Raw genomic sequence first — 55,848 nt, 5'->3', positions numbered from 1 at the left:
GCGGTGGCCGACATTGATCCTCGCTCTCCGGCAGCCGCTTCCGGCCTGCAGAAGGGTGACATCATCATCGGGGTCAACCGCCTGCGCATCAACACTCTGGGTGAGCTGACCAAAGCCCTCAAGAACAAGCCTGACGTGCTGGCGCTCAACATCCAACGCGGCGACTCCTCGCTCTATCTGGTGATCCGCTAACGCTCAGGTTGTTCGCCAATCCCTCTATCACCCGCGGCCTTCACCGCGGGTGATTTTTATCCACCGATAGTGTTATTCTCTGCGCGCAGCCTGTACGGATGAGAATGACATGAAAATCCCCCCTTTAGTCAGTTACTTGGGCAAGTCTGTCGGTTTCGGTTTGACCGTCGCGGCGCTGCTGTTGCTGCTGTTTCCCCATTTTCGCGGTGGTGCCCAACTGCCCGGCATCATCACCAATGCCCGTGAACTGAGTTTCTCCTATGCCGCCCATCGGGCAGGCCCTGCCGTCGTCAACATCTACACCCGCAGCTTTGCCCCCAATCAGGGCAATCAGGGGGAGCTACGCCCGCAAGGGCTGGGTTCCGGCGTCATCATGAACCAGCGCGGCTATGTGCTGACCAACTACCACGTCATCGCCGATGCCGACCAGATCATCGTCGCGTTGCAGGATGGCCGGGTCTTCAGCGCCGAGCTGGTCGGCACCGATCAGCTCACCGACCTCGCAGTGCTCTATATCGAGTCAGACAACCTGCCGGTGATCCCGCAGGATCCGGAGCGACTGCCAGAAGTGGGGGATGTGGTGCTCGCCATCGGCAACCCCTACAACGTCGGCCAGACCATCACCCAGGGCATCATCAGTGCGACCGGTCGCACCGGCCTCTCCAGCATGGGGCCCGACAGCAATGGCCGTCAGGACCTGCTGCAGACCGATGCCGCCATCAACGAGGGCAACTCGGGGGGGGCGCTGGTCAACGGCCGCGGCGATCTGGTGGGCATCAACACCGCCACCTACCACCTCAACGGCAATCAGGAGAGCTACGGCATCAGCTTCGCCATCCCCTACCGGCTGGCAAAACGGATCATGGATGAGCTGATCGCCAACGGCCGGGTGATCCGCGGCTACCTCGGGGTCTCCAGCGTCGAGATCAATCCCATCGTCGCGCGAATGATGAACCTCGGCGACCTGCGCGGTCTGGTGGTGGAGAGTCTGGATCCCAACGGTCCTGCGGCCAAAGGCGGTCTGCAGCGAGGGGATGTGCTGCTCAAGATCAACGGAGAGGCCATCAGCGGCGTACGCAGCGCCATGGACAAGATTGTCGAGAGCCGCCCCGGCACCAAGCTGACCATCTCGGTATTCCGCTCCGGCAAGCCACTGGAAGTGGTGGTCACCATAGAAGAAGATCTGCGCTATCAGCAGAGAATGGCCAGCTCGAGCGCCGCATCGGCCAGCTAAGGCGCAGCTCCGGCTGTGGCGCTGCGCGCTTGTCATGAGGGAGATTATATTACTGACGAGATAATCGACCGCGACTTGGATTCATCGATGCAACAATGAGGTCGACTACCCCTGCTGCCATACTGCGAATCCTGAATCATTACACAGCCGATCACTGCTTGCGGATCAGAATAAAAACGAGGAGTGGCTACTCCTCGTTGAAGCCGGAGGTGAACAGCTCCACCACGGCGGCTAGGGCCTCGACCTCTTCGGGGCCCTCAACCTGTACTTCCACCTGCCGCCCTTGCGCGGAATCCAGCATCAACAGGCCGATGATGCTGTCAGCATCGGCCTCCACGCCATCTTCATTGCGCAGCAAGACGTGGGCATCGAACCCCTGCACCAGCTCAAACAGCATCATGGCCGGTCTGGCGTGAATACCCAGCTTGTTTTTCACTTCAACCGAGGCGGAAACAGTCATCGGGTCGTCCTATTGGTCCATCAGGATTGGGGCGCGCTCTTGTCGAGTGTACGGTGGCGGATCTGCACGTTCTTGCCAAGCAAGCGGAACGCGCTGGCCAGCCGCTCTGCAATAAAGACCGAACGGTGCTGACCGCCGGTGCAACCGATGCCCACCGTGAGGTAGCTGCGATTATTGCGCTCCAGATGGGGTAACCAGGTCACCAGCATATTTTCGATCTGCTGGGTAAACAGCATCACATCGGCCTGCGCCGAGAGGTAGTTGGCGACCGGCTCATCCTTGCCGGTAAACGGCTTGAGCTCGGGGATCCAGTGCGGATTGGGCAGGAAACGGGCATCGAACACGAAGTCGGCATCCTTGGGAATGCCGTACTTGAACCCGAACGACTCGAACACCAGCACCAGCTCGTTCTCCTTCTTGCCGAGCACCCGGGTCTTGATGAGCTCGCTCAGGTCGTGAACGCTGAGGTTGGTGGTGTCGATGCGCAGATCCGCGGTTGAAGATAGGGGGGAAAGCAGGTTGGTCTCTTCCCGAATGGCCTCATCCAGCGACAGCTTGTTGCGTGACAGGGGGTGCAAGCGGCGGCTCTCGCCATAACGTTTCAGCAGGGTGCCGTTGTCGGCGTCAAAGAAGAAGCTGGAGAACTTTACCCGCCCTTCATTGCGCACCTGGGCCAGCAGATTTTCCAGTTTCTCCGGATCGCTCGGCAGGTTGCGCACATCGATACTGACCGCCAGTTTGTCATACTGGCTCTCGACCGAGACAATCAGCTGCGGCAGCAGATTGACCGGCAGGTTGTCTACACAGTAGTAACCCAGATCTTCCAGCACTCGCAGGGCTACCGTTTTACCGGAGCCCGAACGTCCACTGACCACGATTAACTGCATCTTGTTCCCTCACGCCAAAACGGGTGTCTCATCCTTGGCCTGCTGTCAGGCCGAGGTCATGATCTGATAGAGCTCTTCATCGCTGGTTGCCTGGCGCAACTGGCGGCAGACCGCCTTGTCACCGAGCTTGGAAGCCATCAGGGAAAGGGTCTTGAGATGCTGCTTGCACTCGCTTTCCGGCACCAGCAAGGCAAACAGCAGGTCAACCGGTTGATTGTCGATGGCGTCGAAAGGAATAGGGTCGGCAAAGGTCATCAGGATCGCTGTTGGCGGGAATTCATCGTCAATGCGACCGTGGGGGATCGCAATACCGGCACCGATCCCGGTACTGCCCATTTTTTCGCGGGCCAGCAAACATTCGAACAGCGCCTGACGGGAAGTGCCAAGGCGTTCGGCGGCCAGCTCGCTGATGATTTCGAGGGCGCGTTTCTTGCTGGTACAAGGGACTGCACTCTTGGTGCAGTCCCGACTCAGTATGTGTTCAAGTTGCATAGTTATTTTTTGTTTAACTTATCTTTGTGCTTGATGATCTGCCTGTCCAGCTTGTCGAGCAAGGTGTCTATCGCAGCATACATATCGGCATGTTCAGAGTTGGCAAACACTTCGCCCCCGCTGACGTGCAATTTGGCTTCCGCTATCTGGTTCAGTTTTTCCACGCTAAGCACCACATGAACATTGTTGATGTGGTCGAAGTGACGCTCGAGTTTGGCAAATTTGTTGTTCACATAATCACGCAGAGCTTCGGTGATCTCGACATGGTGTCCGGTCAGGTTAATTTGCATAACATCATCCTTTTGTTTTGCCTAAACCAGGCGTTTGCGCTGATTGGAAGGTGGGATAAACAAGGATTCGCGATACTTAGCGATCGTGCGTCTCGCCACCATAATACCCTGTTCGGCCAGCAAATCCGCGATCTTGCTATCACTTAACGGCTTGGCAGGGTTCTCTGCCGTGACCAGCTTCTTGATGAGCGCGCGAATTGCGGTCGATGAGCACTCTCCTCCTCCTTCGGTGTTCACATGGCTGGAGAAAAAAAACTTCAATTCGAAGATACCACGGGGGGTATGCATGTACTTCTGGGTCGTCACCCGGGAGATGGTCGACTCATGCATCTCCACCGCTTCGGCGATGTCGTTGAGCACCATGGGCTTCATCGCCTCTTCACCATACTCGAAAAAGCCCTGTTGCTGCTCGACAATGCAACTGGCCACCTTCAGCAGGGTGTCATTGCGACTCTCCAGGCTCTTGATGAACCACTTGGCTTCCTGCAAATGGGAGCGGATAAACTGGGTGTCGGTGCTGCTGCGGGCGTTGCGGGCCATGGCGGCATAGGTCTCGTTGACCCGGATGCGGGGAGCGGAATCGGGATTGAGCTCGACCACCCACTTGTTGCCCTTCTTGACCACGGAAACATCGGGGATCACGTACTGGGAGTCGCTCTGGATGATGCCGTTACCGGGGCGCGGCTCCAGCAGCTGGATCAGATCCAGCACCTCCTTGAGGTCGCTCTCTTTGAGTTTTGTCTTGCGGGCGAGGGTGCGGTAATCCCGGTTGCCGAGCAGCTCCATGTGCTCGAGGATCACCTCCTTGGCCTCATTGAGCCAGGGGGTCTGCGGGTCATACTGCTCCAGCTGGATCAGCAGACACTCCTGCACCGAACGGGCGGCAATGCCGACCGGGTCGAAATGCTGCACCCGCTTGAGCACAGCCTCGACCTCGTCGAGTTCGACCTCCAGCTCGTCACTGCCCACCGCTTGTTGAATGTCTTCCAGCGCAACGGTCAGATAGCCGGATTCGTCGATGGCATCGATGATGGCGAGCGCAATGGCGGCATCCACATCGCTGAACGGGGTGAGTCGCATCTGCCACAGCAGATAATCCTGCAGGTTTTCGGTGGTCTCCCCCTGATAGACGCTATCTTCCCCATCGTGGATGGGGCCAGCGCTCTGGGCGGTGCCGGCGGAGTAGACCTCATCCCAGGTCGTATCCACCGGCAACTCATCCGGCATCTGCTCCTGAGCCATGGCATCGCTGGAGTCCATTTGACTATCATCGACCGGCGCTTCCGGTGCGCTCTCCTGCTGCTCACTCTCTTCCTGCTCCAGCAGAGGGTTATTTTCGAGCGCTTGCTGAATTTCCTGCTGAAGTTCCAGGGTGGAGAGCTGGAGCAGACGAATCGCTTGTTGTAATTGCGGCGTCATGGTCAGGGACTGACCGAGACGCAACTGTAATGTCGGCTTCATCTACGTCGGGATATCCTTATGTTCAGCGAGGCAGGCGTCAAAGGAAATGAAGGCATGCCCCCTTACTATAGACTGAATTGATCGCCCAAATAGACGCGCTTGACCTGTTCATCGGCGAGGATGTCAGCCGGTGCACCTTCGGCAATCATCTTGCCGTGGCTGACGATATAGGCCTTCTCACATACGTCCAGAGTCTCTCTGACGTTGTGGTCGGTAATCAAGACGCCGAGGCCCCTATCTTTCAGATGCTGAATGATCTTCTTGATGTCTATCACAGAAATCGGGTCAACCCCTGCAAATGGCTCATCCAGCAGAATAAAACGCGGCTCGGCCGCCAGTGCGCGGGCGATCTCGACCCGGCGGCGCTCACCACCGGAGAGGCTCTGACCCAGGTTGTCGCGAATGTGGGTGATGTTGAACTCTTCCAGCAGTTGCTGAACCTTGTCCTCACGCTCCTCGCGGCTCAACCCCTTGCGGGTCTGCATCACCCCCATCAGATTGTCGAACACCGACAGGCGACGGAAGATGGAGGCCTCTTGCGGCAGGTAACCGATGCCGTTGCGAGCCCGCACATGCATGGGCTGCAGGCTGATGTCCTGATCGTCGATGGTGATGAGACCGGCATCGCGCTGCACCAGCCCGACGATCATGTAAAACGAGGTGGTCTTGCCGGCGCCGTTGGGGCCGAGCAGGCCGACAATCTGGCCGGTGCCCACTTCCAGGCTGACGTCACTCACCACCATGCGGCGCTTGTAGCTCTTCTGCAGGCCCACTGCTTTTAACACTGCCATGGTTTATTTTCCCTGCTTCTGCTGATCGGCGGGCTTGTCGAAATTCTCTACCTGATCCGGCAGGAACACGGTCTTGACCCGCTGGTTCGGGCTCTTGCTCTCGGCAATCATCTTCTGTTTGACGATGTCGTAGCGGATCAGGTCGCCATTGACCTGGCTATCCTCCTGCTTGAGCTGACCGTTGCCGGTGATGGTCACCAGCCGGTTCTTCAGCTCGTAGCGGATGGTGTTGCCATGGGCGTTGACCGGCTTGCCGTTATCCAGGATCTGGAAGAAGGTGGCCGGTTTGCCGTAGGCGGTCATTACCTCGGCCCCTTTCTCGCCGGAACGGGTCACCACCACCTTGTCAGCCTTAATCTTGATGGTGCCCTGATTGATGGTCACATCCTCTTCGAAGGTGATGCGATTGTCCTGCATCTCGGCCACCTGCTTGACGGCATCGACGTAGACCTTCTCGGCAAAGTCGGACTCTTTGGCGGTCACCGCACCACACAACAACAGGGCTGCGAGGGCCAGATTAGCGTTTTTCATTGAAATAGATGGCATGACCTTGATCCAGTAACTCAAAATATTTGCGGTCCAGATGGCCCTTGAGGCCAACCCCTTGGGTCTGGAAATCCCGACCCAGAATGTTCACTTCCCGGTTGCTGCGCACATCCTGTGTCACCAGATCCAGCTCCAGATAGGGCGTATCGAGCGTGGAGATGAAGGAGGTGGGCAGCAGACCATCCAGATGCACCTTGTCCCGCAGGATGACGTTATCGCCGGTATTGAGCACGCCGGTTTCGGCGGTCACCTTCCACTCGGCCGCCCCCTGCTCGTCATACATGTAGACCACCGGCTTGTCGAAGGTGGCCTGCTCGAGGATCTGATAATACTCGGCGTAGGTCGACTCCAGCCGTTCGGTGCGTTTGCCATTGATATCAAAACGGGTGGTCACCAAATCTTTGGCGACAAAATCCGGCTGATAGTTTTCGATTTTGACGGCGCTCTCCGGCACCAGCTCCACCTTGCCCAACTGCCAGGCGACCAGCGCCACCAGCAGCAACAGGGCGAACAACAGGGTCTGTCTGCTCATACCGAGGCCTCGGGCTGATAATCGCCATGGCCTTGCGCCTGCAGGATGAGGTCACACACTTCGCGCACCGCCCCCATGCCACCGCCGAGACGGGTGACCATATCGGCACGGCTCAGCACCAGCGGATGGGCATCGGCCACCGCGATACCCAGGCCACAGGCGGTCATCACCGGCAAATCGATGGTGTCATCGCCCATGTAAGCAGCCTGTTCCGGCGTCAGTCCCAGCTTGGCCAGCAACGCCTCGAAGTGCGGCAGCTTTTTATCGGCCCCCTGCACCACGTGAGCCACCCCCAGGCTTTTCATCCGATCGCTGACGATACGGGAGTTGCGCCCGGTGATGATGGCGATCTCGATCCCGGCATTGAGCAACGCTCGCATACCCGCACCATCGCGGGTACAGAAGGTTTTCAGCTCTTCACCGTTGTTTCCCATGTAGATGAGGCCGTTGGAGAGCACCCCGTCCACATCGCACACCAGCAGGCGGATTTGCGCCGCCTTGTCGTACTGGCTGCGCGTCACCGGACCATAGAGGGTCGGTACGTTTTGCATCAAATGACTCCGGCTTTCAGCAGGTCGTGCATGTTGAAGGCACCGAGCGGGCGCTTCTCTTCATCCACAACCAGTAATCCGTTGATTTTTCTCGTTTCCATCAGCTTGACGGCTTCTGCAGCCATCATCTCTGGGCCTACGGTAACACAGTTGGCGGTCATCACACGGCTGATGGGGGTGTGATGGATATCGATCTGCTGGTCGAGAATCCGGCGCAAATCGCCATCGGTAAACAGCCCGGCCAGCAGGCCATTGCCATCGACCACCGCCGTCATGCCGAGCCCCTTGCGGCTCACTTCCAGCAGCGCCTGGCTGATGGTGGCATCGATCCCTACCCGGGGCAACAGCTCGCCGCGGTGCATCAGGTCGCCGACCCGCAGCAACAGACGCTTGCCAAGAGAGCCACCCGGGTGCGAAAGGGCGAAGTCATCGGCGGTAAAACCGCGCGCTTCCAGCAGGGCGACTGCCAGGGCATCCCCCATCACCAAGGTTGCCGTGGTGCTGGAGGTGGGCGCCAGACCCAACGGGCAGGCCTCTTTCTCCACCTTGATGCACAGGTGCACGTTGGCCTCTTTGGCCATGGTGGAGGCCGGATTGCCGGTCATGCAGATGAGCGGTATGCCGCGGCGCTTGAGCACCGGCAGCAGGGCCAGGATTTCGTCGCTCTCGCCGGAGTTGGAGATGGCGATGATAAGGTCGCCGCTGGAGATCATCCCCAGATCGCCATGACTCGCCTCCCCTGGGTGAAGGAAGAAGGCTGGCGTACCGGTGCTGGCGAGGGTAGCGGCGATCTTGCTGCCGATATGGCCCGACTTGCCCATTCCGGTGACCACAATCTTGCCACCGCAACGCAGTACCATTTCGCACGCCTTGTCGAAGGCGTCGTTCAGATACTGATAGAGTCCATCAATGGCTTGCTTTTCTGTGTCCAGCACCGCGCGGGCACTGCGACGAAAATCGAACAGTTCAGACACTTTCTCAGGCTTTACAGACATAAAGACACAGCTCCGGGCCGAAATTAGCTGCGGGATTATAAAAAAGTCTGCCCGGATAAGCGAATCGGATGGTAAGCCCCGCTCCCGATAACGCTCTTTGTTGCAGAAAACTGTCGTGCAAATGGGCTGGCGGCCTGTTCAATAGTTGTTCCTTGCTGTTGCTTAGACCTAGACTACCCCATAAAATTCGCACCTCATTTACACCGGATGGACAATTGTTTGAACAATGACCTGATCACCATCTCCGATCTGACCTTCAGTCACGGAGATCGGCTGTTGTATGACGGGATCAACCTGACCATTCCTCGTGGCAAGGTGACCGCCGTCATGGGCCCGAGCGGCATCGGTAAAACCACCCTGCTGCGGCTGATCGGTGGCCAGCTCAAACCGGAGTCCGGTCACATTCTGTTTGACGGGGAAGATATCCCCACCCTCTCCCGCCGTCGTCTCTACGAGGTGCGCAAGCGGATGAGCATGCTGTTCCAGAGCGGCGCCCTGTTTACCGGCATGACGGTCTACGACAACGTGGCCTTCCCGCTGCGGGAGCACTCCGGCCTGCCGGAGGAGCTGATCCACACCATCGTCATGATGAAGTTGCAGGCGGTGGGCTTGCGCGGGGCAGCGAAACTGATGCCTTCCGAGCTCTCCGGTGGCATGGCGCGCCGGGCGGCGCTGGCACGGGCGATTGCGCTCGATCCCGACCTCATCATGTATGACGAGCCGTTTGTCGGGCAGGACCCCATCACCATGGCAGTGCTGGTCAAGCTGATTAAAGAGCTGAACGATGCCCTCGGCATCACCTCCGTCATCGTCACCCACGATGTGAACGAGGTGCTGACCATCGCCGATTACGCCTACATCATCGCCAATCGCAAGGTGGTGGCGCACGGCACACCGGAACAGCTGCGCGAGGAGCACAATCCCGAAGTCGAGCAGTTTCTCAAAGGATTGCCCGACGGTCCTGTTCCGTTTCATTTTCCGGCAGGCGACCTGCTACAGGATCTGTGATGTTGATAAGTCAAATAAGCAAGCTGGGGCGAGTTGGCGTGCGCGTCATCAGCGCCGTCGGCCGCGCCACCATCATGTTGTTTCATGCGCTGGCGGGCAAACCCGAGCCGCGCAAGCACTTCCCGCTGCTGGTCCAGCAGTTGTATGTGGTGGGCGTGCAGTCGGTGGCCATCATCCTGGTCTCCGGCCTGTTCATCGGCATGGTGCTCTCGCTGCAGGGTTACAACGTATTGAAAGACTTCGGCGCCGAGCAGAGCCTGGGGCCGCTGGTCTCCCTCTCCCTGTTGCGGGAGTTGGGCCCGGTGGTAACCGGCCTGCTATTTGCCGGCCGCGCCGGTTCGGCCCTGACCGCCGAGATCGGCCTGATGAAGGCCACCGAACAGCTTTCCAGCCTCGAGATGATGGCGGTCGACCCGCTGCGCCGGGTGGTGGCCCCCCGCTTCTGGGCCGGTGTCATCAGCATGCCGCTGCTGGCCTTCATGTTCAGCCTGATCGGTATCTTCGGCGGCAAACTGGTTGGCGTGGATTGGCTGGGGGTGGACGAAGGGGGCTTCTGGTCTGCCATGCAGTCCTCCGTCGACTGGGGTGAAGACATCATGCAGGGCGCCATCAAGAGCCTGATCTTCGCCCTGGTGATCACCTGGATTGCGCTCTTTAACGGCTATGATGCCAAGCCGACCTCGGCCGGGATCAGTCAGGCCACGACCCGTACCGTGGTCCACTCATCCCTCGCCGTGCTCGGCCTGGATTTTATACTCACCGCAGTCATGTTTGGATAAGGTAAAGATGAAGTTCAGCAAAGTAGAATTCCTGGTCGGCACCTTCATGCTGGCTGGCATAGCAGCCATTCTGGCACTGGCCCTGCAAGTGGCCGGTTTGAGCTTCAAACCGGAAGGAGAAACCTATACCCTGCGCGCGCATTTCGATAATATCGGCGGCCTGAAAGTCCGCTCGCCGGTCAAGGTCGGCGGCGTGGTGGTAGGTCGGGTCAGCGACATAACACTGGACCCGAAAACCCAGGTGCCCGAAGTGACCCTGATGATGCAAAAGAGTGCCGGTGAGTTTTCCGAAACCAGCTCGCTCTCCATCCTCACTTCGGGCCTGCTCGGCGAGCAGTATATTGGCCTGATGCCCGGCTTCAGCGATGAGGAGATGGGCACCGCCATGCTCAAAGACGGTGACCTGATTGAAGACACCAAATCCGCCATCGTGCTGGAAGATTTGATTGGCAAGTTCCTCTACAGCCAATCCTCCGACAGCAAATCAGACAGCAAGAAGGAGTAATCATGTTCAAGAAAATCGCCCTGCTGCTGGGCCTGATGACCAGCATGCTCTTTTCCCTGTCTGCCCAGGCCGCAGTCGATGCCACCGACCCCAACGCGCTGGTGGATCAGGCTGCCAAGCAGACCTTCGCCCGCCTGAAGGCCGATCAAACCCAGGTGAAGAGCAACCCGGATCACCTGCGGGTGATCATCCGCGAAGAGCTGCTGCCCTATGTGGACAACCGCTTCGCCGCCTACAAGGTGCTCGGCAACCAGATTAAAGAGACCACCGAAGCGCAGCGCAATGCCTTCGTCGAAGTGTTCACCGAGTACATGGTGAGCTCCTACGCCGACGCGCTGGCCCATTTTGACAAGCAGACCGTCAAGGTCGAGCCGGGCAAAGCCCCCAGCGGCAACATCACCGCCGTCAACGTCAGCGTGAAAGAGGCCGGCAAGCCGGACATCTTCCTCGAGTTCAAGCTGCGCAAGAACAACAAGACCGGCGAATGGAAAGCCTTCGACATGGTGGCAGAGGGGATCAGCCTGCTCTCCGCCAAACAGAGCGAGCTCGGCGGTTTGATCCGCCAGAACGGCATCGATGCGGTGATCGCCCAGTTGCGCGAACACAACGCCAAGCCGCTGGTGCTCAAGTCATGACCCTCTGCGGTGAGCTGCAGGCGCCACAGGTCAATGACCTGTGGCAACGCCGTGCCGACTGGTGGCAGGATGACCGGCTCGATCTCGGCGGCGTCACCACCCTCGACTCCGCCGGACTGGCCCTGCTGGTCAAATGGGCCAAAGCCGCATTAGCGCGAGGCGCCACACCGCTACTGGTGGGCGCCTCCAGTGATTTCTATACCCTGGCCAACCTGTACGGGGTGGCCGGGCTGTTTCAGTCAACCCCGCTCACAACTGAGGACGCATAATGCAAGTCTCTGAAATTGAAGCGATACTCCTTGAGGCTCTGCCATTGTCCGAAGTCCATGTCAAAGGGGACGGTAGTCACTACCAAGTGATCGCCGTCGGCGACATGTTTGACGGCATGAGCCGGGTCAAGAAGCAGCAGGCCATCTATGCCCCGCTGATGGACAAGATCGCCAGCAACGCCATTCACGCCCTCTCCATCAAGGCGTTCACCGACGCCGAGTGGAAACGCGAACGTAAATTCCTATTGCCCTCCTGATTTGGTAACGAAGTAAAAATGGACAAATTCAAAATCGATGGTCGTTGCACTCTCAACGGCGAAGTGACCATCTCCGGCGCTAAAAACGCCGCCCTGCCGATCCTGTTCGCAACCCTGCTGTGTGATGAAGAGGTACACCTCTCCAACGTGCCGCGTCTGAAAGATGTGGGCACCACCATCAAGCTGCTGGAGATGCTGGGCGCGACCACCAAGGTCAACGGCAACGTCACCGTGCTGACCGGTGCGGTGAACAACCACGTCGCTCCCTACGAGCTGGTGAAGACCATGCGCGCCTCCATTCTGGCGCTGGGCCCGCTGGCTGCCCGTTTCGGTGCTGCCGACGTCTCCCTGCCCGGCGGCTGCGCCATCGGTGCCCGTCCGGTCAACCTGCACGTCCACGGCCTGGAGCTGATGGGTGCCAAGATCACCATCGAAGATGGTTACATCAAGGCCCGTGTCGATGGCCGCCTGAAAGGCGCCCACATCCTGATGGACATGGTTTCCGTCACCGGTACCGAAAACCTGATGATGGCTGCGACCCTGGCTGATGGCCGCACCGTGATCGAAAACGCCGCGCGCGAGCCGGAAGTGGTCGATCTGGCCAACTTCCTCAATACCCTGGGCGCCAAGATTCAGGGTGCGGGCACCGACACCCTGACCATCGACGGTGTCGAGCGTCTGCACGGCGGCAACTACAGTGTGCAGCCTGACCGCATCGAAACCGGTACCTTCCTGGTGGGTGCAGCGGTCACCGGCGGCAAGATCACCTGCCGCAAGACAGACCCGACCCTGCTGGAAGCGGTACTGGTCAAGCTGGAAGAGGCTGGCGCCCTGATTGAGAAGGGTGAAGACTGGATCACCCTCGACATGACGGGCCGCACCCTCAAGCCGGTCACCATCAAGACCGCCCCCTACCCGGCCTTCCCGACCGATATGCAGGCACAGTTCACCGTGCTGAACGCCGTCGCCAAAGGCACCGGCATGGTCACCGAGACCATCTTCGAGAACCGCTTCATGCACGTTCCCGAGCTGGTACGGATGGGTGCAGACATCGAACTGCAGGGCAATGTGGCTATCTGCCGTGACACCGAGCAACTCAAGGGTGCCCAGGTAATGGCGACCGACCTGCGCGCCTCCGCCAGTCTGGTGCTTGCCGGCTTCGTGGCCGAAGGCTCCACCATCGTCGACCGTATCTATCACATCGACCGTGGCTACGAAGACATCGAGCACAAACTGCAGGGTCTGGGTGGCCGCATCGAGCGCATCAAGGGCTGATAGCCCCCTGATCGCTGGCCGATAAAAAGGCCCCCTCGCGTTGGCGAGGGGGCCTTTTTCATGGCTTCAGTTCTGTTGAAACCGGGATCAGTGACCCGCCAGCTTCATATTTTCCACCAGCACCGAGCCGGTCTTGAGGCTGGAACGCTCGTCTTCGTCACTGCCCACCGCCACGATGTGGCCGAACATCTCGGCCAGATTGCCAGCGATGGTGATCTCCTCGACCGGATAGGCGATCTCGCCATTCTCGACCCAGAAGCCGGCGGCGCCGCGGGAGTAATCGCCATTGACGATATTGACTCCCTGCCCCATCAGCTCGGTCACCAGCAGGCCGGTGCCCATCTCTTTCAGCATGCCCTGAAAGTCCTGGCCGGAGTTGGAAACCTGCCAGTTGTGGATGCCACCGGCATGACCGGTGGTGGTCAACCCCAGCTTGCGGGCGGAGTAGGAGGTGAGCAGCCAGCTCATCAGCTCGCCATTGCGGATGATATCCATATCGCGGGTACGCACCCCTTCGCCATCGAACGGAGTACTGGCGAGCCCGCCCAGCAAATGCGGGAACTCCTGAATGGTGAGCCACTCGGGCAGGATCTGCTTGCCCAATTTGTCGAGCAGGAAGCTCGACTTGCGATAGAGGTTGCCGCCGCTGATCGCCATCACCAGATGGCCCCACAGGCCGGAGGCGGTGTCGGGGTGGAACAGCACCGGCGCATGGCGGGTCGAGATCTTGCGGGCGCCGAGGCGGGAGACAGTACGCTCAACGGCTTCGTCGGCAATGCGCTGCGGACTCCAGAGCCCGTCGAGGGTACGGCTGGAGGAGTAGCCGTAATCCCGCTGCATGTCGCCATCCTGCTCGCCGATCAGCACGCAGCTCAGGGAGTTGCGCGAGGCCGCGTAGCCTTTGACGAAGCCATGGCTGTTACCATAGACCTTGATGCCGAGATGGCTGGAGAAACCGGCACCGTCGGAGTGCTTGATGCGGGCATCGCGGCCGAGCGCCAAGCGTTCGCACTCGATGGCCAGCTCGATGCCACGCTGGGGATCCAGTTCGATTTGGTGGCACAGCTGCAGATCGGGGGCATCCCAGGCCAGCAGATCGGCGTCCGCCAGACCGGCGCAATCATCAGCCGAGGTGTGGCGGGCAATCTCGATGGCCGCTTCAACGGCGGCACGAATGGCGGGTTTGCTCAGATCGGTGGTCGAGGAGGATCCCTTGCAACCATCGCGATAGACGGCGATGCCCAGCGCTCCATCCTTATTGAATTCAATGCTTTCCAGTTCACAACCCCGGGTATTCACCGACAACCCGGTCTGCTTGCTGATGGAGACTTCGGCCAGCGAGGCGCCCAGTCCCTTGGCTATCTCCAGGGCTTCGGCAACCACGGCCTCGAGATGGGCTTGATCCTGGCGGATTTGGTCTTGCTGATCCATAACTCACATCTATATGAAAGAAGGAAAGGGGGGTAAGCATATCAGACCCCTGCGCCCAGCGGGAGAAGCTGGTAACATATCCACCAAACGTGAATGACAGGAATCAAGAGACCGATGAGTCAATATCAAGACGACAACGAGTTCGAAGACTGGGGCCCGAGCAAGAGCCAGCTCAAGCGCGACGCCGACGCCCTGCAAAAAATGGGCGATGAGCTGGTCAGCCTTAGCCATAGCGAACTGGAAAAAGTGCCGATGGACGAAGAGCTGGCTGATGCGATCGAGCTGGGGCGCAAGCTCAAGCCGAAAAAAGACGAATCCTATCGTCGCCATCTGCAGTTCATCGGCCGTCTGATGCGCAACCGCGACCCGGAGCCGATCATCGAAGCTCTGTCGATCTTCAAGAATCGTCACTCCACCGTGAATGCCCGCCTGTATCGGCTGGAGCAGTGGCGTGAGCGCCTGATCACCGAAGGTGACAGCGCCCTCAACGAGCTGATGTCCCAGTTCCACGAGCTGGATCGCCAGAAGCTGCGCCAGCTGATCCGTTCCGCCAACAAGGAGCGGGAGCTGAACAAGCCGCCGGTCGCCTATCGCGAGATGTACCAGTATCTGCGCGGTGAGATCGAAGATCTGCTGTGATCCCCGAAACACGCCTCCCTCGCGGAGGCGTGCTTCTATTGACCCTTTTTCCCCTATCCATCCCCCGCCATCCTGCGCGTTTAATATATCCACCATTCAGGCGACACGGCCACGACACCCCATCTGAACAGCCCCGTTAAATCGCCACTTCAGAGCAGGTCAAAACAAAGCCGTTAACAATTCGGCATCATTTCGTTTGACATATTGAACGGCCTTGGCAGACTGGAGAGAGGATCCAGGCTGTTGCTGCCCAGGCTGACCGACGATTCTGCCACCCTGCCCGACGCCGGATCCCATGACCATGCCTTGAGGCATGCCCTTGCCCGGTCGGTTTGCAAGGGCCTACCCAAGGCGCAGGATGAGACTTCAACGCCAAGGATAATCAAGGTGCCCTATGCCAAATCCCCTGCCTCCCGCCACCCGTAAACCGGTCGTGCTGATGACCATGGGCGCCCAGCCCCGCAACGGCCATGCCTATCAGGTGATGACCCACAAATACATCATGCCGCTGGTCGACATCAGCGACTGCGTCCCGCTGCTGGTGCCCACCTGTTGCGGCACCGCCGGTCTGGAGCAGTATCTGGATCTGGCCGATGGGGTCTATCTGAGCGGCGCCGGTTCCAACATCGACCCGGCCCTCTACGGCCAGGAGAACCTCACCCCGGAGAAACAGCAGGACAGAGATCGCGACCTGTTCGATCTGCCGCTGATCAAAGGAGCGCTGGCCCGTGGTTTACCGATCCTCGGGATCTGCCGCGGCATGCAGGAGATCAACGTGGCGCTGGGGGGAGACATCCATCAGAAGGTCTATAACGAGCCGGGTTATGACGATCATCGGGAGGATGCCGACGATCCGGTCGATGATCAGTATGGGCCGAGCCATCAGATTGAACTGCTACCGGGCAGCTGGTTTGCCGAGTTGATGGGGGAAGCGCGGATTCCGGTCAACTCCCTGCATGGACAGGGCATCAACCGGTTGGGGAACGGACTGGAGCCACTGGCCCACGCCGAGGATGGGCTGATCGAGGCGCTTCATGCCCCCACCCTGTCACCCTTCTTGCTGGCAGTACAGTGGCATCCGGAGTGGAAGGCCAATGAAAACCCCCACTCCATCAAGATCTTCCAGGCCTTTGGCGATGCCTGCCGCCAGCGCAGTGCATTGATGGCAGGCCGCTAAGCCCCATCGATTCAGTCGCCAAACCCCCGCGCCTTGAGTTTGGGCAGTCCGCCCCGCTCCGGGCGCAGGGTGCGGCAGATATCCATCCCCTTGAGCCCACGCTGGATATGGTCAGGGGATTGGCCAAACACCATGCCGTTGCTGCGGTAGAGGTTGTTGTCATCCAGCTCGAACTTCTCGCCCCCGATAAGCAACTGCTCCCGACCATTGACCGTGTCACCGTGCTTGATGGGCACCTTCATATCGGTCAGCACCTCGCCGGTGGCACACCCCTCGCGCCAGCGCGCCTCACTGGCGAAAGGGGTAATGGCTATTTCGCGCCAGGAACCATCCCTGAACTCGACCCGGTACTTGTCCGTCAGCAGATCGCAGCCAGCCAGTGGCAACAGGGCCATCAAACAGATGATTTTCTTTGAAAATTCCACGTAATCGCACTCCTTTGCCTTGTCCTGCACAGGATAAATAAATTGCCGCCCCAACGCACCATTTCCCCGCACCGCAGCAGCTATGCTGGAGGTAAACCACAATAAGGTGCTGCTATGGCTGGCGATAACTTCACTGCGCTACCGACGCTGATCTGGATTGGCGAACACCCGTTCTGGACCCTGCTCACCCTCTCCCTGATGCTGACCCACTTCTGGCGCCGCCCAGGACAGCGACGGGAGCTGCTCTCCGAACTCGGCTTCGTGATGATAAGCGCGGTGGTCATCCTGCTGATCCAGCTGGAGGGGGGCTGGTTCAAACTGCCGCTGCCCCATCAACTGCTGGTCGAGATCTCCACCCTGCTGGCCGGTTTGATACTGGTCAAGGTGTGGGGGATCCTGCTGTTCGAGTTTCTGCTCCCTCTCTGCCATGTGCGGATCCCGCGGATCATCGCCGATATCGTCATCACCATCGGTTATATCGGCTGGGGTCTGTTTCGCCTCTACGCCTCTGGCATGGCGCTCGGGGAGATAGTCACCACCTCGGCGGTGATCACTGCGGTCATCGCCTTCGCCATGCAGGATACTCTCGGCAACCTGCTGGCCGGGGTCTCCATTCAGCTCGACAACTCCATCGCCATCGGTGACTGGCTGCAAGTGGATACCACCCAGGGCCGAGTGGTGGAGATCAACTGGCGCGCCACCACCATCGAGACCCGCAACTGGGAGACCGTCGTCATCCCCAACAGCCACCTGCTCAAACAGCGCTTCACCGTGCTCGGCCGCCGTCGGGGCGAACCGCTCCAGTGGCGGCGCTGGGTCTGGTTCGATCTGACGCTGGATACCCTGCCGACCCAGATCATCGCGCTGATCGAGAAATCCCTGCGGGAGACCAAGCTCCCCTGCGTCGCCAAGCATCCGCAACCGGACTGCCTGTTGATGAACGTCGAAGGGGGCATTGCCCGCTACGCGGTGCGCTACTGGCTGACCGATCTGGCTCGCGACGATCCGACCGACTCCATGGTACGCAGCCTGATCGATGCTGCCCTGCGCCGCAACGATCGCCGCCTCACCCCGCCGATCTTCAACGTCTTCATGAGCAAGGAGAAACAACATCAGGATGCCCGCCACAAGCGCCACACAGCCGAGCGTACCGACACCCTGCGCAAACTGCCGTTGTTTGCCATGTTACAGGAGGACGAGCTGCTCCAGTTGGCCGATCAGGTGAAGTTCGCCCCCTTCGTCAGCGGCGACATCATGCTGGAGCAGGGGGATGTCTCCAGCTGGCTGTTCGTGCTGGTCAAAGGGGAGGCCGAGATGGTGGTCAACGTCGAGGGACGGGAGCTTAAACTGGGTACGCTCGGCGCGGGGGACTTCTTTGGCGAGCTGAGCCTGCTCACCGGCGAGCCCAGCTCCTTCACGGTACGGGCGGTGGCCACCGTCGAAACCTATCGCATCAATCAGGCCATGTTTCAGGAGCTGGTGATGCAGCGGGAATCGCTGGTCGAGCCCCTCTACCGGGTGCTGAGCGACCGCCAGCAGGAGCAGCGGGCGCTGCTGGAGCGGGAGGCGGAAGCCATGAAACAGCCACCACAACAGCTTGATCTGCTTGATAAACTGATGAAGCTGTTCGGTGGAAGATGACGTAGCATGGCACGATATTGAGGACGTGAAGAGAGAACCGCAGCCATGTTACTGACCACCCTGGCCCTTGCCGCCAGCCTGCAATTTGATTGCCCTGCCACCATCGAGACTCGCCAGCAGCTGCTGACCCCGCAGCAGGGCTGGCAGGCGTTCACCCGCGATGACGATGGCAAACCGGACGAAACCCTCAGCCACCGGCTCGATAATCTGGCCCTGTTCGACGGAGATCCTGCCGAGCTGGCCCAGCTCAAACCGGATAACGGCGACAACGACGAGATCCACTACTGGAGCCAGCTCGATAGCAGCCTGAGCCCGCTCTATCTGGTCTGCCGCTATCAGAACAGCGCTATCACCCTGCAGCAGGCGTTGCCCGCCGGCATCAGTTACTGCCGCGTCAACCAGCGCGATCGCTACACCCTGCTCGGGCTGGTTTGCCGCAAATAGCGGTCGTAACCCCTTGCCATACATCGCTATTCGCTGACAGCTATTGCCGCCTGAGCATGGCCACCCGCCAGCGCCATCAGAGCAGCAGCTCGGCCAGCTCCTCCAGCGCCGTCAGCTCCACGTCCGGCAACAGTTGCAGCTGTTGCCACGGTTGCTGCCGCTCGTTGAGCCAGGCGGCGCGAAAGCCGTGCAAACGGGCCCCCAGCACATCGGTCTCGGGATGATCCCCCACATGGAGGATCCGCTCCGCTGGCAGCTTGAGGGCGCTGCGGGTCTGCTCAAACATATCCGATGCCGGTTTCATTCTGGCGCCCGCCCCCGCCTTGCAAACCAGCGTGAAGTAGCGTTCCAGTCCTGCCTGCGCCAGATCCAGATTGCCGTTGGTGATGACCACCAGCGGGTATCGCTCGGCCAGTCTGGCCAGTAGCCGATGGGTTGACTCGCTCACCTCGATCTTCGAGCGCTCTGCCAGAAACGCAGCAAATACCTGCTCCGCCTCGCGACTGACCTGCTGGTCGGCCATCCCCCCCGCGACCATGGCGGCGCGGATGGTCTGCTGGCGCGCCAGACTGACATCGTGGCGCAGCTCGGGGTTGGCCAGCAACACCGCGCGTTTTAGCTCCAGCCAGCGCGGCTTGTCGAGCATGGCGGTGGCCAGATATTCGCTGCGCAGATGGCTCAGCATCCACTGCTCGGCGCGCACGATGGCGGGGCCGTTGTCATAGAGGGTGTCATCGAGGTCAAACGAGATGGCAGCAACCGGCTGCCAGCGGCGATAGAAGTGCATGGACTCTCCTCTGCAACGGGGCTCTGGGCCCGTTATTCATCGTCCTGCGCATCCGGGTCACGCTTGGCCCTTGGGTGGGCGCTGTCGTAAACCTTGGCCAGATGCTGAAAGTCGAGGTGGGTATAGATCTGGGTGGTGGAGAGATCGGCGTGTCCCAGCAGCTCCTGCACCGCCCGCAGATCGCCGGAGGACTCCAGCATATGGGTGGCGAAGCTGTGGCGCAGCTTGTGGGGATGGACGTGAGCGTTGAGCGCCTGCTTGTTGCCCCAGCCATCGAGGCGGGCCTGCACCGAGCGGGCCGACAGGCGCTGCTTGCGGCTGGAGACAAACAGCGCCTCGCTCTCGTCCCCGGCCAGCAGTGGGCGCACCTTGAGCCATTTCTGCAGCCACTCGACCGCCATCCGGCCGATGGGCAACACCCGCTCCCGCGAGCCCTTGCCGGTCACCTTGAGCTGACGGTCGTCGAGCTTCAGATCCACCAGATTGATCCCCACCAACTCGGCGAGGCGCAGCCCTGAGGAGTACATCAGCTCCATGATGGCACGATCCCGCACCGCCAGCGGATCCAGCTCGTCGGTGATATTGAGCAGCTGGTACATCTCGTCCACATCGAGGTTTTTCGGCAGCGGTCGCCCCTGTTTGGGGGTGACGATACCGCGGGCCGGATTGGCGGTCAGCCGGCCCTGCCGCACCTGCCAGTCGCAAAAGCTGCGCAGGGCAGAGACCTTGGTGGCCAGCGATCGGGGTGCCAGCCCCCCCTTGTGCATCCGGGTCACCAGAGTCCGCACCTGGCTCGCCTCGAGTAGGCCCCAGTCAGCCAGACCCAGAGCCACCAGCTCTGCGGTCATCGCCTCCAGATGGGCTTGATAGTTATTGCGGGTGTGAGGGCTGAGCTGACGCTCGACCCTCAAGTATTCGATAAAGGCCGCCAGCTCTTCCGCCAATGCTGCGGGCAGTGGCGGCGCGACGACGGGAGCCTTGGCGGGCGCCCTGGCCGGTGTTCTAGCCATGAGTCAGCTCGGGCAGTCGCAGTTGCAGCAGGCGCCCCAGTTGACCCAGCAGCAAGGTGTCGTTGTGAGGGGTGAAGTGGCCGGGATCCGAGCTGGCGAAGGCCAGCACACCGAGATCGCCGAGCCGCATCAGGGCGACCGAGTTGACCAGCACGTCGTGGCCAAACAGCGCCTGCTTCTCGCTCTGGCTCAGGCGGCCAAAGTAGTAATCCTGCCCCGGCAGACGCTGACCCAGCAGGGATTCGAGCTGCTTGCCCTGTGCCAGAAAGCGCTGCTCGGGCCCGCTCAGGGCAAACTTCTTGGGATTGAGCCAGAGCCGCAGCCCGGTCAGGCGCAGCCGCTGGACGAAGGCCTTGCCCATCACGGCACTCACCTCGAACAGGGTCTGGCAACCGTACAGCTCGCCGTAGAGATCGGCATAGACCCGGAAGATCCGCTCGTTCTCGCTGGCGATCCCCATCAATTCGGTGATCTCCTGCTCCAGCTGTTCGATCCGCTCGCGCTGACGCTCCAGCTGGCGCTCGACCAGCGAGACCGACCCTTTGCGTTCATGGGGAATGCGGATCCTGTCCAGCACGGCGGCATGGCGTTGGAAAAACTCGGGATAACGGGCCAGGTACTCCAGCACAGTGGCTTCATCCACCGATTGCTCCTGCCGTTTGAGTTCGCTCATAAATTGGTTGATCCATCAGAGAAATGGGGCTCGCTGCCCCGACATCATGGGCAAAGGGGGCCAGCGCCCCCCGTACCTGAACCTTTATCGGCTAAACCTCTATCTGGCCGTCAAACACATGCTCGGCGGGGCCTGTCATATAGACCGGCTGACCCGGTCCCTTCCAGGCGATAGTCAGCTTGCCGCCCGGCAGACTGACGGTGACCCGCTCCTTGAGCTTGCCCTGACTGATGCCAATCACCGCCGCCGCACAGGCACCGGTACCGCAGGCCAGAGTCTCCCCCACCCCGCGTTCGAATACCCGCAAGTGGATCTCGGTGGCGTTGACTATCTCCATAAAGCCGACGTTGACCCGCTCGGGAAAACGCTCGTGGCGCTCCATGATGGCGCCCAGCGTCTCGACCGGCGCATCGGCGACCGAAGGCACCTCGATGACGCAGTGGGGATTGCCCATGGAGACCACGCCACACATCACGGTATGCTCCTGCGCCCGCAGCAGATAGGTTTTCTCTGCCTTCTGGGCCCTGAACGGGATCTTGCCCGGCTCGAACTGGGGCACCCCCATGTTGACCGTGACCTGATTCTCCCCCTCCAGCTGCAACACGATGCGACCCCGGGCGGTGCTGACCGCGATACGATCCCGGTTGATCAGCCCCTTGAGACGCACGAAACGGGCAAAACAGCGGGCGCCGTTGCCGCACTGCTCCACCTCGCTGCCATCGGCATTGAAAATGCGATAGTGAAAGTCGAGTTCAGGGTCATAGGGCGGCTCGACCAGCAGCAGCTGGTCAAAGCCGATCCCGAAGTGGCGATCAGCCATCTTCTTGATGACGTCATTGCTGAAAAATACCTTCTGGGTGACGCCATCCACCACCATGAAGTCGTTGCCCAAGCCATGCATCTTGGAAAAATCTATCAACATCGTGCATTCCTGTGCTGTTAGGGCTGTAAAAACTCACCGTCAACCACTATGAAGTCGTTGTCCACAGCCCCATGCATCCTGGAACAATCTATCCACATCGTGCATTCCTGTGCTGTCAGGGCTGTAAAATTCTGTCGTCTCTATCTACTGCATCAGGGCAGCAGATGCTCACCGCGCCAGAGATCGGCCAACTGCTCCCGCTCGCGGATCAGGTGCGCCTCGGCACCATCCACCAGCACTTCGGCCGCGCGCGGACGGGTGTTGTAGTTGGATGACATGGTAAAGCCGTAGGCACCGGCCGAACGCACTGCCAGCAGGGAACCCTCGGCAATCGCCAGGGTGCGCTCCTTGCCGAGGAAGTCGCCGGTCTCGCACACCGGGCCCACCACGTCATAGAGCGCGGGAGCATGCCCGGCACGGCTATCCACCTCGATGATGTTCATCCAGGCGCCGTAGAGCGAGGGGCGCAGCATGTCGTTCATGCCGGCATCGATCAGCGCAAAGTTGCGGGTCTCGCCCGGTTTCAGGTACTCGACCCGGGTCAGCAGCACGCCGGCATTGGCGACGATGGCGCGGCCTGGCTCGAACAGCAGGGTCAGATCCCGACCCGCCAGCTTCTGCTTGAGCGCTTCGGCATATTCGGTCGGATGGGGTGGCTGCTCGGAACCATAGTTGACCCCCAGGCCGCCGCCCACATCCAGATGATGGATATGAATCCCTTCCGCCGCCAGACCGTCGATCAGCCGCAGCAACTTGTCAGCCGCTTCCATAAAGGGATTCAATTCAGTGAGTTGCGAGCCGATATGGCAATCCACCCCGACGATCTCGATGTTCGCCATCGCCGCCGCCTTGCGGTAGATGTCAGGCGCCAGCTCGATGGGAATACCGAACTTGTTCTGCTTGAGGCCTGTGGAGATATAGGGGTGAGTACCGGCATCGATATCCGGATTGACCCGCACCGAAACGCGAGCTTTCTTGCCCATGCTGCCCGCCACCCGATTGAGGCGCTCCAGCTCGGCTTCAGACTCCAGATTGAAACAGAGGATCTCTTTATCCAGCGCGAGGCGCATCTCCGCTTCGCTCTTGGCCACGCCGGAGAAGACCACTTTGCCCGGATCACCACCCGCCGCCAGTACCCGCGACAGCTCGCCACCGGAGACAATGTCAAACCCCGAGCCCAGACGGGCCAGCAGGTTGAGCAGCGCCAGGTTGGAGTTGGCCTTCACCGCATAGCAGATCAGATGGGGAATATCGCCAGCGGCCTTGTCGAAGGCGTGCCAGTGGCGCTCGAGGGTCGCACGGGAGTAGACGTAAAGCGGGGTACCGTACTGCTCGGCAAGCTGTTGCAGCGAGGTTTGCTCGGCCTGAAGCTGGCCGTCGGCGTCGTAGTTAAAGTGATCCAAGGGGGCGGTTCCTTCCTAGAATGGGTGCGGCATTAGTGCGACGCGGCCTCGGTGGCAGCCTCGGAGGTCGCTGGCGATGCTGCTTGCGGTGTACTCTGGCTCTGTGGCTGCTCGGGGGGCGGCATATAGAGCGGCCCCTTCAGACCGCACGCGGCCAACCCGAGGGACAGAAGAGTGGCAAGCAGACACTTGGTGAACTGGGTGATCATAATGGTTCGCTGCGAAAAAATTTTTGGCCCTCTATAATCGCACTCACATTGTTAAAAGCAACAGGATAAACCGATGAAGGATCACGAGTATCACGCCCTGACCGACGCCTTTTTCCAATATGTGGAAGACACTCTCGACGAGGGGTATCCGGATATCGACTGCGAACGCAACGGCGGCGTATTGACCCTCTCTTTCGAGAACAAGACCAAGGTCATCATCAACAAGCAGGAGCCACTGCACCAGATTTGGGTCGCCACCCGCGAGAACGGCTTCCACTTCGACCTGCAGGGTGACACCTGGATCGACAACCGCTTCGGCCACGAGCTCAAGGCGCTGCTGAGCAAATCCTGCACCGCCCAGGCTGGCGAAACTGTGGTGTTCCCATGATCGACCTGCACCCGCAGGGCGCCCGTCACGCGGTGATCTGGCTGCACGGGCTGGGTGATTCCGGCGCCGGTCTCGCCCCGCTGGTGGACGCGCTGGACCTGCCCGCCGAGCTACCGGTGCGTCACCTGCTGCCAGATGCCCCCGAGCGCCCGATCACCATCAACATGGGCTACAAGATGCGCGGCTGGTACGACATCAAGAGCTTCGAGGATCCCGCCGAGCGGGCCGTGGAGTCCCATGTCCGTGACTCGGCCGACCAGATTGCCACCCTGCTCGATCAGCTGGTGGCCGACGGATTTGCCCCCGAGAGCATCGTGCTGGCGGGCTTCTCTCAGGGCGGGGTGATTGCCTCCTTCACCGCGCTGCGCTATCAGGCAACGCTGGCGGGCCTGCTCTGTATGTCCACCTATCTGGCCGCCCCCGACAAATTGCTCGGCGAGATGAGCGAGGCCGCTCGCGCCCTGCCCATCTGCTACATGCACGGCATCTATGACGATGTGGTGAGCCTGTCGCTCGGTTGGGATGCCAAGAACCGGCTGGAAAGCGCCGGACTCACCCCCGAGTGGCACGAGTACCCGATGCGCCACGAGATCTGCCGTCCGCAGCTCGGCGACATTCGCAGCTGGCTGCTGGCTCGCCTCGGCGCCTGAGCCCCTCCGATAAAGCAAACGGCCTGCATCTGCAGGCCGTTTTTTATGGCGATTACCACTGACGGGTCAGCCCACTTCCCGGGTGGGCGGCACCTGTTCGCGCAGAGTGCCCTGACTGCGATAGGGGATCACATCCAGCTCGCCATTCACTTGTACTATCTCGTAGTACTGGGGCAGGTTGAAGTTGATGAACTGGCCGTCATCGCTGAACCGCTCGTGATTGGAGGTGTAGAAGCGGTTGACCCCCGCCACCAGCTCATCCTTGTTGCCGGCGAAGTGCTGATAGATCTCCACCCGGTTCGCCTCATCGAGGATATAGATGTTGGTGCCCGCATCCCGGGTATCGAAGAAGAACTGCACCAGCCCTTCGCTGGCGTAGGCATCGACGATGCTCGGCAGATGCTGGCTGTGGGTCTTGTCGAGCCGCAGCGGCAGGTGATCCAGCTTGTTGTGGGAGATGTGGCGGTAAAAGTCGATGGCGTTTTCCAGCTTCTTCACCGACACCCCGCGCCGTTCGAAGAAGATGCCGTACTTCTCGCGGCCAAGGGCCATGGTCTTGACCAGCTGCTGCTTGTCGCGGGCGAGGCGCAGGTCGATACACTCCGCCACCAGAGTCTGGAAGCGGGAGCGCACCAGAGAGCGGAAGTGCTGGCTGTAGCAGAACACCTCGATCATCTCGGGGGCGGCAGCATCCTGATGCATCTTGCCGAGGATGGTGGTGAGGGCATCGACCACCGCCTCGTCCCCCTGGAAGTGCAGGGTACGGATCTCGCTCCAGGAGTTGCGATAGACCAGATCCACCGAGCCGACCAGACACTCCTGATTGCGGCCGAACGAGAAGACATCCACGGTGTTGGCGTCAAATTCGATCACCTGACCGACCCAGTGACTGGTCGGGTCCATCTCCAGATTGAGGAAGATGGAGAGCTGGCGGATCTCGCACGGCCGACTGAGCGCCAGGTTGGTGGCGAGCGGGTACTTCTCGGGGAAGCAACCGGAGAGATCGCGGCAGAACTGGTGCAGATTGTCGATGTGCAGATCCGAGCCCTGATTGAACAGGTGCACCCGCGACTGGGGCGTCAACAGATCGTTGAAATAGGCCCAGGAGACCAGCTTGCTGATGTAGCCGTTGAACTCGAGCGGCGCGCGGCCAATGATGTCCACCGGCTCCAGCGAATGTTTGTAGAGATACCAGCCGGCGCGGTTGAGGCGACCGTGGGGCACCTGCACGAAGCTGAGGTCCGGCTCGCTCAGATCCGGCGCGATCTTGAGGTTGATACGCTGCACCTTTCCCGGCAGGCTCTCGAACGCGGCGTAGAGCTTGCGCGACAAAATGCCGATATCTTCCGGGTTGATCGACTCGCTGATGTTGTTGCGGCGGGCGAACTGGATCAGGTTGCGGTAGCTCTGCATCAGGGCTTCCAGCAGCTCGGCGTGGGCGATCTTCACCTCTTCGATCTTCCACTCATGGCGGTGATCGAGTTGATAGAGTTTGTCCTGACTCCAGCCCCAGTAGGAGACCAGCTGGCTCATCTGCTCGCGGCGCCACTCGGGGGAGTGATCATCCTTGGGATGGCTGAGGCCGTCGCACACCTTGAGGTAGAAGCAGCGACGCACCAGATCGAGCCGCGCCATGTCGCCGATGGACTTGAGGTAGTTGGTCACCTTGTCCAGCATCAGGCAGTAGTTGTCGAGCCGGTAGTGCATCCCCTCGTTGTGCTGGAACCAGTCGCGGCCAGTCATCGACAGCAGACGGGTGTTGGGGTACTCGTGGGAGTAGGCTTCCATCAGCACCGACTTGAGCACCGCCTTGTAGGGGGAGTCGATCCCCTTGTAGAGCTGCCACAGGGCGGAGCCGAAATACTCTTCGGCCGGAATACGGTCAAAACTGCCCAGATCGAGCCAGTCGTCCTGCTTGAGCTTGCCGCTCTCGAACAGCTCGTTCACATACTCATCGTAGTGTTCGTCACACTCAATGGGCACCAGATACCAGATCAAGCGCTTGCCCGCGATATGCATGGCACTGCGGTAGAACTCGTCGAGCAGCAGCAGGTGCTGGGCACTGCCGCAGCTCTCACCCTGCATCTGGGCATCATTGGTCTGGCGGAACTTGTCTTCCGGGATCAGGAAGAAGTTGAGATCGACCCCGCGCTGTTCGGCCCACTTGGAGAGTTGCTGGCACTTCAGCTCCAGCAGATCGAGCCGCTCCTGCGACAAACCGGCCACGTGGCAGACCCAGATATCGAGATCGGAGTGACAGCATTGCCCGATGGACGAGGTGCTGCCCATGGAGTAGAGCCCCTGAATGGCCCGATCATGGGTGGCAAGACCGTTCTGACAGTTGGCGTTGCGACAGAGGTCATCGATAAAGGCTTGCTGCTCGGCGGTGGCGCTGAAGCTCCAGATGCCATGAGGAACATCACCGGAGACATAACCGGGCAGCAGGGGGTGATTGAAGTGCAGCATGACAGGCAGCAGTTGGAATACCTGCTGCCCATAGCGACTCATGAGGCCTAACGCCCGTTGCGTCTTGAGACGGGTAATGTCGTCATAACGCGCAACCAGCGTATCGATGTGTTCCTGCAATGCCCTGCCTATCACCTAAGTGAAAATGACGCACCAAAAGGGGGATACGTCAAAAAAGTGTGATCATGTTAACAATGCAAACAGCGGTGGTAAACAAGCCTTCAGCTAAACGCCAGATTATTTCTGGTATGACCACATCAAGTATCAGGGGAAATCATTAAATTCCAATACATTCAATGAATTAATCAACGCCTCTTGCTTAATGAAAATCATTTTCAGCATGCATTTTTGAGCTTGGCCCCGCTTTTGCCGGCTCCGCCATGAAAGCCCGGGCAAAGGGTGGTAATATCGATTTCCTTCTAAAAATGAAACAACTGATTGATATGGCAGCCCGAACCCTGAAAATTGCCACTCGCAAGAGCCCGCTGGCCCTGTGGCAGGCCAACTTTGTCAAAGACCGGCTCGAAGCCCTGCACCCGCAGTTGCAGGTCGAACTGGTGCCCATGAGCACTCAGGGTGACAAGATCCTCGATACCCCGCTGGCCAAGGTCGGTGGCAAGGGGTTGTTCGTCAAGGAGCTGGAGACCGCAATGCTGGAAGGGCGGGCCGATATCGCCGTTCACTCCATGAAAGATGTGCCGGTGGAGTTCCCCGAGGGGCTCGGTCTGCACACCATCTGCGAGCGGGAAGATCCCCGTGATGCCTTCGTTTCCAACCGCTTCAAGGCCATTGCCGAACTGCCGCAAGGGGCCGTCGTCGGCACCTCCAGCCTGCGCCGCCAGTGCCAGCTGCGCGCCGCCCGCCCGGATCTGGTGATCCGCGACCTGCGTGGCAACGTCAACACCCGCCTCGCCAAGCTGGATGCCGGTGAGTATGACGCCATCATCCTCGCCGCCGCCGGTCTGAAACGACTGGAGATGGCGCACCGCATCACCGCCTTTATCAAGCCGGAGCAGAGTCTGCCCGCCAACGGTCAGGGGGCTGTCGGCATCGAATGCCGCCTCGACGACGTTGAGCTGCACGCTCTGCTGGCGCCGCTGGAGCACGCCGAGACCCGCGCCCGGGTGCTGACCGAGCGCGCCATGAATCGCGCCCTGCAAGGGGGATGTCAGGTGCCTATCGGTGCCTACGCACTGGTCGAGGGCGAGCAGATCTGGCTGCGCGGTCTGGTGGGTAGCCCGGATGGCACCCAGGTAATCCGCGACGAGATCCGCGGTCCGCTGGCCGATGGTGAGGCCCTCGGCGAGCAGCTGGCCCAGCGCCTGCTGGCCGCCGGAGCCGACGAGATCCTGGCCGAGGTCTACCGCGCATGACACCGCTGGTGGTGCGTCCGGCCGCCCAGGCCACCGAGCTGGTGCAGTTGCTGCGCCAGCACGGTCATGCACCACTCTGCTGCCCGCTGCTGGAAACCGTGGCGGGCAGCGAACGCCCTCTCCTGCCCGACCTGCTGCGCAGTGCTGACGCGGTTATCGCCGTCAGCATTCATGCCGTTCATTTTGCACACGATTTTCTGTTGCAAACTGGTCAGACCTGGCCACATATTGAGTACTTTGCGGTGGGTCAGGCCAGCGCAGATGCGTTTGCCGCCATCGGCATCACGGCAAGCTGCCCGGATGACCCGCGCAGCGAAGGGCTGCTCGCCCTGCCCGCCCTGCAGCAGGTAGCAGGCAAACGGGTACTGATCCTGCGGGGCAATGGCGGGCGGGATCTCATCGCCAGCACGCTGGCCTCACGCGGTGCTCTGGTGCACTATTGTGCGGCCTATGAGCGCCACTACCCCGAGCTGGACGGGGACACATTAACCCGCCACTGGCAGGCAGCGGGGCTGGACAGCCTGCTCATTACCAGTGGTGAACTGTTGCAACGCCTGCTGGAGCTGGTTCCCACCAGCCAGCAGCCCTGGCTTTTTGACCGCCTGCTGGTGGTCCCCAGCCCGCGCGTGGCCGAGATGGCCCACTCCGCGGGCTTTATCCATATCACGATTGCCCAAGGTGCATCCAACCAGGCCCTGACGGCCGCACTGGAACTGAGGAAGATGGAATGACAGAACAACAAGAATCCCAGGTCAAACCCCAGCCGACCGCTGCGGTCAATGGCAGCAAGAGCCGCTCCGGTGCCGTACTGGGAGGGGTTGCCATCCTGCTGGCCCTTGGCCTGACCGGCGGCCTCTATCTGCACGGTCACAAGAATGCCGTGGCCCAGCAGGCCGAACTGGCCCAGCTCAAGCAGCAGCTGGCGAGCGCCCTGAGCAAGATCGACCAGACCAGCAGCAAGGATGCCGAGCAGCTGGCCGCACTGGATCAAACCCAGCAGCGGTTGCAGGGGGAGATGCAGGGCCTGCAGAATCGGGTACTGGATCTGAATGACAAGCGCCCCAACGACTGGATGCTGGCCGAATCCGAGTATCTGGTACGGATGGCGGGCCGCAAACTGTGGCTGGAGCATGACCTCGTCTCCGCCATCACCCTGCTCGGCAACGCTGACGAGCGCATCGCCGCCCTCAACGACCCCAGCCTGATGCCGATCCGCAAAGCGCTGGCCGAAGATATCGCCAAGCTCAAGGGGATGCCGCGCATCGACCGCGAGGGGCTGACCCTCAAGCTGGCGGCGCTGTCCGACCAGATCGAGCTGCTGCCCCTCTCCACCGTCAGCATGCCGGAAGCCAAGGCCGAGCCGGATCAAGCGGTCAGCACCAATCCAGACGAGTGGGAGAGCAACCTGAAGAAGAACTGGGTCAAGTTCACCGAGAACTTCGTCACCATCCGTCGCCGCGATGGCGCGGTCGAGGCACTGCTCTCGCCGCAGCAGGAGATCTTCCTGCGTGAAAACCTCAAGACCAAGCTGTTGCAGGCCCAGCTCTCCGTCTATCGCGAGCAGCAGGCGCTCTACGAAGACAGCCTGGACAAGGCCCAACGCTGGCTGACCCAGTATTTCGACACCTACAACAGCGCCACCCGCTACATGCAGGGCGAGATCGACAAGCTCAAGGGTGAGCAGATCCAGATCGACTATCCGGCCCAGTTCAAGACCCAGGCCATGCTGGAGCAGGTGCTGACCGAACGCCTGCAACGCATTCTGGCCAGCAGCTGAGGAGGGCACCATGATCCGTATAATTATTCTGGTTGCCGTGATGGTCGCAGGGCTGATCTTTGGCCCACAAGCCTCCGGTAACAAGGGCTATGTGCTGATTGCCCTTGGCAATTACACCATCGAATCCTCCGTCACCAGCGCGGTGATCATGGCCGTGCTGTTCTACGGCGCCCTGCTGATCGTCGAGTGGCTGCTGGGTCGGGTATTCGGCCTGCGCCGCAAGACCCTCGGCTGGTATGGCTCGCGCCGCCGCCGCAAGGCCAATCAACAGACCGTCGCCGCCACCCTGGCGATGGCCGAAGGGCACTACAGTCAGGCTGAAAAGCTGCTGATCAAGGGGGCCAGCAACAGCGACACCCCGCTGCTCAACTACCTGAGCGCCGCCAAGGCGGCACAGGCCCGTGGTGACGACGCCCGCCGGGATCAATACCTGCAAAAAGCGCAGGAGGAGAACCCCAAGGCCGAGCTGGCGCTCACCCTGACCCAAACCCAATTGCAGATCGAGCAGGGTCAGTACGATACCGCGCTGGCGATGCTGGAGTCGGTCTATGCCCTCAACCCGCGCCACCCCATGGTGCTGGATCAGCTGCGCCAGGTGCATCTGGCCCGTCAGGACTGGAGCGCCCTGTGCGACCTGATCCCGGCGCTGCACAAGGTGGGCAAGCTGACCCCGAAACAGGAAGAAGATCTGCTGCAACAGGCCTGGTGTGGTCGCCTGCAACAGGCTGCCGGCAGCCTCGAGACCCTCAAGGCGGTGTGGCAGGATCTGCCGCGCAAACTGCGCCTGGAGCCTGATCTGCTGGCCTGCTACGGCGATCTGCTGCGCCAGCTGGGCGCCGATGGCGAGGCCGCCACCCTGTGGCAGGAGGCACTGCGCAAACAGCCGATGCCACAGCTGCTGGCTCGCCTGCCCAAGCTGAAACTCGACAGCTACCAGCCGCTGCTGGCGCTGCTGCAAAAGCAGCAGGGGCAACCGGAAGTGGACACCGCACTGGCCCAGCTTTATCTGCTGGCAGGTCAACTGGACGATGCCCAGAAGCTGCTGGAACAGGAGGTGGAGCGGGCGCCGAGCGCCGCCGCCTACCACGCCCTCGGCCAGCTGATGGACAAGCGCCGCCTCACCAACAAGGCCAACGAGTACTATCGTCAGGCACTGGAACTGGCGGGAGTCTGATCCCCGGCAAACAGAAACGCGAGAGGCCGCATGATGCGGCCTCTTTTTTTATCTCTTCGCCCTGCCCTCGTCAGGTGGTGAGCCGCTCCAGCTCGCCGATCAGCCAGATGGCCTCGGCACGGTGGCTGCCGCACACATCCATCATGGGGCGAAAACCGCCGCACACTGCCGGCCGCTCCGGTTGACCGAAGATCTTGCAGCCAAGGGCGCTATCGAGCTGGATACAGGGGACGCCAGCCGGTTTGCCATCTGGCATACCGGGAATGGCACTGCTGATACTGGGGGCGATGCAACAGGCAGCGCAGCCGCTACGACACTCCATAGACTCCACTCCTTTGGGACGGTCTGAGCCACCATAGCCGAAGCGGCGGCACAAACGTAGCTGGCGCACAACAAAAAGCCCGACCGCACGGGCGATCGGGCTTCAGACAACACAGCCGGTTCAGCGAGCCATCATCACAGGATGATATCGCGTACCACGCTGTCTTTGCGCTCAAGATAATGGATCGACTTGATACGACGAATGGTGCGCGACTTGCCACGGATCAACAGAGTCTCGGTGGTCGCCATCACGCCATCGCTGGTGATGCCATCCAGCAGATCACCCTTGGTGATGCCGGTAGCGGAGAAGATGACGTTGTCATTCTTCGCCATGTCTTCCAGCTTGAGCACCTTGTTGACATCGATGCCCAGCGCTTCGCAGCGGGCAATTTCCTGCTCGCCCAGCGCACGCACTTCCGGGCTGTCACCCTTGACGCGGTGACGCGGCACCAGACGGGCCTGCATGTCGCCATCCAGCGCGCGGATCACCGCAGCGGAGATCACCCCTTCCGGTGCGCCGCCGATGCCATACAGCATGTCGACTTCGCTGTCCGGCAGACAGGTGAGGATGGAGGCGGCAACGTCACCATCAGGAATGGCGAACACCCGCACGCCCAGACCCTGCATCTCCTTGATTGCCTTGTCATGACGCGGCTTGGCCAGGGTAATGACGGTCAGACGGGAGAGCGGCTTGCCCAGCGCCTTGGCCACGGACTTCAGGTTCAACTCGAGAGCCTGATCCAGGTCGATGGCGCCTTTGGCCTTGGGCCCGACGATCAGCTTTTCCATGTACATGTCAGGCGCTTTCAGGAAAGAACCCTTGTCGCCCACCGCCAGCACGGCCAGCGCGTTGGCCTGACCCATGGCAGTCATGCGGGTACCCTCGATGGGATCGACCGCGATATCCACCGCGTCGCCGTGTCCGGTACCGACCTTCTCGCCGATATAGAGCATCGGCGCTTCATCAATTTCACCTTCGCCGATCACAATCTCACCATCGATCTCGATCTGGTTGAGAATGTGGCGCATGGCCGCTACGGCCGCACCATCAGCGATATTCTTGTCACCACGTCCGAGCCACTTGTAGCCAGCCAGTGCAGCCGCTTCCGTCACTCGGGAAAACTCGATTGCCAGTTCACGTCTCATCGCATATCCAACCTATGGAGCTCGAAAACGGGCGGCATTCTACCACAAGGGCAAACCTTTGCGCACAAAAGTAGCCGTTGCGAGCAAGAATGTAGCCAATTCATCCAAATGCAATCCAATTGCCATCGACTCTTCACCCAACTGTCACCCCGCTGTCATCCCTGCTGCCTAGCATGGCCCCGTCTTCAAAACAAAAGCTTGCAACACAAGGGATTAAGATGAAAAAGCTGACTGTAGTGGCACTGGCTCTGACCGCAGCCTTCCAGGCTCAAGCCGTTGAAGTGTATAAAAATGACACAGCCATGCTGGATCTCTATGGCCGTATCTACGCTGGCCACTTCTTCGGTGACAAGAAGGAACTGGATGCCAGCGGCAAACCGAAAAGCGAGTACAGCGACAAACAGGGTGCCAACCAGTTTGTCCGTTTCGGTGCCAAGGCCGAGACCCAGATCCAGAGCGGCCTGAAGGCACTGGCTCAGTACGAAGTACAGATGTATATCAATGACAGCGAGAAGACCATCAGCGAGAACTCCGACAACCTGCGCACCCGTCTGGCCTTTGCCGGTGTCGGCGCTGACTGGGGTACCGTGACCTTCGGTCGCCAGAAAGGAGCCCCGGGTTTCCTGGCCGACTGGACTGATGTCTCCCTCTCCGACGGCTACGGCAACGAAGCGCTGGGTGCCAAGACCGACACCTTCGCCACCAACCGTGCCGGTTCCGTACTGAAATACTCCGGCCTGTTCAATGGCTTCCAGCTCGACACCAGCTACAAGTTCGACGGTGGTGACACCGAAGAGACCACCAGCAAGGATAGCGACGCGGCCTACGGTGCTGCCGTGGCCTACACCTTCCCGTTCAACCTGTCACTGGGTACCGCCTACAACGTCGGTATCCGCGACAAGAGCGGTGAAGAAGATGCCAAACTGTGGCTGATCTCCGCCAAGTTCGACAACAAGGCTGCCTATGCCGCCCTGAGCTATGCCGATGGCAGCGACTTCCTGGCCACCGGCACCGATCACACCGGTTGGGAAGCCGCACTGGGCTACAACTTCGAGAACGGCTTCGGTCTGATGGCCCTGTGGAACAAACAGGAGCAGGACAAGGCCGGTACCAAAAAAGACAACGTGGACTACTACACCCTGGGTGCCCAGTACAAGTTCAACAAGAACCTGCGGGTGATTGGCGAGTACCGCATCAACAACCTGGACAGCAAAGAGAGCGGCAAGCTCAACGTCAAGGATGACTTCCAGCTGGCTGCCCGCTACGACTTCTAATCGAAGTTTTGCGGATACCAAAGCGCGATGGCTTGCCATCGCGCTTTTTGCTGGGCGCCATTCACGACCGGAGAAAGTGGCCTAGGCTCATCAGACAAGGGTCTGCACGGGAGGTGAGAAAATGAGGGGTCAACTGCTTGTCACACTGCTGTTGTTGCTGTCCCTGCCTGCTCACGCCCTCTCTATCGCCATGGTGCTGTGGCGCGGCGAAACCGCGGCCGAAGCGGGCTTTCGGGCAGAGCTGACCCGCCTTGGCTATCAGGCCACCATCACCACCTATAACGCCGATCAGGATCGCACGGCGCTGGCGACCATGCTGCGCCAGCAGATGCTGCCGAAACTGGCAGAGTACGACTACATCTACACCTTTGGCACCACCGCCACCACCATGACCAAGAGTCTGCTGGCCAACCGCAAACCTCTGATCTTCAACGTGGTCTCCGATCCGGTCGGGGCAGGGTTTCTCTCGGAAGACAAAGCCCAGAACAGCATGGTGGCCGGGGTGAGCAACATGGTGCCGATGGCGCTGCAACTGGCCAACGCCAGCGAGCATCTGGCCACCGGCAAACGGCTGCTGCTGCCCTTCAACCCGCGGGAGCAGAACACCCTGCTGGTGGCCGATATGTTGCTCAACGAGGCGAAACGCTATCAGTGGCAGATGGTCACCTGGCGAATGGCCCCTGACCCACGGCGGCTGGACAACGAACTGAAGCGGCTGCAACAGGATGCCAAAAACGACATCGTCTTTCTGGCCGCAGACAGCTATCTGCTCTCCATCGCCCCCCGTTTGCTTAATGCACTGAACGAGGCCGCCATCCCTACCATCTGCAGTGCCGAACTGTTCGTCGAGCACGGCTGTAGCGTTGGCACCATCAGCAGCTACGAGGCGCTGGGCAAGATGGCCGCAGGGATCATCCACCGCCACCAGCAGGGAACACAGCTGCAGGATATACCGCTGCAGACCGATCCTCATCCCAAGCTGGTGCTGGGGCAACTGGGCAACGCCACTACGCAGGAGGCGAGCCCCGAAAAGGCGAAGCCTTGATACAGATCTCGGCCAATCAGGCTCCGGGCGGGTATGCTGTTGGCCCCCATATCCCGAGAGCCTGCCCCCATGAGTACCACCGTCTTTTTTGCCGTTCTGCTGGCCGCCCTGCTTCACGCTAGCTGGAATGCGCTGGTCAAAATTGGCGAAGAGCGGCTGGTGGGTGTGTCACTGGTGGCGATCTTCTCCGGACTTATCGCCGCCGTGGCACTGCTGCCGATGGGACTTCCCTCCGCAGCCGAGCTGCCCTGGCTCGGCCTCTCCATTCTGCTCCATACCGGTTACTGCCTGTTTCTCAGCCATGCCTACAATCAGGGCGATTTTGGCCAGATCTATCCGCTGGCCCGTGGCAGTGCCCCGCTGCTTGCCATGGTGTTAAGTGCCATGCTGCTGGGGGACTACCCCAGCTACGGCGGCATCATCGGCGCCTGCGTGCTGATCATGGGGGTCTTGCTGATGGCCTGGCGAGGGGGGCAGCAGCGCCTTGGCAGCAAAGCGATTCGGGCGGCACTGGTCACTGCCATGTTTACTGCGATCTATACCCTCTCGGATGGGGCCGGCGCCCGCGCAGGGGGTGAGCCGGTACGCTACACACTCTGGCTCTTTGCCTGTACCGGTCTGGCGATGCTGTTAGTGCTGATCATCAACCAGAGGCGCAACGCGTGGCGCCAGATCCGCCGCCATGCGCTGTCAGGAATGGCGGGGGGCGCCATGTCACTGCTCGCCTACGGGATTGTCATCTGGGCCATGACCCAAGCCCCCATTGGTGTGGTCGCGGCGCTGCGTGAAAGCAGTGTGCTGTTTGCCATGCAGCTCTCGGTCTGGTTGCTGAAAGAACCGCTCGGGCGCGTGCGACTGACCGCGGCGGCCATCATCACTGGCGGCGTGCTGCTGACCCGGCTGGGATGATGGGACCTCGCGCCATTGGCGCAGGTCTATCTGGCAAGATGGTTTAATTCACTCCGCCAATTATTCCGAACACGAATAATGGAAATAAGTGTCGGCCAGGGCGTAAATGTTTACATCCGCAACGTATCAATTAACTGGCAGCTCTGTTTATTTTAGCTGCGGCTTCATTCGGGGAACTTACCTGCCCAGCAGCATTAATGATAAAATCGTTCACAGTTAATTTTCGGCTACGCTGATCAATACCGCTCTTGGCCAAGGCCATGCAGCTCCGCCCATACATTCATTGACCGCCTGACGGGTAAGCCAGCCCGGTCGGCGCTGACCCGATCGTGCCAGCCACAACAGGATGACATGGCGTGAAGGCGTTATTAATTGGCCCAGTTTCGTCTGTTTAATTTTTGATTACTTTAAATCCAGCACCATCAGGGAGTTTTAAATATGTCAGCAAAAAAGCTGAAGTTGGGCGCCTTTATATTGATGATATTAACATCGGTATTTGGCGTTACTAATATCGGGATCGGCTTCTATCGAATGGGATATGCCGCCATTCCGATGTTCGTGATCGGCGGTCTGTTCTTCTTCATTCCATTCATCCTCATGATGATCGAGTTTGGTACCGGCTTTCGCAAAGAGGCGGGCGGCATCTTTACCTGGATGCGCCACTCGGTCTCGACCCGGTTCGCCTTTATCGGTCTGACCATGTGGTTCGCCTCCTACGTCATCTGGATGTTTGGCAAGGCGCTCTCCATGTGGGTGCCCCTCTCCTTCATGCTGTTTGGCCGCGACATCACCGTCATCCCGGTCACTCTGGGCACCGGCATCGACTTTGGTCCCTTTATTCTGGGGGTCGTTGCCATCGCGCTGGTTGCCACCGTCACCAAGCTCATCACCTTTGGTAGCGCCCGTTTCGCCAAGGTGGCGGCCATCGGCGGTCTCTCCGTGGTGGCGCTCAACGTGTTGCTGCTGGTCGGTGGCGTCTTCACCTTCGCGGTGAGCGGCATGACCCTGCAGGAGCCCCTCACCCAGGCATCACTGGCAGCCTCTCCCAATGCCGCGTTCAACGACATCATCCCCTTCCTCGGCTTCATGGTATTCGCCATCTTCGCCTACGGCGGGGTCGAGGCGATGGCCGGGGTGGCAGACGAACTGGAAGATCCCGAGCGTGACCTCAAGCGCGGCATCTTCCTCTCCGGCGCCTTCATCGTGCTCTGCTACATCATCGGTTTTCTGGCGGTCGGCTCCATCATGCGCTGGAGCGACTTCCCGGCCGAGGGGATCACCTCTCTCTCCGCCCTCTTCATCATCATGCTGGAGCTGGGACGCCATCTCGGTGGCGAGTGGCTGGGGCAGGTGTTCATGCGCTTTGCCGGGCTGGGCATGTTCCTGAGCTACCTCGGCGCCTTTATCGCCCTCTCCTACGCGCCGCTGCGCCAGTTCATCACCGGCACCCCGAGCTACTTCTGGCCGGAGCGTTTCCAGCGCGAGAACGAGAATGGCGTGCGGATTGAAGCGCTCAAGGTGCAAGCCTGGGTGGTCTGCCTGTTCATTGCCGCCAAGTCCATCTTTACCCTGATCAACCCGGAAGGGGCCGCCGCCCTCTACGAGCTGATCATCACCATGACCAACGTCGGCATGACCCTGCCCTACATGTTCCTCATCTACGCCTGGTATCGCTATCGCAACAACCCGGCGCTGGGCAAGGATCTGATCTTCTTCAAGAGTGCGGGCTCGGTACTGCTGGCCACCATCATCAGCCTGATCCTGGTCGCCTTCGGCAACGTCTTTACCGTGGTGGCCCCCTTTATCTCCGGCGATATCTCCACCGGCGTCTGGACCATCATTGGCCCGCTGCTGTTCGTGGTGATCGCCATGCGCTTCAAGATCAAGCAGGAAGATGCCCACTAAACGGTGAGCAACTCACCATGCCAATCGGGACCGCTATGGTCCCGATTTTTCTTACTCAGCGATGCCCATCCCTCGGCAAACCCTCACCATGATGTCCTGTCGGCAGCCCCATAAATAGACTCCAGAGAGGCCATTTTCACCCGAGTTTTGCTGCCAGAGCCCCTTTAACGCCGCAAATTATCAATATCAAGGTGAGAATGATTGTGAAGCGCCAGTTCACGACATATAACTTAGCCAGATATCCCTGTATTTCGTCCGGTAGAGCTGATCATGATGATGCGTTCCCTCCTTCCCCTGTTGCTTGGCGCAGTCATGCTGCCGGCCACTATGGACAGTGCCCATGCCAACCCCTTTTCCGCCAGCAGCAAGAGCAGCAGCGGCTTTCTGGAGCGGCGGGATGTGCCCAACCTCAGCTCGGCCGCCTTTGTGGTGGCCAACCACAGAACCGGCGAGGTGATCTCCGAGCGCAACGGCAACCGGGTGATGCCCATCGCTTCGCTCACCAAGCTGATGACGGCGCTGGTGGTGCTGGATGCCAACCTGCGGCTCAACGAAATGCTCACCGTGACCAATGCCGACATCGACCGTATCAAGGGGACCGGCTCGCGCCTGGCCATCGGCTCCAAGCTCAGCCGCGCCGAGATGCTCCATATCGCCCTGATGTCCTCTGAAAACCGCGCCGCCTCGGCGCTGGCTCGCCACTATCCCGGTGGCCAGCGCGCCTTCGTCGAGGCGATGAATGCCAAGGCCCGCATGCTGGGGATGTGGAATACCCGCTACGCCGACAGCACCGGACTCAACCCGCGCAATGTCTCCACTGCGCAGGATCTGGCCAAGCTCGCCGCCGCTGCCGCCTCCTATCCGTTGATCCGCCAGTACTCCACCGACCAGCAGAGCTATGTGCGCACCAACAAGCGCCAGCTGCACTACCTCAACTCCAACCGGCTGATCCGCGAGGGGCAGTGGGAGTTCACCCTCTCCAAGACCGGCTATATCCGCGAAGCGGGCCGCTGTCTGGTGCTGGGCACCAAGGTCAATCACGAACCGGTGATCATGGTGCTGCTCAATGCCGAGACCACCAACGATCGGGTCGCCGATGCCAAGCGGATCAAAACCTGGCTGGAGAGCTCGGGCAGAACCACCCTGGCAGCCAATCAGAGCAGCATGATGACCCACCAGTAAGCCCGAATCCGCCCTGTCGAAGCGAGGCGCCCACCTCGCTTTTTTATTTGCGTGGCTGCGCCAAAAAACGGGAGCCAGCTCCCGTTACAGGTAACACCTCCCGCCATCCCGTTACAAAACGTAACCGCTCAACAACGTGACTCACACGAATAAAATCAATTGGTTGCAAGTTGACGGTGCGGGTTTTAGCGTGCCGTCACAACCCCTGTAACAACGAGCCACCATGCGTATTTCCAGTATCGAGTGCGGGCGGGTGCTGGCCATTCTGGCCGTGATGACCATTCACGTCTCCCCCTTCGCCAATCCGTTCAGCCCCGCCCTGTGGGGAGGCGAATCCTGGCTCTGGCTGGGCGGCACCATCAACCAGCTGTGCCGCTTTGCCGTACCGCTGTTTTTCCTCTGTGCCGGCTACTTTCTGCAGCCGAGGCTGACTCGCGAGGCGCCGTTGACCGTGGCCTGGCGCTACTGTCGCCCCTTGCTGCTGCTCTGGCTGGGGTGGAGCCTGGTCTACCTGCTGGTGCCGTTCAATCCGCTGGATGCCGTGCAGCAGGGCTATCTGGCCTCCCTGCGCGGGCAGTGGCAATTCCAGCTCGCCGACCCCCTCAACGGCTGGTTGGTGGGCGGCATGATCCATCTCTGGTTCCTGCCAGCCCTGATCATGGCGGTGAGCCTGCTGGCACTGTGCTACCGGCTTGGCAAGCCAACGCTCGCCCTCTGGCTGGGTCTTGGCCTCTACCTGCTGGCGCTGCTGGGGGGCTCCTATGCCAAACCGCTGCTGGGCGCCGAGTGGCCACTGCTCACCCGTAACGGCCCCTTCTTCTCCCTGCTGTTTGTCGCGCTGGGGGCCCTGCTGCGCCAGCGTCAGTGGCAGCCGGATGCCCGCACCGGCTGGCAACTGCTGCTGGGGGGCGTGGCGCTCTATGGATGTGAAGCCTGGGCGCTGCTGCACTTCGCCGCGGTGCCGCTTACCCGCCACGACTTCCTGCTCGGTTCCCTTCCCTGGGCCCTCGGTCTGTTTGGCCTGCTGCTGGCTAACCCCCAGTGGGGCAAAGGCAGCTGGCTGGAACGCCAGGCACCCAAGGTGCTCGGGATCTACTGCCTGCACATGATGCTGGTGGTCTGGCTCTTCATGTTTGGACCACAGGGCGCATCCATCCCTTGGGAGATTGCCAAGGTGCCGCTGCTGCTGGGAGCGTCTCTGTTGGTCTATCGCCTGCTGGCAGCCCTGCCCCTCACCCGCCGACTGCTGCGCACCCACTGAGTCCGAGATCCGGCCCGTCCTATCGGGCCGGATAGCTCTTCACGTTTCGTCTCTTTCTCTTCCGCTTCGCCCTTTTGCTCTCACTTCGTTTTCTCTGTTTGCTGTTTGCTGCAGAGAATCTGCGTTTCAGCCTCGCTCTCCCAACCGCAACAAACCACCGCCACAGATACCACTATTTTCACCTTGCCAGATAAATGAAAATCAATATCATTGGCATCCCTCTTCGGCGGGTCAGGCTAATTATAATTAAATCAATATGTTCGAGCCGTCAGGTCGACATCCAAAGAGTCAATATTGAATATGCAGCACCCTCACTTTCGCAGAACGCTGGTCTCGCTGGCACTGCTGGGCACCGGCTTCACTGCCCAGGCCGCCGATGAAACCATGACTGTGGTTGGCAAACGCTCCCAACATCAGGAAGTCGCCACCGCTACCCGTACCAATACGCCAGCCAAGCTGGTTCCCCAGACCATCGACAGCGTCAAGGTCAGCGAGCTGACCGCCTTCGGCCAACCGACGCTGAGTGAAGCCCTGAGCGGCATCCCCGGGGTCAACGCCAGCGGTGACACCCGCTTCGACGGGGTCAATATCCGCGGCTTCAGCGCCAGCAACGACTTCTATCTCGACGGATTCCGCGACGACATGCAGTACACCCGGGATCTCGGCAACATCGAGCGGGTGGAAGTGCTCAAGGGCCCGGCAGCCGTGCTCTACGGCCGCGGCAGCACGGGGGGCATCGTCAACCGGGTCAGCAAGAAGCCACAGAAAGGACAGGAGTCCAGCGTCACCGCCCGGGTCGGCAGCTTTGACAGCCAGCGGCTGACCGCCGACCTCAATGGCGAGGCGAGTGAGCAGGTGCAACTGCGCCTCAACATGGCGCAAGAGGACAAAGATAGCTTCCGCAACGGCGTGAAGAGCAAGCGCACCCTGCTGGCCCCTTCCGCCAACTGGGAGATCAGCGACAACCTCAACTGGCTGGTGCAGTACGAGCGCAACGAACATGACCGCACCCCGGATCGCGGCATTCCCGGGGTCAATGGTCGTCCAGCCGATGTGCCGCGGGAGTATGTCTACAGCGATACCAGCCGCGACTTCATCGATGACGTGGCGCAATCCACCCGCTCCCGCCTCTCCTGGGATATCAACGATCAGTGGCAGTTGCGCCAGCAGCTCGGTTACTCCACCCTCGACAGCCAGTTTGACAACACCTATGTCACCAGCATCAAAGGGAATCAGGTGACCCGCTCCCGCTGGCAGCAGGATCTGAAAGCGAAGAACCTGATCAGCAACACCGAGGCCGAAGGTCTGTTCCAGACCGGCCCGGTGGAACATCGCCTGCTGGTCGGCTTCGAGCAGAACTGGCAGGAGCGCACACCCAAGCTCTACCAAAACGCCACCGCCATCCCGTCCGGCAATCTCTACGATCCGTGCTCGCTGCCCACCTACAATGGCGCCATGAAGCTCTCCAGCGATGCCAAACACAAGGTGCGCGGCAATGGCCTCTATCTGCAGGACCAGCTCAGCCTGGGTGACTGGCATCTGGTGGGGGGGCTGCGCCGTGACGACTTCACCGTCACCAGTCGCCGCTACGACCTCAACAAGGAGGAGAGCGTCTCGGTCAACAGCCTGAGCCCGCGCCTCGGTCTGGTGTGGAATCCCCTCGAGGATCACGCCTTCTACACCTCCTACAGCAAGACCTTCACCCCGGTGGGCGGCGAGCTGATCGGCATTACCCCGGGCGACAAGAATAACGGGCTGGAACCCCAGCACACCCGCCTCTATGAAGGAGGTGTGAAGAGTGACTGGCTGAATGGCAAGCTGGCGACCACCCTCTCCCTCTATCGACTGGAGATGTACAACAAGCGCACCAAGGATCCGCTGGATCCCACCAAGGTGATCCTCACCGGCCTGCAGCGTACCGAGGGTGTCGAGCTGAGCGCCCGCGCCGAGCTGACCGACGAGATCTACCTGCGTGGCGGCTTCGCCATTCAGGACGCCGAGCAGGTCAAGGCGGATGCGGATCTGCAAGGCAAGCGCCCGATGAACGTCTCCCGTCAGAATGGCCAGCTCTATCTCGGCTACCAGAGCGGTGAGCAAGGCTGGTTCGGTGAAACCGGCGTGACGGCGGTGGGCGATCGCTTCGCCGACAACGCCAACACCACCACACTGCCCGGTTACGCCCGCTTCGATGCGCGCGCCGGTTATCGCTGGCAGCAGTGGGAAGCCCAGTTGAGCGCCGAGAACCTGACCGATCACGAGTACTTTGTCAGCGCCACCAGTGCCACCCAGATCATGCCGGGCACACCCCGTCAGCTGAGTCTGACCGGTACCTACCGCTTCTGATCCCAGTGACAACCACCCCGACTGGCCAGCCCTTGCTGGCCAGTTTTTTATGAAGCAACCACGATGAAACGCAGAAGAGTTCCCCTTCACAACAACAAATGGGTACGCCGCCTCCATGCCTGGGCCGGTTTTTTTACCCTCGCCCTGATGCTGATGTACGGCATCACCGGCCTCTGGCTGCAACACCGCGCCGTGTTGCCCATCCCCGGCCCCCACACCGACAAATCGAGTGAAGAGATAGTGCTGGAGGCGCCACTCGCCAGCCCGGAGCAGCTGAAAAGCCTGCTGCAACAGCGCTATCCCGAGACCTTTGCCGACGGGCGAACCATGATCACCCCGGCCCAGATCCTACCCACCCCGAACGGCCCACTCACCCTGCCCGCCAAATGGGAGATGCGCGGCGTTACCCTCAGCCAGAGCGTGGCCGCCAGCTATGTTGAGGGTACCTTGCTGGTACGTACCGACCTGCAACTGGCCAACTTTTCCGCCAGCCTCAACCGGCTGCACCGTGGCATGGGCACCGGCCTCGGCTGGCAGCTGTTTGGCGACATCGCCGCCCTGGCCCTGCTGCTGCTCGCCCTCACCAGCCTGTTTATGTGGACCAAGCTGCACGGCACACCCAGAGCCATCATAGCCCTGACGCTGGCAGGCAGCCTCGGTACCCTGTTGTTTGCCCTGCTGGGATAGCGCAGCAACCATGCTCTGACTCTGCAAGGTATGGAAAGAAAACCGCAATAGAAACAGGCCGCTGGCAGTGATGCCGTCAGCGGCCACATCAAGAAAAGGAAATAACGGAGAGCGGGAAAAGAGAAGGGATACCAGACAGCAACGGGAAGCACGGCCTGTTCAGCAGTAACGCACCAATCCGCAGGAACGCCAAAAAACAAAAGGCCATCATTGCTGATGGCCTTTTGTCATAAATTTGATGGTGCCCGGGGTCGGACTCGAACCGACACGGTTATTCACCGGCGGATTTTGAATCCAGAAACTGCGGTTTCCTAGGGATAGTACGACTCGTAAGCCATTGAATCAAGTGGGGTTGGGTTATTTCAGGTTGGTTCAAGTTGAGGTGGGTTTGCACACTTTGCACATTTTTACCCACTGAAATCATACGCCAGCAGCCAGCAAAACTGGCTCCCCCCAAACTTAACTGCTTCTAGCTAAAGCTGCCTTGATGGGCTTAGAGCATGCTTCATCGTGAGGATAGGATGGATCTACCACCGAGGTGTCAGTCCAATCCCATAAACTAAAAATGTAAAAAAGCCCCCTATAAAGGAGGCTTTTGGTATCTGATTTACATAAACGGCTGGGCTACTTAAAGCGTCGCAAGACTGGGAGCCGTCCCGTATGTCTTGCCGTGTCTCATTAATGTAGTCTCGTTTGACATACTGGTCAATGCTTTTTATGAAAATTGATAGTGTGACTTCGCATCAGATAGCGGCAAGTTCTTGGTGTGCAGCCACTTCGCCCTCGATGAACTGAGCCAATTCCTGCTCACTAAGATTTGCATGAATTCCTCCATACATGTCCCAAAGGAGTGATTTGTAGATCTTGAGCTGTTGTTGTTCTTCTAACAGAGACGCTAGCTGTTGTTCTAGCTCAGCCCTTTTCCTATCTTGCTCTTGTTGCCTGGCGACGGCTGCTTGCTTCTCTAATCTGAGAGCATTACGTTCACTCTTTACTTGGCCATAATCACCGATACCAATAGAAGACGAGAGTGCAACCTCTAGTTTCTTCATGTCTTCGATTACTAACTTATCTGGATAGCTAATGTTCCTCTTCACGTGTTTCTGTGCTCGGTCAAGGCGCTTCGGAGGAAGGACTCTTGCAGGAGAGATCGTCTGAATCATTCCACAAAGAGCATAACTGTGCTTATCAGGCCTGTTGTAATCAACCAGACGCTGAAGTGATGCTGCACTCACTTCAAATGAGGAGTTGTCACCCTCCGAAGGAGACCGAGAGGTAATAGGAACTATCTGTACACGGTTATGATCAGCGCCAACAACAATAGCGAGCCTCCGCTTGTGCATTTCTCCCTTCTTGCCCTGGTCTGGATAGCGCTTGTTAGATTTACACACCCCACTCGCTTTCTTTACTGAATGGATATAGCCAAACTCAACTTCTACAAGAGTCCCTTTTCTGACCAATACGGACAAAATCTGGGGTCGCTGGCGGCACAGTATCGTTTTCAAAAGATACTCTTCATTCAATGTTTGTGCCCTTGGAGAGAGCATAACAATGGTATCAGTGGGAGCTGTATGCATAACACCGGTAACTTCCCACCTATACACCTGCCGCCCCTCAAATTTCTTAGTGATAGTCATGACGTGATCACAGAAATTTGCGTCAGGGAATAAGACCTCACTTATACCTGATGAAGACTCTTCACCAAGAACATCGCCTGAGCCATCATCAAGAATATAAATAGTTTTCATTATTGTCGGCATTCGTCTGCGGCCTATCAGCGAGGGATACAAATGTAGAGCATTCTATCATTCAGTTTGAGGACTCGCAGTAGTCCATGACAGAATTATCATCACCTCCTGCAAAGCAATACACGAGGTTAACCAATAGGTTATGAACATTCTACAGGGGTATCCAAGCTTAAGCTGATGCCACGCTATGAGCTTATACTCACCGGACAACGGGACAACATCTCTAAACCCAATCGCTTACACCTATTGAGCTACTTAGTATTTTTTTCATCTGGTATGCCGTGATCGGAGCATAGCTTTACAACCATCCAGTTACCAAAGGTAGCAAAATGGAACTTCAACTTAGCGCATCCCCCCCTACGCACATTAATCCTACAATCACTCTTGATAATTCTGATTACAGCCCACATCTCCATCTTAGAGGGTCGTCCTCTGAACAGTTAAAGGAGAACTGTTATGGGTCTTAAACCTGGTCCGAAACCAATCGCTCAATCGACAGGGAAACCAGATCAACGTCGTCGTGATAATAAAGACACTCCGGGGAATACCCCGTCGTTAAAGCCAAGCAAATCCACAAAAAAGTAAGCCTGCCAGGGAATGGATAAACCATCTCGATAGTGGGCAAGTGGGGCCCGCGGCCCCACTCATTACCAAGTCGCGACCCACAGCAAGAAACCTAATGCCAATACAGCCCCCATGAAGCCAAGATTCGTAGTGAGGGTGTTGGTAGCGAGGATTTTGAGTAGTTCAAGCATGCAGTACCTCCTTTAGATCATTTACACCATTCAGTCGGGCATATCGCATTAGCGAGTTCTCACCAGTTCTCTTTCAGGCGCCCTCAGAAATTTCCCCATCAAGCTGCAACTCTGTGCGTATCTCAAGGAAGGACGCGAGTTACCCCTCAATGCTCAAGTAATTGACCATGTTGATCATGGAGAATAGGTAATCTCACCCCCGTGATGACATTGTTCATGAAGAACTGCACGCATAAAAAACCCGCCTCAGGCGGGTTCCACTGGACATAAAATGGGTTCAATCTCCTCGGAGGCTGAACCCATTTCTTACTCAATTAGTAAGAGCTCAACCCCCTGCTCCTCAACCTCTTGATAGAACCATGACTGGAGAGCCTGAATTTCATCATTCGTTCGTTCTGCAGGAACGCGAGCGAGAAGATAGGCCATCCAGAGATCTTCAACCGAGGGTTTAGAGCTCCATTCCTTGATCTGAACCACTAACGAACCGATATCATGGATTTTGTTGGGTAACTCGAATTTAGTCTGTGTCATTACATCTGCTCTCAAAGCCCACCGTGATGGCCATTTAAATATCAGGTCATTACATGCCCTTGGCTCATGGCACTGTTACCTGCCAACCACAGGCTCAACGATGACTCATCTCTTCGATCCAACGGGCCACGCTATCAGGGTCGGCAAGCAGCTGGGCGAGCGGCAGATGATTGGAGCAGATCTCAAGCTGATGACATTTGTCACTTTGCTGCCAGTCAGGTTGATGAGCAGGCCAGCTAACCTGCTTGAGCAGATCCCAGAAGTGGTTATTACTATCCTGCAGGCAACGGTACAGATTCACTTCAACCACTGCGTTACCAGACAATTGCAAAGGATCGGGCTGGCCCTTCGTACTTGCACGCAAGGTTGAGTTTTGACGGAAATCATCATCGATATAGAGGCGAAAAATCAGCGTCTTATCACCTTTCAGAGCCGTATCGCCATTCCGGTCCCGGTAGGCATGACTCGATGCAAACAGTGGCAGATAGTCCCATGCCCAGCTGCTGGATGGGCGGGTTCCTGAGCGGCAGGGGCGGCTATTTTCGCTGGGCTCCCAATACCAGAACTCGGCGTCCAGCGCCTGACTGGCGATCTGATCGAATAGCGGGAGGATACGCTGGTAGAAACCGGCTGCGAGTCGGTGGGCTTGTTGCAGTTGGGTCACCAGCTGGGTGGTCTGTTCAAGATCGTGTTGCATGACGGCATCCTTAGCCAAAGTCAGTGATTCAAAAAAGAGAAATCGGGGCGAGAGAGGTGCAATGTCCCGGCATAGTCGAGCAGAGCAGCCCAACCAGTAGGTTCAGCCGGTGGGGGAGTTTCCCGCTCAGACATTACCCCGCAATCCAGGTCCAGCTGCCCTGCGTAGGCAAACAACGGCGCCCATTCAGGCACCACCGGGGCCATGCCAAACAGCTCAAACGCCTGCAGCCACTCATCGCGAATGGCGCGATCCTGACGGCAGGATTCAAACTCGGAGGCAGTTTGCAGATAGCAGCGCAGTGGCTCCCATTCACGCAAGGTCATCTGGACAAAGCGTTCGGGCAGCTCTGGGCGAATCAGCGGGGCGACAGGGATATTACCAAGCGCAACGTAATAGAGCCGGTCTTCATAGTCATCAAACTCGGCTTCGCTGACCACAGCATTGACCTGTGCCAGCCACTGCTCCCGATACTGGTCACCACCGAACGGGGGCTTCACCTCGATAACCACCAGTGCGTCGTCAAAGTGGAGCAGCACATCGGGCTCGACATAACGGCGATCCTGCAGCGATGCCAGTTTTGGCCACAGCTCCAGCCGTTGAAAGGTGGCCGGGTCTAGCGGATTGTCACCGAGTAGAAAGTGCAGCACGGCCCCCAGAGTACCGTCCGAGAGGTGGGGCAAACGGCCAAAGAAAGTGGCAGTTAGCAGATCTTCACTGCCTTTAAACAGGTCGCGCCAGCGCAGGGATTCCCCTTCCCGCTCGATACGCCCAGCCTTGCCATGCAGGATTGCATGTAGCATCGCAACTCCTTGTAATATTGATATTTCAAGCCGGCTCTCACGTAGCTGAAGAGCCTTTGAGATCCTGCTTTAATACCCACTCGACTACCACTCTATCCGTCACAAAATGGGGTAAAAAAGTTTGACTGAATGGAGGTTCCCCCCTATTCTTCTCCGCAACACGACCCCGGCCTCTTGGTTGCTTTGCAACTTACGCTGGGGTTCTTATTTGGTGGATTTACCACCACTCCTGCCAGTTCTCTATGTACCCCATGTTTGCCAACCCCAGCTTGCGCACCGACTTTTGTGTGGGGAACGTCAGCAGATGATCCCGCAGACGCAGATGCCACTGGGTATTAGGGCAAATCACCTTGAGTAGATGGCGTGTGATGGCCAGCAACACGAATGGCTTGGCAAGCCGTTCATCGTCTCTTGCCAGGAAATCGCACCACGCTACCTCTCTGGGCTTGGGCAACTTCACCTGCGTCGTCACGTTGCGGTTCCAAAGGCGGCTATGATGGGCGCAGATATTGCGCAGGTAACTGAGACCGTAGATCCAGCTGGCAAACACCTGCCAGTCCAAACCGTATTTGCTGGCGATATGCTGCTGATCCGACACCTTCATCATGCCGATCAGCTGCGAAATGGCGCCAAAATCAAAGACTTCCACCGCCACCCAGATCGGCAGCTCCTCACCATGGCGCTGATGGTAGTGGCGCACAAAATCCTCTTTGGAGCGCTTTACCAGCCCCCGGTATTTCTCCATCCACGCCTCAAAGCGGGTCTGGTGACTCCCCCTGAATGCAGGCTGCCGGATAAAGCTGGGGTGGAAGTAGCTGCGATCGAGGTGAGCAAAGGTATTTCGCTTGCCAAGGAGATAGGCAAGATCGACCCGCAACGCCACCTCGATCCGCTCCAGCGCATCCACTACCAGCAGGCGCAGCTTCTTGTCGAACAGATATAGCTCCACCGCATCCAGCAGATGGGTGTCGGGGCAAAACTGGTCCGTCGCCCGGGTCTCCCGTTTGCTTTCACCCTCAGCCGCGGGTTCAAAGCGGCGAAATGGGTACCAGTAGCCGCTTAAACGGTAATAGCCAATCCGCTCCAGATAGCTCAGTGCGGCATCCCGGTCGGTGACCGTGATGCCGCGCCCAATCAGCTGATCCAGTTGCTGTTGATAGCTAAGCCAAGGGCGAGCATAGGGCATCAGGCAAGGGCTCCTTCCACTAGCGACTCGGCCAAGGCAAGCTGGGTCTGCTGGCTGGTTTGTAGGCGGGATTTCAGTTGATCGCAGAGGGTCATTAATTCATCAACCTTAGTAACTATTCTATGTTGCTCTGAGATGGGAGGAAAAGGAACCACTAGCAACCTTGCTTTCTTGATCCCGAATACAGCATGAGTGCTATTGGTTTTTTGTATGTCCAAGGTTTGGTATAAAGTTGGACTATTTAGGTAAGTAGCTAAATAAACAGGATGAGTACAACCTATTCTTGGCTGAATTAAAATAAGATTTGCGGACAAGCAATAGTTAAACGGTGCTTGCAAGAAAAATGGCTTACCTAACGTTCCAATTTTTCCAAATACAAAATCGCCATCTTTAATTTGATAACGTTCTTTATGTTCTTGCAATATAACTTCAGATACTTTTCTAGCGTTATCAAAGTTAATGCCGCGCTCATGATCAATATCCGTATAACCAATGTATGGAACACCGTCTTCTACTTCTGGTGGAGTGCGATGACTAGGTTGTGGATCAACAAAATCTGCAATATCTTCGCCTCGAGCCCACGCCCACCCCTGTGGTAGCTCAAACGGCTTTTCGTCTTCGCTGATCGCAGGCAGCGGTTTCTCTTTTTTAATTTTCTTCTCTTTGACCAGCTGGGCTTTTTCGGCGGCGATACGCTCCAGCAAGACTGCGGCGGGTTCATCGCTCGGGTCTTGCGGCACCAGCTTGCCCATCACTGCCAGTTGCAGGATCGTCTGTTTCAAAGCGTCGATACTGGCCTCGGTGGTAAAGAGGGTATCGAAGTGAGTGCTTAACCGCGCCCAATTTTGCGCCAGCTCGTCGGCATCGCCTGAATCTGTCAGCGTAGCGAGCAGGGTCTCCACCAGCGTCTGATGGGCCGCCAGCTGCGACTCGCTGCACTGCTCCAGCTGGTCACAGAGGGCCATCAGTTCATCGACTTTTGTAACGATACTATGTTGTTCTGATAATGGGGGTAAACAAACAACTATTGGGTATAGCTTTCTTCCAGAAATTACAGGTTGTGCAGTTGCATTATCATTTTCATTAAGGTCTGTTGCTTTTAACAACAAAAACAAAAAGTTAATATCTATATTGAGATATGAAAAATTGGTTACAAATGCATTGTCTGTAACCCATGCCTTTTGGGGTGTTATATGAACTGACCCACAGTAAAAACCCACTCTTCCAATAACCAAAGTAGGTTGACTGACATTATATTTATCGTGATAACCTGTAATTCCATTCCCACCAAAAACAGGAATATCACCATCAACAGCCATCTGTTTCGATGTGAGTCCATCACCAGATGATATATTAATAATATCATTCAGCCTGCACCATGCCCATCCTTTTGGTAATTCAAATTGCTTCTCTTCCTCACCAATTTCAGGCAAGGCTTTGGGCATTTTAATTTTGCCCTCTTTCACCAACTGCGCTTTTTCGGCGGTAATCCGTTCCAACAGCACGGAGGCCGGTTCATGACTGGGGTCTTGTGGCACCAGTTTGCCGCGCACGGCCAGCTCCAAAATCAGCTCACGCAGCTTTTTGATGCCGGTGAGTTCCAGCTTGCTGTTGCTACCGCGTCCGGCACTGCTTTTCGGGCGCACCGCCGCAGTCCAGAGATCCAGGTGGTCGGTAATCAGATTCTCTATCGCCATTATGCCTGCTCCCCTTGCTTGGCCGCACCTTTGCACAGGGCGTCGCTCAGAATGGCTTTTAGCTGGTCACGCAGGGTCTGGATTTCAGCCTGCTCTGTGGCATAGCGCGCCAGCAGCTCGTCGGGGTCATGGCTTATCTGCTCACCGACATGGGGGTTTTTAATATCGAGGTTAAAGTTACGCTCGATAATGGTGTCGATACTGACCTTCCAGGCTTGTTCGTTCTCAACCCGGGCAGCAAAGCCGTCAGCCTCATCCCCCCACCAGGCGATTTCAGCTTCAAACTCCTCGAACTTCATCGGCTTGGTCTTGCTGTAGCTCTTCACCCCAACCGGATAGGGGTGCTCGTAGAACCAGACATCCTTGGTGGGCTGGCCCTTTGTGAAGAAGAGGATATTGGTCTTGATGCCGGTATAGGGGGCAAACACCCCGTTGGGCAGCCGCACTATGGTGTGCAGGTTGCACTCAGCAGTGAGCAGTTGCTTGATCTTGGTTTTGACCCCTTCGCCAAACAGGGTGCCATCAGGCAGCACCACGGCGGCGCGGCCGCCCTTTTTCAGAACTTCGATGATGAGCTGCAGGAACAGGTCGGCAGTTTCGCGGGTGCGCAGATCGGCCGGGAAGTTCTGCTCGATGCCATCCTCTTCGGTACCACCAAAGGGCGGGTTGGTGAGGATCACATCGATATCGCTATCCCAGCTCGACAGCGGCGTATCGAGAGTGTTGCCGTGGCGGATCTGCACCGGCACCTCGATGCCGTGCAGCAGCATATTGGTAGTGCAAAGGAGGTGCGGCAGTTGCTTCTTCTCGACCCCCAGGATCTGCTGCTGCAGGGTCTGATGGTCGGCAGCGGTCTCGACATAGTGCTCTTTGACATGATCGAAGGCGCAGGCGAGAAAGCCGCCGGTGCCGCAGGCCGGGTCCATGATCCGCTCGCCGAGTTTGGGGTCGATGCGGTTCACCATAAAGCGGGTTACGGCGCGTGGGGTGTAGAACTCGCCCGCGTTACCGGCACTTTGCAGGTCACGCAGGATCTGCTCGTAGATGTCGCCGAACAGGTGGCGTTCGCTGCTGTCGGTGAAGTCGATCTCGTTGAGCTTGTTGATCACCTGCTTAAGCAGGGTGCCGTTCTTCATGTAGTTGAAAGCATCGCTGAACGCCTCTTTCACCACATAGCCACGGGGGTTGAGACTGATATTGGCAGGCTGGTTTTTCAGGCTGTCGAACAGATCGTTGTTGACGAAATCGAGCAGGGCATCGCCGGTCAGCCCTTCGCTATCGGCCGCCCAGTTGCGCCACAGGAAACGCTCGGGGATGGGGCAGCGGTAGTTATCCTGCTCAAACTCCAGCTCCTCTTCCTGGGCGTCGAACACTTTCAAAAACAGCAGCCAGGAGAGCTGGCCGAGGCGCTGGGCATCGCCGTCGATACCGGCGTCCTTGCGCATGATGTCCTGAATGGATTTGATGACTGAGCTGATGGATGACATGGAATTCTCTGCTTTTTACACAAATGGTGACGAATACAGGGGCGAATGCGTCAGGAGTATCGATAAAACAAGCGGCCATCATTGGAATGGCCGCATGGTAGTTCAGAAGCAGTCAGGTCGTCAGGCGCTCTGCTGCTCACGGTAAATTTCTTGTTCCAGTTCGGTGATGGCCTGCTCGAACTGTTTGGGGCCACCAAAACCCTTCTTGGCCAACTCCAGCGGGCGACCCAGCTCGGTAAAGGGGGCGACTTTTAGCGCATCCTTGGTCTCAATCTCGGTCACCCCCTGATCGGCATACTTGTCGAGCAGGCTGGTAAGCACCTGCTGGGCGGTGTCGTTGTACTTGGTGAAGTAATTGCGCTTTTTGACGTTGTTGGCCCGCTCACGGCGGGTCAGTGGCGGCTGATCGTATACCACGTGGCAGATAAGGTCGAACGGGTCGAGCTCCTTACCCACTTCCTGCTCCAACACCTCCCACAGCACGCCCGCCTGAGCCAATTCATCCATGATGGCTTGCTTGCGTTCGGCGGCTTGCCAACGTTTGGTGAACGCATCGAGGGTGGCAAACTCTTTGAGCAGGGTCTTCTTGGTGTAGTCCTTGAAGGATTCGGTCACCAACTTGCCATCGGCATCGTAATACTGCACCCGCTCGGCGATGACGCTGACCGCCACGCCGTTGACATAATACTTGCTGACTCCGGGCTCGGGGCCACCCAGCGGGCCTGTGCCCTGGCCCCCTGCGCCACTCTGGCCACCATCACTACCGATCGTGTAGCTGCCGGGTTGTTCATCGACTCCGGGGGCAAACGGATCGCCATGGTCGCCGGGTTCATCGGCAGGCAGTGGATCGGCGCTATCGATGATATCGCCCAGGCCTTCATCCGGATTGTTGATGTCTGCCGGTTTGACCACCATGACGCGCTCCGGTTCGCCGTCGAAACGGGGATCGGCAAACAGCTCGGTAGCCTTCTTGAAATCGAGAATGGTAAACCAGAGCTTGCCGTACTTGTCGTCGATACGGGTACCACGGCCGATGATCTGCTTGAACTTGGTCATGGACTGGATGTTTTGGTCCAGCACCACCAGCTTGCAGGTTTTGGCATCGACGCCGGTGGTCATCAGCTCGGAGGTAGTAGCGATGACCGGATAGGGCTTTTTCGGGTTGATGAAGTTGTCGAGCTGGGCTTTGCCAAGGTCATCATCGCCAGTGATTTTCATCACATAGCGCTCATCCTTGGCCATCTGTTCCGGGTTGAGGTTGACCAGCGCCCGTCGCATCCGGTCGGCATGATCGATGTCGTTGCAGAACACGATGGTCTTGGCCATCGGGTCGGTTTTCTTGAGGTAGTTGGTGATGGTCTCGGCCACCAGCTGGGTACGCTCGTCGATCACCAGAGTGCGGTCAAAATCCTTCTGGTTATAGATACGGTCTTCAATCAGGTTGCCCTGTTTGTCCATCTGCCCTTTGGTGGGACGCCACCCCTGCAGATCGACATCGATATCGACCCGCACCACCTTGTAGGGGGCAAGAAAACCATCTTCGATCCCCTCTTTGAGGGAGTAGGTATAAACAGGGTCACCGAAGTAATCGGTGCTGGAGACGGTTTCGGTCTCCTTGGGCGTGGCGGTGAGACCAATCTGGGTGGCCGATGAGAAGTATTCGAGGATCTCGCGCCAGGCGCTGTCTTCGGCGGCGCTGCCCCGATGGCACTCATCCACCACGATCAGGTCGAAGAAGTCGGGGGAGACCTGCTTGAAGGCTTTCTGCGACTCTTCCGGCCCGGTGAGCGCCTGATAGAGGGCAAGGTGGATCTCATAGGCGGGGTCGATCGTGCGCCCGGTGACCTTGGTCATGGCCGAGCCAAAGGGCTGAAAATCATTGATCTTGGTTTGATCTACCAGAATGTTGCGATCGGCCAGAAACAGGATTCGCTTCTTGGCGCCCGCCTTCCACAAACGCCAGATGATCTGAAATGCGGTGTAGGTCTTGCCGGTACCGGTGGCCATAACCAGCAATACCCGATCCTCACCTTTCGATATTGCTTCTACGGTCTTGTTGATGGCCTGCAGTTGGTAGTAGCGGGGAGATTTGCCGCTGCCATCAGAGTAATAGTCCTGGCTGATGACAGGCAGCTGAGCCTGGGTGTAGCCCTTCCAGGTGCAGAGTTTGTCCCAAAGCTGGCCCGGGCTGGGGAAATCCTCCAGCGCGATCTCGGATTCCAGCTTGGCCGGATTGGTCTTGTCATGAAATACAAAGCCATCGCCATTGCTGGCAAACGTGAACGGCACATCCAGCAGACGGGCATAATCGAGCCCCTGTTGCATCCCCTTGCCAATCTCATGCTTGTTGGCTTTGGCCTCGATCACCGCCAGTGGCAAGCCCATCTTGTGATAGAGCACGATATCGGCCGATTTGACCTTCTTGCGTGCAGCCATCTGGCCGCGCACCACCACCTTGCCATCCCGCAGCTTCACCTCTTGGCGAACCTGAGTCAGGTCATCCCACCCCGCAGCCTTGATAGCAGGCAGCAGGTATTTCGAGATGATGTCGGCTTCGGTGAGGGTTGCTTTGTTGATGGGCGACACAGCGCACTCCGGTTTGAAAGAGGACTGGTGCTGATGTTCTCATGAATACGGGGATATATGGGAGAGTTATGAGTCCAAAACTTGAACAGGAACATACCTGAAGCGTTATCAAAGGAATAAACACCTGCGCAGATGGCTAATTACGCAGACCGACATGCTCGTTTCACACTGGCGGGCGAGATCCCGAAGTGTTCAGCCGTCAGCTTGATGCTAGCTCAATTCTCTTTGCGCCAGATGGCAACGGCAGCATCGTTAATTGTCTTCTCGCGCCCCAGCGCCTTACCTTCTGCCTTCGCCTTGGCGATCCCTGCCATCTGCCGGAGCTTGATGTTTGAACGTTCCAATTCTGCAACAGCGGCCAACATGGTCAGCATGGCTTTGCCAATGAGAGTGGAGAGGTCGAGCCCAGATAAACTTTGCCTCGTTGACTCTCGTTGGTCGATTAGTTTAACCTTCATCTCAAGGGCTCGGAGACGCCCTGCCGGGTCGTCGGCGCCGCCAACGCCGAAAGCAAGTTCTCCTCGTTTCGAAAATCAG

General features: G+C 58.7%; 57 protein-coding genes (1 of these 57 cut by a window edge). 27 read left to right on the top strand and 30 right to left on the bottom strand.

Features of this window, described 5'->3' with window-relative positions; translation table 11 throughout:
- On the top strand, positions 1-192 hold the end of the coding sequence (locus BN1115_RS00865) for a Do family serine endopeptidase (protein ID WP_005336295.1). It extends 1,170 nt beyond the left edge of the window; the window shows 192 of its 1,362 coding nt (coding positions 1,171-1,362); the start codon falls outside the window, past its left edge; the stop codon is at positions 190-192.
- Between the two features lie 109 nt (positions 193-301).
- The gene (gene degS, locus BN1115_RS00860; RefSeq protein WP_042655663.1) at positions 302-1,426 is read left to right on the top strand and encodes an outer membrane-stress sensor serine endopeptidase DegS; all 1,125 of its coding nucleotides are present in this window, start codon (positions 302-304) and stop codon (positions 1,424-1,426) included.
- A 187-nt stretch (positions 1,427-1,613) separates the two neighbouring features.
- Here degS and npr read toward each other — a convergent pair whose 3' ends face one another.
- The 10 genes from npr to BN1115_RS00810 form a co-directional block, all read right to left on the bottom strand.
- On the bottom strand, positions 1,614-1,886 hold the full coding sequence (npr, locus tag BN1115_RS00855) for a PTS phosphocarrier protein NPr (RefSeq protein WP_005336318.1): 273 nt from the start codon (positions 1,884-1,886) through the stop codon (positions 1,614-1,616).
- A gap of 20 nt (positions 1,887-1,906) precedes the next feature.
- Complete coding sequence (rapZ, locus tag BN1115_RS00850) at positions 1,907-2,773, bottom strand: RNase adapter RapZ (RefSeq protein ID WP_042655662.1); 867 nt, start codon at positions 2,771-2,773, stop codon at positions 1,907-1,909.
- A 45-nt stretch (positions 2,774-2,818) separates the two neighbouring features.
- Positions 2,819-3,265, bottom strand: coding sequence for a PTS IIA-like nitrogen regulatory protein PtsN (ptsN, locus tag BN1115_RS00845; protein WP_042061522.1), 447 nt, complete (start codon positions 3,263-3,265; stop codon positions 2,819-2,821).
- Positions 3,266-3,267: 2 nt separating this feature from the next.
- Positions 3,268-3,555 carry a ribosome hibernation promoting factor gene (hpf, locus tag BN1115_RS00840; protein ID WP_005336323.1) on the bottom strand — a complete coding sequence of 96 codons (288 nt, stop codon included), beginning with the start codon at positions 3,553-3,555 and terminating at the stop codon, positions 3,268-3,270.
- 21 nt (positions 3,556-3,576) lie between these two features.
- Positions 3,577-5,016, bottom strand: a complete 1,440-nt coding sequence (locus BN1115_RS00835) for an RNA polymerase factor sigma-54 (RefSeq protein WP_042061525.1) — start codon at positions 5,014-5,016, stop codon at positions 3,577-3,579.
- 65 nt (positions 5,017-5,081) lie between these two features.
- Positions 5,082-5,807, bottom strand: coding sequence for an LPS export ABC transporter ATP-binding protein (lptB, locus tag BN1115_RS00830; RefSeq protein ID WP_005336333.1), 726 nt, complete (start codon positions 5,805-5,807; stop codon positions 5,082-5,084).
- Between the two features lie 3 nt (positions 5,808-5,810).
- On the bottom strand, positions 5,811-6,338 hold the full coding sequence (gene lptA / locus BN1115_RS00825) for a lipopolysaccharide transport periplasmic protein LptA (RefSeq protein WP_042061528.1): 528 nt from the start codon (positions 6,336-6,338) through the stop codon (positions 5,811-5,813).
- Entirely contained in the window at positions 6,325-6,885 is a 561-nt protein-coding gene (gene lptC, locus BN1115_RS00820; protein ID WP_042655661.1) for an LPS export ABC transporter periplasmic protein LptC, read from the bottom strand. The genes lptA and lptC overlap by 14 nt, the downstream gene beginning before the upstream one ends.
- Positions 6,882-7,436: a 3-deoxy-manno-octulosonate-8-phosphatase KdsC gene (gene kdsC / locus BN1115_RS00815; RefSeq protein WP_042655660.1), complete on the bottom strand. Its 555-nt coding sequence runs from the start codon at positions 7,434-7,436 to the stop codon at positions 6,882-6,884. Before kdsC ends, lptC begins: the two co-directional genes overlap by 4 nt.
- Complete coding sequence (locus BN1115_RS00810) at positions 7,436-8,431, bottom strand: KpsF/GutQ family sugar-phosphate isomerase (RefSeq protein ID WP_042655659.1); 996 nt, start codon at positions 8,429-8,431, stop codon at positions 7,436-7,438. The genes kdsC and BN1115_RS00810 overlap by 1 nt, the downstream gene beginning before the upstream one ends.
- A gap of 207 nt (positions 8,432-8,638) precedes the next feature.
- Here BN1115_RS00810 and mlaF point away from each other — a divergent pair, with 207 nt between their 5' ends.
- Genes mlaF through murA form a run of 7 tightly spaced genes read left to right on the top strand, consistent with a single transcriptional unit; the run spans position 8,639 to position 13,159 of the window.
- A complete protein-coding gene (gene mlaF / locus BN1115_RS00805) occupies positions 8,639-9,439 on the top strand; it encodes a phospholipid ABC transporter ATP-binding protein MlaF (protein WP_042655658.1) in 801 nt (266 codons plus the stop codon).
- Positions 9,439-10,218, top strand: a complete 780-nt coding sequence (mlaE, locus tag BN1115_RS00800; protein WP_042655657.1) for a lipid asymmetry maintenance ABC transporter permease subunit MlaE — start codon at positions 9,439-9,441, stop codon at positions 10,216-10,218. The genes mlaF and mlaE overlap by 1 nt, the downstream gene beginning before the upstream one ends.
- Positions 10,219-10,225: 7 nt before the next feature.
- On the top strand, positions 10,226-10,723 hold the full coding sequence (mlaD, locus tag BN1115_RS00795) for an outer membrane lipid asymmetry maintenance protein MlaD (protein WP_042655656.1): 498 nt from the start codon (positions 10,226-10,228) through the stop codon (positions 10,721-10,723).
- A 2-nt stretch (positions 10,724-10,725) separates the two neighbouring features.
- Positions 10,726-11,358 (top strand): MlaC/ttg2D family ABC transporter substrate-binding protein, encoded by a 633-nt coding sequence (locus BN1115_RS00790; protein ID WP_042655655.1) that lies wholly within the window; start codon positions 10,726-10,728, stop codon positions 11,356-11,358.
- Positions 11,355-11,627 (top strand): STAS domain-containing protein, encoded by a 273-nt coding sequence (locus tag BN1115_RS00785; protein WP_042655654.1) that lies wholly within the window; start codon positions 11,355-11,357, stop codon positions 11,625-11,627. The genes BN1115_RS00790 and BN1115_RS00785 overlap by 4 nt, the downstream gene beginning before the upstream one ends.
- The gene (gene ibaG, locus BN1115_RS00780; protein WP_005306001.1) at positions 11,627-11,884 is read left to right on the top strand and encodes a BolA family iron metabolism protein IbaG; all 258 of its coding nucleotides are present in this window, start codon (positions 11,627-11,629) and stop codon (positions 11,882-11,884) included. The genes BN1115_RS00785 and ibaG overlap by 1 nt, the downstream gene beginning before the upstream one ends.
- Before the next feature lie 18 nt (positions 11,885-11,902).
- Positions 11,903-13,159 carry a UDP-N-acetylglucosamine 1-carboxyvinyltransferase gene (murA, locus tag BN1115_RS00775; RefSeq protein WP_042655653.1) on the top strand — a complete coding sequence of 419 codons (1,257 nt, stop codon included), beginning with the start codon at positions 11,903-11,905 and terminating at the stop codon, positions 13,157-13,159.
- 87 nt (positions 13,160-13,246) lie between these two features.
- On the opposite strand, the gene pmbA is transcribed toward murA, so the two are convergent.
- Positions 13,247-14,590, bottom strand: coding sequence for a metalloprotease PmbA (pmbA, locus tag BN1115_RS00770; protein ID WP_042655652.1), 1,344 nt, complete (start codon positions 14,588-14,590; stop codon positions 13,247-13,249).
- Positions 14,591-14,704: 114 nt separating this feature from the next.
- Here pmbA and yjgA point away from each other — a divergent pair, with 114 nt between their 5' ends.
- Together yjgA and BN1115_RS00760 are read left to right on the top strand one after the other, a co-directional pair.
- Complete coding sequence (gene yjgA / locus BN1115_RS00765) at positions 14,705-15,229, top strand: ribosome biogenesis factor YjgA (protein WP_042655651.1); 525 nt, start codon at positions 14,705-14,707, stop codon at positions 15,227-15,229.
- Positions 15,230-15,623: 394 nt separating this feature from the next.
- Positions 15,624-16,406: a gamma-glutamyl-gamma-aminobutyrate hydrolase family protein gene (locus tag BN1115_RS00760; RefSeq protein WP_042655650.1), complete on the top strand. Its 783-nt coding sequence runs from the start codon at positions 15,624-15,626 to the stop codon at positions 16,404-16,406.
- An 11-nt stretch (positions 16,407-16,417) separates the two neighbouring features.
- Here the strand turns inward: BN1115_RS00760 and BN1115_RS00755 are convergent, their stop codons facing one another.
- Complete coding sequence (locus tag BN1115_RS00755) at positions 16,418-16,801, bottom strand: hypothetical protein (RefSeq protein WP_042655741.1); 384 nt, start codon at positions 16,799-16,801, stop codon at positions 16,418-16,420.
- A gap of 144 nt (positions 16,802-16,945) precedes the next feature.
- Between BN1115_RS00755 and BN1115_RS00750 the strand changes: the two genes are divergently transcribed.
- Together BN1115_RS00750 and BN1115_RS00745 are read left to right on the top strand one after the other, a co-directional pair.
- Positions 16,946-18,472: a mechanosensitive ion channel family protein gene (locus tag BN1115_RS00750; RefSeq protein ID WP_042655649.1), complete on the top strand. Its 1,527-nt coding sequence runs from the start codon at positions 16,946-16,948 to the stop codon at positions 18,470-18,472.
- Between the two features lie 45 nt (positions 18,473-18,517).
- The gene (locus BN1115_RS00745; RefSeq protein ID WP_042655648.1) at positions 18,518-18,916 is read left to right on the top strand and encodes an STY0301 family protein; all 399 of its coding nucleotides are present in this window, start codon (positions 18,518-18,520) and stop codon (positions 18,914-18,916) included.
- 76 nt (positions 18,917-18,992) lie between these two features.
- Here BN1115_RS00745 and BN1115_RS00740 read toward each other — a convergent pair whose 3' ends face one another.
- The 6 genes from BN1115_RS00740 to lptM form a co-directional block, all read right to left on the bottom strand.
- Positions 18,993-19,703 (bottom strand): HAD-IA family hydrolase, encoded by a 711-nt coding sequence (locus BN1115_RS00740; protein WP_042655647.1) that lies wholly within the window; start codon positions 19,701-19,703, stop codon positions 18,993-18,995.
- 32 nt (positions 19,704-19,735) lie between these two features.
- Entirely contained in the window at positions 19,736-20,713 is a 978-nt protein-coding gene (gene xerC / locus BN1115_RS00735; RefSeq protein ID WP_042655646.1) for a tyrosine recombinase XerC, read from the bottom strand.
- Positions 20,706-21,386: a DUF484 family protein gene (locus BN1115_RS00730; protein WP_005336370.1), complete on the bottom strand. Its 681-nt coding sequence runs from the start codon at positions 21,384-21,386 to the stop codon at positions 20,706-20,708. Before BN1115_RS00730 ends, xerC begins: the two co-directional genes overlap by 8 nt.
- A gap of 91 nt (positions 21,387-21,477) precedes the next feature.
- Entirely contained in the window at positions 21,478-22,308 is an 831-nt protein-coding gene (dapF, locus tag BN1115_RS00725) for a diaminopimelate epimerase (protein WP_042655645.1), read from the bottom strand.
- A 152-nt stretch (positions 22,309-22,460) separates the two neighbouring features.
- Positions 22,461-23,711: a diaminopimelate decarboxylase gene (gene lysA / locus BN1115_RS00720; protein ID WP_042655644.1), complete on the bottom strand. Its 1,251-nt coding sequence runs from the start codon at positions 23,709-23,711 to the stop codon at positions 22,461-22,463.
- 32 nt (positions 23,712-23,743) lie between these two features.
- Positions 23,744-23,920 carry an LPS translocon maturation chaperone LptM gene (gene lptM / locus BN1115_RS21360; protein ID WP_082034766.1) on the bottom strand — a complete coding sequence of 59 codons (177 nt, stop codon included), beginning with the start codon at positions 23,918-23,920 and terminating at the stop codon, positions 23,744-23,746.
- 73 nt (positions 23,921-23,993) lie between these two features.
- On the opposite strand from lptM, the gene cyaY reads away from it, so the two are divergent.
- Positions 23,994-24,308: an iron donor protein CyaY gene (gene cyaY, locus BN1115_RS00715; protein WP_042655643.1), complete on the top strand. Its 315-nt coding sequence runs from the start codon at positions 23,994-23,996 to the stop codon at positions 24,306-24,308.
- Entirely contained in the window at positions 24,305-24,958 is a 654-nt protein-coding gene (locus BN1115_RS00710; protein ID WP_042655642.1) for an alpha/beta hydrolase, read from the top strand. Before cyaY ends, BN1115_RS00710 begins: the two co-directional genes overlap by 4 nt.
- A gap of 66 nt (positions 24,959-25,024) precedes the next feature.
- On the opposite strand, the gene BN1115_RS00705 is transcribed toward BN1115_RS00710, so the two are convergent.
- Positions 25,025-27,544 carry a class I adenylate cyclase gene (locus BN1115_RS00705; protein WP_042061565.1) on the bottom strand — a complete coding sequence of 840 codons (2,520 nt, stop codon included), beginning with the start codon at positions 27,542-27,544 and terminating at the stop codon, positions 25,025-25,027.
- Between the two features lie 323 nt (positions 27,545-27,867).
- Between BN1115_RS00705 and hemC the strand changes: the two genes are divergently transcribed.
- The 4 genes from hemC to BN1115_RS00685 are packed head-to-tail and all read left to right on the top strand — an operon-like array spanning position 27,868 to position 31,748.
- Complete coding sequence (gene hemC, locus BN1115_RS00700) at positions 27,868-28,797, top strand: hydroxymethylbilane synthase (RefSeq protein WP_139245499.1); 930 nt, start codon at positions 27,868-27,870, stop codon at positions 28,795-28,797.
- On the top strand, positions 28,794-29,528 hold the full coding sequence (locus tag BN1115_RS00695; protein ID WP_042655640.1) for a uroporphyrinogen-III synthase: 735 nt from the start codon (positions 28,794-28,796) through the stop codon (positions 29,526-29,528). Before hemC ends, BN1115_RS00695 begins: the two co-directional genes overlap by 4 nt.
- A complete protein-coding gene (locus tag BN1115_RS00690) occupies positions 29,525-30,574 on the top strand; it encodes a uroporphyrinogen-III C-methyltransferase (RefSeq protein ID WP_042655639.1) in 1,050 nt (349 codons plus the stop codon). The genes BN1115_RS00695 and BN1115_RS00690 overlap by 4 nt, the downstream gene beginning before the upstream one ends.
- A gap of 10 nt (positions 30,575-30,584) precedes the next feature.
- The gene (locus BN1115_RS00685) at positions 30,585-31,748 is read left to right on the top strand and encodes a heme biosynthesis HemY N-terminal domain-containing protein (RefSeq protein ID WP_042655638.1); all 1,164 of its coding nucleotides are present in this window, start codon (positions 30,585-30,587) and stop codon (positions 31,746-31,748) included.
- 70 nt (positions 31,749-31,818) lie between these two features.
- Here the strand turns inward: BN1115_RS00685 and BN1115_RS00680 are convergent, their stop codons facing one another.
- Together BN1115_RS00680 and glpX are read right to left on the bottom strand one after the other, a co-directional pair.
- Positions 31,819-32,070 (bottom strand): YkgJ family cysteine cluster protein, encoded by a 252-nt coding sequence (locus BN1115_RS00680; RefSeq protein ID WP_005336384.1) that lies wholly within the window; start codon positions 32,068-32,070, stop codon positions 31,819-31,821.
- Positions 32,071-32,204: 134 nt separating this feature from the next.
- A complete protein-coding gene (gene glpX, locus BN1115_RS00675) occupies positions 32,205-33,215 on the bottom strand; it encodes a class II fructose-bisphosphatase (RefSeq protein WP_005336386.1) in 1,011 nt (336 codons plus the stop codon).
- A gap of 218 nt (positions 33,216-33,433) precedes the next feature.
- On the opposite strand from glpX, the gene BN1115_RS00670 reads away from it, so the two are divergent.
- The 8 genes from BN1115_RS00670 (at position 33,434) to BN1115_RS00635 (ending at position 43,821) form a co-directional block, all read left to right on the top strand.
- Positions 33,434-34,489 carry a porin gene (locus tag BN1115_RS00670; RefSeq protein WP_042655637.1) on the top strand — a complete coding sequence of 352 codons (1,056 nt, stop codon included), beginning with the start codon at positions 33,434-33,436 and terminating at the stop codon, positions 34,487-34,489.
- A 121-nt stretch (positions 34,490-34,610) separates the two neighbouring features.
- Positions 34,611-35,534 carry an ABC transporter substrate-binding protein gene (locus BN1115_RS00665; protein ID WP_042655636.1) on the top strand — a complete coding sequence of 308 codons (924 nt, stop codon included), beginning with the start codon at positions 34,611-34,613 and terminating at the stop codon, positions 35,532-35,534.
- Positions 35,535-35,567: 33 nt separating this feature from the next.
- The gene (locus BN1115_RS00660) at positions 35,568-36,443 is read left to right on the top strand and encodes an EamA family transporter (RefSeq protein ID WP_082034765.1); all 876 of its coding nucleotides are present in this window, start codon (positions 35,568-35,570) and stop codon (positions 36,441-36,443) included.
- A 438-nt stretch (positions 36,444-36,881) separates the two neighbouring features.
- Positions 36,882-38,348 (top strand): glutamate/gamma-aminobutyrate family transporter YjeM, encoded by a 1,467-nt coding sequence (gene yjeM, locus BN1115_RS00655; RefSeq protein ID WP_042655634.1) that lies wholly within the window; start codon positions 36,882-36,884, stop codon positions 38,346-38,348.
- Between the two features lie 270 nt (positions 38,349-38,618).
- Positions 38,619-39,530, top strand: a complete 912-nt coding sequence (gene pbpG / locus BN1115_RS00650; protein WP_042061586.1) for a D-alanyl-D-alanine endopeptidase — start codon at positions 38,619-38,621, stop codon at positions 39,528-39,530.
- 223 nt (positions 39,531-39,753) lie between these two features.
- A complete protein-coding gene (locus tag BN1115_RS00645) occupies positions 39,754-40,791 on the top strand; it encodes an acyltransferase (protein WP_042655633.1) in 1,038 nt (345 codons plus the stop codon).
- Between the two features lie 300 nt (positions 40,792-41,091).
- Entirely contained in the window at positions 41,092-43,134 is a 2,043-nt protein-coding gene (locus tag BN1115_RS00640) for a TonB-dependent receptor (protein WP_042655632.1), read from the top strand.
- 21 nt (positions 43,135-43,155) lie between these two features.
- Positions 43,156-43,821 carry a PepSY-associated TM helix domain-containing protein gene (locus tag BN1115_RS00635; RefSeq protein ID WP_341833824.1) on the top strand — a complete coding sequence of 222 codons (666 nt, stop codon included), beginning with the start codon at positions 43,156-43,158 and terminating at the stop codon, positions 43,819-43,821.
- 743 nt (positions 43,822-44,564) lie between these two features.
- On the opposite strand, the gene BN1115_RS21220 is transcribed toward BN1115_RS00635, so the two are convergent.
- From BN1115_RS21220 to BN1115_RS00590, 9 genes are all read right to left on the bottom strand, one after another.
- Positions 44,565-45,569: a type II toxin-antitoxin system PemK/MazF family toxin gene (locus BN1115_RS21220; RefSeq protein WP_167335537.1), complete on the bottom strand. Its 1,005-nt coding sequence runs from the start codon at positions 45,567-45,569 to the stop codon at positions 44,565-44,567.
- 1,061 nt (positions 45,570-46,630) lie between these two features.
- Positions 46,631-46,855 (bottom strand): hypothetical protein, encoded by a 225-nt coding sequence (locus BN1115_RS00625; RefSeq protein ID WP_042655631.1) that lies wholly within the window; start codon positions 46,853-46,855, stop codon positions 46,631-46,633.
- Between the two features lie 94 nt (positions 46,856-46,949).
- The gene (locus BN1115_RS00620) at positions 46,950-47,552 is read right to left on the bottom strand and encodes a hypothetical protein (RefSeq protein ID WP_042655630.1); all 603 of its coding nucleotides are present in this window, start codon (positions 47,550-47,552) and stop codon (positions 46,950-46,952) included.
- 20 nt (positions 47,553-47,572) lie between these two features.
- Entirely contained in the window at positions 47,573-48,355 is a 783-nt protein-coding gene (locus BN1115_RS00615; RefSeq protein ID WP_042655629.1) for a hypothetical protein, read from the bottom strand.
- A gap of 217 nt (positions 48,356-48,572) precedes the next feature.
- On the bottom strand, positions 48,573-49,541 hold the full coding sequence (locus BN1115_RS00610; RefSeq protein WP_042655628.1) for an Abi family protein: 969 nt from the start codon (positions 49,539-49,541) through the stop codon (positions 48,573-48,575).
- Positions 49,541-51,238 carry a restriction endonuclease subunit S gene (locus BN1115_RS00605; protein ID WP_042655627.1) on the bottom strand — a complete coding sequence of 566 codons (1,698 nt, stop codon included), beginning with the start codon at positions 51,236-51,238 and terminating at the stop codon, positions 49,541-49,543. The genes BN1115_RS00610 and BN1115_RS00605 overlap by 1 nt, the downstream gene beginning before the upstream one ends.
- A complete protein-coding gene (locus tag BN1115_RS00600) occupies positions 51,238-52,725 on the bottom strand; it encodes an N-6 DNA methylase (RefSeq protein ID WP_042655626.1) in 1,488 nt (495 codons plus the stop codon). Before BN1115_RS00600 ends, BN1115_RS00605 begins: the two co-directional genes overlap by 1 nt.
- Positions 52,726-52,845: 120 nt before the next feature.
- A complete protein-coding gene (gene hsdR / locus BN1115_RS00595) occupies positions 52,846-55,311 on the bottom strand; it encodes an EcoAI/FtnUII family type I restriction enzme subunit R (protein ID WP_042655625.1) in 2,466 nt (821 codons plus the stop codon).
- 215 nt (positions 55,312-55,526) lie between these two features.
- Positions 55,527-55,769, bottom strand: coding sequence for a recombinase family protein (locus tag BN1115_RS00590; protein ID WP_244152181.1), 243 nt, complete (start codon positions 55,767-55,769; stop codon positions 55,527-55,529).
- Between the last annotated feature and the right edge of the window lie 79 nt (positions 55,770-55,848).

The organism is Aeromonas allosaccharophila (assembly GCF_000819685.1).
GTDB classification, from domain to species: domain Bacteria; phylum Pseudomonadota; class Gammaproteobacteria; order Enterobacterales; family Aeromonadaceae; genus Aeromonas; species Aeromonas allosaccharophila.
The sequence above is the reverse complement of the archived record's forward strand: the minus strand, read 5'-3'. Positions and strand labels throughout refer to the sequence as shown.

Excerpts from the sequence above, each read along its gene's own strand:
- BN1115_RS00760 (WP_042655650.1), top strand. The coding sequence starts at position 15,624 with ATGCCAAATCCCCTGCCTCCCGCCACCCGTAAACCGGTCGTGCTGATG.
- lptC (WP_042655661.1), bottom strand. The coding sequence starts at position 6,885 with ATGAGCAGACAGACCCTGTTGTTCGCCCTGTTGCTGCTGGTGGCGCTG.
- BN1115_RS00605 (WP_042655627.1), bottom strand. The coding sequence starts at position 51,238 with ATGGCGATAGAGAATCTGATTACCGACCACCTGGATCTCTGGACTGCG.
- hemC (WP_139245499.1), top strand. The coding sequence starts at position 27,868 with ATGGCAGCCCGAACCCTGAAAATTGCCACTCGCAAGAGCCCGCTGGCC.
- lptB (WP_005336333.1), bottom strand. The coding sequence starts at position 5,807 with ATGGCAGTGTTAAAAGCAGTGGGCCTGCAGAAGAGCTACAAGCGCCGC.
- pmbA (WP_042655652.1), bottom strand. The coding sequence starts at position 14,590 with ATGGATCAGCAAGACCAAATCCGCCAGGATCAAGCCCATCTCGAGGCC.
- kdsC (WP_042655660.1), bottom strand. The coding sequence starts at position 7,436 with ATGCAAAACGTACCGACCCTCTATGGTCCGGTGACGCGCAGCCAGTAC.
- murA (WP_042655653.1), top strand. The coding sequence starts at position 11,903 with ATGGACAAATTCAAAATCGATGGTCGTTGCACTCTCAACGGCGAAGTG.
- degS (WP_042655663.1), top strand. The coding sequence starts at position 302 with ATGAAAATCCCCCCTTTAGTCAGTTACTTGGGCAAGTCTGTCGGTTTC.
- BN1115_RS00835 (WP_042061525.1), bottom strand. The coding sequence starts at position 5,016 with ATGAAGCCGACATTACAGTTGCGTCTCGGTCAGTCCCTGACCATGACG.
- BN1115_RS21220 (WP_167335537.1), bottom strand. The coding sequence starts at position 45,569 with ATGAAAACTATTTATATTCTTGATGATGGCTCAGGCGATGTTCTTGGT.
- xerC (WP_042655646.1), bottom strand. The coding sequence starts at position 20,713 with ATGGCTAGAACACCGGCCAGGGCGCCCGCCAAGGCTCCCGTCGTCGCG.
- lptM (WP_082034766.1), bottom strand. The coding sequence starts at position 23,920 with ATGATCACCCAGTTCACCAAGTGTCTGCTTGCCACTCTTCTGTCCCTC.
- BN1115_RS00690 (WP_042655639.1), top strand. The coding sequence starts at position 29,525 with ATGACAGAACAACAAGAATCCCAGGTCAAACCCCAGCCGACCGCTGCG.
- BN1115_RS00755 (WP_042655741.1), bottom strand. The coding sequence starts at position 16,801 with ATGGCCCTGTTGCCACTGGCTGGCTGCGATCTGCTGACGGACAAGTAC.
- BN1115_RS00750 (WP_042655649.1), top strand. The coding sequence starts at position 16,946 with ATGGCTGGCGATAACTTCACTGCGCTACCGACGCTGATCTGGATTGGC.
- dapF (WP_042655645.1), bottom strand. The coding sequence starts at position 22,308 with ATGTTGATAGATTTTTCCAAGATGCATGGCTTGGGCAACGACTTCATG.
- pbpG (WP_042061586.1), top strand. The coding sequence starts at position 38,619 with ATGATGATGCGTTCCCTCCTTCCCCTGTTGCTTGGCGCAGTCATGCTG.
- BN1115_RS00740 (WP_042655647.1), bottom strand. The coding sequence starts at position 19,703 with ATGCACTTCTATCGCCGCTGGCAGCCGGTTGCTGCCATCTCGTTTGAC.
- BN1115_RS00680 (WP_005336384.1), bottom strand. The coding sequence starts at position 32,070 with ATGGAGTGTCGTAGCGGCTGCGCTGCCTGTTGCATCGCCCCCAGTATC.
- BN1115_RS00730 (WP_005336370.1), bottom strand. The coding sequence starts at position 21,386 with ATGAGCGAACTCAAACGGCAGGAGCAATCGGTGGATGAAGCCACTGTG.
- BN1115_RS00620 (WP_042655630.1), bottom strand. The coding sequence starts at position 47,552 with ATGCAACACGATCTTGAACAGACCACCCAGCTGGTGACCCAACTGCAA.
- BN1115_RS00625 (WP_042655631.1), bottom strand. The coding sequence starts at position 46,855 with ATGACACAGACTAAATTCGAGTTACCCAACAAAATCCATGATATCGGT.
- lptA (WP_042061528.1), bottom strand. The coding sequence starts at position 6,338 with ATGAAAAACGCTAATCTGGCCCTCGCAGCCCTGTTGTTGTGTGGTGCG.
- BN1115_RS00685 (WP_042655638.1), top strand. The coding sequence starts at position 30,585 with ATGATCCGTATAATTATTCTGGTTGCCGTGATGGTCGCAGGGCTGATC.
- BN1115_RS00670 (WP_042655637.1), top strand. The coding sequence starts at position 33,434 with ATGAAAAAGCTGACTGTAGTGGCACTGGCTCTGACCGCAGCCTTCCAG.
- BN1115_RS00710 (WP_042655642.1), top strand. The coding sequence starts at position 24,305 with ATGATCGACCTGCACCCGCAGGGCGCCCGTCACGCGGTGATCTGGCTG.
- glpX (WP_005336386.1), bottom strand. The coding sequence starts at position 33,215 with ATGAGACGTGAACTGGCAATCGAGTTTTCCCGAGTGACGGAAGCGGCT.
- BN1115_RS00615 (WP_042655629.1), bottom strand. The coding sequence starts at position 48,355 with ATGCTACATGCAATCCTGCATGGCAAGGCTGGGCGTATCGAGCGGGAA.
- BN1115_RS00600 (WP_042655626.1), bottom strand. The coding sequence starts at position 52,725 with ATGTCATCCATCAGCTCAGTCATCAAATCCATTCAGGACATCATGCGC.
- BN1115_RS00810 (WP_042655659.1), bottom strand. The coding sequence starts at position 8,431 with ATGTCTGTAAAGCCTGAGAAAGTGTCTGAACTGTTCGATTTTCGTCGC.
- mlaE (WP_042655657.1), top strand. The coding sequence starts at position 9,439 with ATGTTGATAAGTCAAATAAGCAAGCTGGGGCGAGTTGGCGTGCGCGTC.
- yjgA (WP_042655651.1), top strand. The coding sequence starts at position 14,705 with ATGAGTCAATATCAAGACGACAACGAGTTCGAAGACTGGGGCCCGAGC.
- ptsN (WP_042061522.1), bottom strand. The coding sequence starts at position 3,265 with ATGCAACTTGAACACATACTGAGTCGGGACTGCACCAAGAGTGCAGTC.
- BN1115_RS00665 (WP_042655636.1), top strand. The coding sequence starts at position 34,611 with ATGAGGGGTCAACTGCTTGTCACACTGCTGTTGTTGCTGTCCCTGCCT.
- BN1115_RS00640 (WP_042655632.1), top strand. The coding sequence starts at position 41,092 with ATGCAGCACCCTCACTTTCGCAGAACGCTGGTCTCGCTGGCACTGCTG.
- BN1115_RS00785 (WP_042655654.1), top strand. The coding sequence starts at position 11,355 with ATGACCCTCTGCGGTGAGCTGCAGGCGCCACAGGTCAATGACCTGTGG.
- mlaF (WP_042655658.1), top strand. The coding sequence starts at position 8,639 with ATGGACAATTGTTTGAACAATGACCTGATCACCATCTCCGATCTGACC.
- BN1115_RS00695 (WP_042655640.1), top strand. The coding sequence starts at position 28,794 with ATGACACCGCTGGTGGTGCGTCCGGCCGCCCAGGCCACCGAGCTGGTG.
- yjeM (WP_042655634.1), top strand. The coding sequence starts at position 36,882 with ATGTCAGCAAAAAAGCTGAAGTTGGGCGCCTTTATATTGATGATATTA.
- rapZ (WP_042655662.1), bottom strand. The coding sequence starts at position 2,773 with ATGCAGTTAATCGTGGTCAGTGGACGTTCGGGCTCCGGTAAAACGGTA.
- ibaG (WP_005306001.1), top strand. The coding sequence starts at position 11,627 with ATGCAAGTCTCTGAAATTGAAGCGATACTCCTTGAGGCTCTGCCATTG.
- BN1115_RS00660 (WP_082034765.1), top strand. The coding sequence starts at position 35,568 with ATGCTGTTGGCCCCCATATCCCGAGAGCCTGCCCCCATGAGTACCACC.
- BN1115_RS00790 (WP_042655655.1), top strand. The coding sequence starts at position 10,726 with ATGTTCAAGAAAATCGCCCTGCTGCTGGGCCTGATGACCAGCATGCTC.
- mlaD (WP_042655656.1), top strand. The coding sequence starts at position 10,226 with ATGAAGTTCAGCAAAGTAGAATTCCTGGTCGGCACCTTCATGCTGGCT.
- BN1115_RS00645 (WP_042655633.1), top strand. The coding sequence starts at position 39,754 with ATGCGTATTTCCAGTATCGAGTGCGGGCGGGTGCTGGCCATTCTGGCC.
- npr (WP_005336318.1), bottom strand. The coding sequence starts at position 1,886 with ATGACTGTTTCCGCCTCGGTTGAAGTGAAAAACAAGCTGGGTATTCAC.
- cyaY (WP_042655643.1), top strand. The coding sequence starts at position 23,994 with ATGAAGGATCACGAGTATCACGCCCTGACCGACGCCTTTTTCCAATAT.
- BN1115_RS00590 (WP_244152181.1), bottom strand. The coding sequence starts at position 55,769 with ATGAAGGTTAAACTAATCGACCAACGAGAGTCAACGAGGCAAAGTTTA.
- BN1115_RS00610 (WP_042655628.1), bottom strand. The coding sequence starts at position 49,541 with ATGCCCTATGCTCGCCCTTGGCTTAGCTATCAACAGCAACTGGATCAG.
- BN1115_RS00745 (WP_042655648.1), top strand. The coding sequence starts at position 18,518 with ATGTTACTGACCACCCTGGCCCTTGCCGCCAGCCTGCAATTTGATTGC.
- hpf (WP_005336323.1), bottom strand. The coding sequence starts at position 3,555 with ATGCAAATTAACCTGACCGGACACCATGTCGAGATCACCGAAGCTCTG.